Source organism: Paenibacillus sp. FSL R7-0312 (genome assembly GCF_038004445.1).
Taxonomy (GTDB): Bacteria; Bacillota; Bacilli; order Paenibacillales; family Paenibacillaceae; genus Paenibacillus_AQ.
In genome coordinates, this window is record NZ_JBBORE010000001.1 from 6339154 (window position 1) to 6396824 (window position 57671).

The following is a 57671-nucleotide window of genomic DNA, read 5'->3' on the forward strand; positions in this document are numbered from 1 at the left end:
ACTGCAGTCTGCGATGGAAAGAAAAACGGCTTAACCATTTCATAATGTATCCACCTTGTACTGTAATGTAAATTCAACGTCCCTATTATAATCCATAATCGCTGCCGCCTTTAGCTTCATTCATTATTTCTGGTTGGCCTGAACTACCTTCTCCACTTCGGCTGTCATTTCAGTCTTGACCTCATCGAAACTGCGGTTATCCAGCATAAAGCTGGCGAAGCCATTCTCCACAATCGCTTTCAGCTCACTCCCGTAAGGGACGCTGAAGGTATCCGGCATTTGAATATTCGGATCAAACAGGGTCTTGGACAGCGATGCGGTATCGATTAAATCTGTATTTTCTCCAAAGAAGCCGTTGATTAATTCCGTTCCGTCTACACCCTTGAAGGCTGGAATTTCTTTCGTGAATGTATAGGATTCCTTGGACATCCAGCGGATGAAATCATATGCAGCTTCCTTGTTCTCCGACTTCGCGCCCATCGCGAGCCCGCCGCCGGAAATATTCGTCATGCCCAGCTCTTCCGTATCCACGGAGCGCGGCAACGGAGCGTACATCGTCTGGAACTCATGCGGGAATTTCTCCAGATTCAGCGCCGCCCGGACAGCATAGCTTGGTACAGCGAGCATACTGGCATTTCCGGCAAAAAACTGCTGCAGCACATGATAGTTCGAAGCAAGCACATCGGCATACGGTTCAACGCTCTTATCTTCCTTCTCCATAGTGCGGCGGAGATTGAAGAAGTACTCGAAGGACGGATCATCGAAAATCGGCTTCAGATCTGCGCTCAGCTGCGGATGCGGCTTCTCGGTGTAAGCGATGATGTTCGGATATTCTCCCCAAGTGTGGAAGTACGTTCCGAAATGCTCGGGTGTCGTCAGCTTCTTGGCATACTCACGGAAATCATCCCAGGTCCAGCCCATCTCAGGCAGGGACAGCCCGGCTGCTTCCAGGTGATCCTTGTTAAAGACCGTCAGCCACTGAGTGGAGCTCGGCAGAATGCCGTATACCTTGTCATCCAGCTTCAGCAGCTTGGAATATTCATCCTCCGGTGTAATGCTCTCCTGCTCAAAGAAGGAGTTAAGCGGTTCCACAACACCGCGTGAAGCACGCTCCAGCAGTTCATCCTCATTCCCGGTCATGAATACATCGACCACTTCTCCGCCGGCTACGAGAATATCCAGCTTCTTCATGAAATCAGTACTGTCGCTATTCTGCACCAGTGATTCATATTCAACTTCCACTTTATCCTGGGATTCGTTATACGCCTGAACGGCCTGGTAGATCGGTTCTTCCGGTTTATCGGCCTTGAACGTGTAGAATTTGATCTTCGCCTTGCCTGCGGGCTGGTCTGTACTGCTGCTTCCGGCAGCCGGATCAGCCGAAGCCGGCGCATCGGTGGCGGCCGAATTACTGCTGTTGCCGTTCCCGCCGCATGCGGTAACGGAGAGCATAAGAATCATACTTGCTAATACTAAAGATAGTTTTTTCAAAGCAATTCCCCCTTGATTTGTTGTCTGCAGGCTCATTATACAATCTAAGGCCCGCGCACACCGTGTACAGCTTTGCGGTGTGCGCGTACACTTTTTTGACCTTCCGGTCCGGGCAGCTTTATCTACCCGGATACATTACTTTAACCCTTGACTCCGCCGATGGCAATGCCGTCAATGACTTGCTTTTGCAACGCCAGGAACAAGATAAGCAGCGGCAGAATTGCAGCTACGGAAGCCATCATCATGACGGAGATTTGTGTACCGAACTCTTCCTTGAAGAATTGCATCCCCAGCGGTATAGTATACAGCTTGGTCGAATTCAGCATAATCAGCGGTCCCTGGTAATCATTCCACGTCCAGATGAACTTGATAATCCCTACCGTAGCCAAGATCGGCCGGCTTAGCGGAAGAACAACACTCCAGAAGATCCGGAAGAATCCGGCACCGTCGAGCTCGGCAGCTTCCAGCATATCATTATGAATACCGATCATGAACTGGCGCAGCAGGAAGGTGAAGTAACTGGAGAACATCCCCATCAGGATGAGCGCTGCATGCGAATCGTAGAGTCCCAGCTCCTTGATCATAATATAGCGTGGAACGAGTGTCGCCTGCTCCGGGATCATCATGAAGGCCAGCATCAGGGTGAAGATCAGAGTTCTGCCCTTGAAATCAAGCTTGCTGAGCGCATAACCGGCCATGGCTGAAATCACAATTGTGGCAATCGTAGAGATTAGGGCAATTTTAAGCGAATTCATATAAAATAGTCCAAACGCAACGTCGCCCATCCATACTGCCTTAAAGTTAGCGATCAGATTCCAGTCCGTCGGAATCCATTGAATCGGGAAGGTCCATACCTCCTTCTCCGTCTTGGAGGCGGCGGACAGCATCCAGACCAGCGGCATCAGAAAAAATACCGAGAGCAGGGCGAACAGGGCGGTAAAGATCAGATTGCCGGGTTTTAATTTTCTGTTTGTCATTGCCTTTAGTTCCTTTCGCCGTAGACTAATAATGGACTTTGCGGTTCTGTGTCATCCAGGTAATCGACGTAACCAGCATGATGATGAGGAACAGCACCCAGGACATTGCCGAGGCGTAGCCCATTTTGAAGCGCTCGAACCCTTCCTCATAAATCTGGTACACGATGACCGTACTGGAATAGTTGGGACCGCCGTCCGTCAGGAACTTGATCATGTCGAAGATTTTGAAGGACGAAATCGTACTGGTGATCGCCAGGAAAAAAGTAGTCGGACCCAGCAGCGGCAGCGTAATCCGCCGGAACTGTCCGATCCCGCTCGCACCGTCAATCGTTGCGGCTTCATACAGTTCTTCCGGAATATTCGTCATGCCGGCCAGGAAGATGATGATTTGATAGCCCAGCAGCTGCCAGACGTAAATAATCATAATGGCGATCAGCGAGAAGCTGGTATCGACCAGCCAGCGAGGCGGCTCGGACCATCCGATCTGCATCAGAATCTGGTTGATCGGTCCTTTGGACGGGTGATAAAGCGCCTGCCAGACGGCGGCAATCGCGACGGTTGAACAAATGTAGGGCACGAAGAAGGCTACTTTGAAAAAGGTTTTGGCATACAGCTTCTTATGGATCAGCGCCGAGAGCACCACCCCCAGCAGCATCGTGACCGGCACCGTGCCGATCGTAAACAGCACGTTATTCTTCAGTGCCAGCAGGAAGCGGTTATCTCTAAACAGTTCGACGAAGTTGTCCAGCCCTACAAAGTGAATGGCGGACAAGCCTCCAACCAGATTCCACTCCGTCAAGCTGAGGAAAAGGCTGAACAGCAGCGGGAACACGGCGATGACCAGCATACCGATCACTTCGGGAGCGATAAAAAGCCATCCGGCCAGCTGCTCCCTTCTTTTGCGTGTCCAGTACGTTTTGGGCTCAGCCCCGGCTGTCTTACGGGTAACAGCAGATTCACTCATTGCATTCTCTCCCCTGCAGTTTCAGCTTGAATGTCCGGCAGATAGCCGCCTTCTTCCCGCAGGCGGCCGCGCAGACGGGCGACATCAACGGCATGTACGTCGCCGCCGGTCTGAGCGGCAGCCAGTGCTGCCGCGAGCCCGGCTGCTTCACCCATCGCCAGGCAGACCGGCATCACCCGGACACTGCCGAGCACCCTGCGGTCGCAGGAGATGGAACGGCCGGCGACCAGTACATTGCGCAGTCCGCGCGGCGTAAGGCAACGGTACGGAATGCCGTGCGATTCGCCCGGACCGTAGAGCGTGATGGATTGGCTGGACCCGGCGCCGCTCTGCTGCTCCTTCTGTGTGCCGTGCACATCGATGAAGTAGCTGTTGCGGCAGATCTCATCTTCAAAGCTTCTGCGGGAAATGTAGTCTTCCGCCGTCAGGACATAATCGCCGGTAATCCGCCGGGACTCCCGCGTTCCGATCAGCGTGCCCGTGTTCATGACCACCGCATTGCCGAAGGCCGCGGGGTGGACAGCGGCGAGCATGTCCCTGTAGGCACCTGCCATCTTGCGTCCTTCTACCAGCGCCCCGGATACAGAGAAGGGATTCGTGTTATCGACTCCCCAGAGATGTCCGGCATTGAAGCCTACGGCACGCGGAGCTACCATATTGTTGCACAGATGCGTATCCGGAATGGCCGGGTATTCCCCTGACCGGACCACCTCATGGATCGGGCTGTGCGGGTTCTCCGCATGCAGCTTCGGCCCGTTCAGATACGCATAGTCATCCACGTTGCCGAGGATGAAGCAATGGGTGGCGGGCTGAAGCTCGCCGGTCTCTTCGTCCCCTTGCTGGTACTCGGCCCCCGCCCAGGCAGCGACATCGCCATCCCCTGTGCAATCGACATAGACGGCTGCGCGGAAGGCCTGCAGGCCGCCTTTGTTCAGGAGGAGGAGGGTGGTGATGTTGCCGCTATCGTCTCTCTCCACATCCGCGAGCGAGGTCAGGAACAGGATATGCGCCCCCGACTCTGTTACGAGATCGTCATAGACCACCTTGAGCTTCTCCGGCTCAATCGGCACCCAGTCCATCGCCTCCTCCCGGACATGCGGCATTTGCGACTTTAGGGTATTGAATACCTTGGCCGCGAGACCACGGTAGACCATCTTCTCTTTATCCGAGAATGGGCACCAGGCCGGCACCAGGCCGGAGGTTCCCATTCCGCCCAGGCTCCCGGTTGCTTCGACCAGCAGCGTCCGCGCCCCTTCTCTTGCCGCCGCAGCTGCGGCAGTGCAGCCCGCAGGTCCGCCTCCGACTACAATGACATCGTAGGAGGAATTGAGCGGGATCTGTTTACTTTTCAGCGTATACGTATCGTTCTCCATGTGGCCCTCACTTTCCCGGCGGCCGGCCCTCTTTCCGTGGAGCCGTCCGCCACTCTTCTATACACTAATTTTAGCAAGAGACATTTGCGAGTACGGTATAGCTTTCATACGCCTTGATGTGCATTATTTTGACTATAAAATGCGTAGGCGGGAGACTCATGGGGTTGGGGTTGGGGTTGGGGTTGGGGTTGGGGTTGGGGTTGGGGTTGGGGTTGGGGTTGGGGTTGGGGTTGGGGTTGGGGTTCGAAGTGGAGCCGGAGTTCGAGTTGGTGTAGGCCGTGGAGTAACATTGGCACTTTGTGTGTGGGTGTGGGTATGTGGAGGAATGGACGTATGTATGCTCTGCGTGCGTGCATAGTATTTGCGTTTACTAGCGGAATCTCAGTCCGGTTCAGCTAGTGATGAGGACTGAGATTCCGCTAAATGATGGAATCAGGCGAAATCGCCTGTCAAACGGACTCAGATTCCGTTAAGTGTCAGAATATCCCCCATCTTAAGCCCGAATGACCAAATTAACGGAATCTCAGTCCGCTTCAGCCTCATTATTAGGTTTTTTCGTGAAATAAGCGCTTCTCAGTCCGCGTCTCTTCATTAGAGCAATCGCTCCTGCATCACCAGTAACCAATTTTGGCAAGCCACTAACCAACCGGCTGTCTCCGGAATAATTAGTCTAACTCATTCGTCCATCTAATCCACTTCCGGCGGAATCAGGGGAGTTTAGCTACTCATTTACTCACCCAGCCCACTCCAAAGCGGAATCAAGGGATTTTTGCTCCTCATTTTTACTCACCCAGCCCACTCTCCAGCGAATACAAAAAGAAACCGCCCCTTAAGCGTCGGGGGCCAGCCCACCCGCTCTTTAAGGAACGATATCTTTGTGCGTTTATTATTGCGCTTATTATTGCGCCAATTATACGGGTCCATGGACCAGATTTGTCTCCAACTGGCAATACAATAGAAAAAGGATACAGCCGCGGAGGATCGATAGGGAGGATTGCGGCCGTGCCCTTTGCTGCTATCTTACGCAAATTTGCAGACATTGTTTCATTATTATTTCAAATTTGAGAGTATCGCCCCGAGTATGAGTCCGGTCTCCAGGGCCATATCCTCAAAATCAGCCGCAGGCAGCGGATTCTTGCCTATGCCCAGCTCTACCGTGAATCCCGGCTTGCGGAAGCGCTGGATGAACCAGTCCTTGTATCCGGCATCGCTGCCGGTCAGCTCGACGGCCCGGTAGCCGCTCACCGCCGCAAGCCCTGCTGCCCACCGCTTACTCTCCGGCGGCTCGTAGCCCCGGTAGTTCCAGTAAATCTCTGCACCCTGGCTGTGCAGGGATACGGCCGCATCGCCGGGAATCCGCTCGGCCAGAGCAGCCAGCGCCGCTGCCTCCGGCTCACAGAGCGGCGCATGCCCGCTGTAATCCCGCGGAGCCGGACCGGGAACCTGCCTCCGGTCGCGCTCCTCTTCCCAGTGGGCGGGGAACTGATCGCCAAGATCCACACCGCGGATGTTGGCCTTCCAGTGGCGGAAGCTTCGCCTGCCGCTGTTCCATTTCGTCAGCGCGGCATAATAAGGATGATCCGGCATCGCACCTTCCTGCACCAGCTCGACGCCATCGGGATTCGCCATCGGCACCGCCCATAGCGTCCAATCCCGGTGCCAGTCCGCCGGCTGATGGCCATGCCACGCGCTGCCTGAAGCAAAGGCTGCTGCGTATTCTTCAATGAAGCGCATCAGCGAAGGCGCGGTCAGCCATTCATTGGCATGCAGCGCGCCATTCACATGCAGATGCCGTGAGCCGCTGCCGATCCGCAGCAGAATGATTGGCTTGCCGAGCACGCTGGTGCCGATGGCTTCTGTGCTGACAAAGGGATATTTGCCCGCCAGCCTGGCGGTATCCGTCTCCAGGTCAGCCGGCCCGTATTCACCGCGCAGATAGACTTCCTCACGGCGGACTGCAGCTGGTATTACAAGCACCTTGCCCGGCAGGCATATACGCCCCGAGCTTACTCCCGGATTCAGCATTTCCAGTTCGTCAATTCCCACACCGAACAGGGAAGCGATGCTGTATGCATCGTCCCCTTCCTGCACCGCATAACGCTTTCGCGGAGCAGAGGGCAGGAACAGCACCTGCCCCGGATATAAATAAGGCTGGCTTCCAGCCCATGGATTCCCTTGAATGACATGCTCCGGTGTCAGTCCGTGTCTTGCGGCTATACGGCTTACGGTATCTCCCCTGCGGGCAATATATTGCTGCATATGTCTCATCCTCCCGGCCCTCTTGAGCCGCCGTCCCCTCCAGCCTGTCCGGATATCTCCGCGAATACAGGCGGGACTCAGCCCTAGCCTAGTATATGAGCAGCAGCTCCATGTCATGAAAGATTTGAACATACAAAAAGCCGGGAATCCCGCTCCCGGCTTGTAACATCCGCCCCCGTGATGCCTGAGGGTTTGTCCCTATTCAATTCACCACTGAGAGCATCCCAGCCTACATCGAGGATACCTGCCATACTACAGGGGTACGGCTAATTTGCTCGCCAAGCCAGTCCCGGGCGATCCGCTGGAACATCTCAGCATCGCCGCTGCAAAAGAATTGGTGGATCGGGCTTTCATCTCCGCGCGCCAGCTGGCCTTTGTCATACAGAATAGTGCTGATCTCCCGCGCAGTCTCGTCTGCCGAGCTGATCAGCTTGACTCCCGGCCCCATCACTTTACCAATCGGCTCGACCAGGAACGGATAATGGGTACAGCCCAGAATCAGAGTATCAATCGGCTCGTATTTGATGCCGTTCAGTGACTCTGCTACGGCAAGGTGACTCTCCTCCGAGCGGAATAATCCCTGTTCTACAAAGGGAACAAGCGCCGGGCAGGCCTGGCTGACCACCTGGACGAACGGTGACAGTTGCTTCAGCGCCGCCGTGTACGCTCCGCTTTTGATCGTACCGATGGTGCCGATGACGCCGACCCGGCCATTCTTGGATGCGCTGATGGCTGCGCGGGCACCGGGGTGAATGACTCCGATCACAGGAATGGCTACCTTGGCGGAGATATAATCAAGAGCTGCCGCTGTTGCTGTATTGCAGGCAATAACGATCATTTTAGGATTAAATTGAATTAAGTAGTCCACGATTTGTTCAGTGAACAATTTCACTTCCTCAGTCGAACGGGGTCCGTACGGAGCTCTCGCCGTATCGCCGAAATAGATGATTTTCTCCCTCGGGAGCTGTCGCATCACTTCTTTGACAACGGTCAATCCTCCCACACCTGAGTCTAATATAGCTATTGCTTGCTGCACGAACACACCGCATCCTTTAACTTGTTTTGTGTAGCTTATGTAAGGCCGGAATAAAGTGTACCAGGATTTCAGCCCCAATTGCAGATAATACCCCATTTACCGGCTTAGTTCAAGTAAGGGATTCATCAGGCACAGCCCCGGACCGGAACAAGCCAGACCTGGAGAGGGACAGGAACGGCAAAAGCCGCCTTCCGCCTGTCTGCGGAAAACGGCTCCTCTATTGTTTGGTCAGCTTAAGAAAGTTCGCCTTCGCTTTTGCCGTCAACAGCATCTTCAGCTGCAGCAATACCGGTGTCTGATTCAGCTTCAATCTCAGCTTCGATCTCAGCTTCAGCGGCTTCCTCTTCCAGCACAGCTTCCACAGCATCCTCAGCAATTCCGCTTACGGTAGCCGTCTTAGCTTCTTCAACTGTATCCGTGGCGGCTTTGCTCCATTCTTTGACTTCACTGACGACCGACACTACAGCTTCTTTGGCCTTGCCGTAGATCTCTGTAGTCTTCTCACTGGCCTGAACAGCGATTTCCTGGACCTTATCGACCGCTTCAGTCGTTCCTTCGGCAATATCCTTACGGAGCTCCTTACCCGGTTTAGGGGCGAACAGCAATGCTGTCACCGTTCCGACCACACTGCCGGCAAGCACACCCCAGAGCAAGCTTTTGGTATCCTTTTTCATCATCAATCTCTCCTTTGGATTCAAAGTGCCTCTGCCCGGCCGCCCGGGCGATCGCCTAGTTCTGGTATATCATAAGCATAGAGAGTTTGTCCTGTGACTGATCATTTGGAGTTTTCCGAAGTTTTCTCCTTTTTGCTTGGAGTGATTGCATAACGGCAGCATTGGCCGCCTTCCGCCATACATTCACTGCGGGTAACCGTCGCATCCAGCAATTCCTCGAACAAATGCTGCTCGCACTGGCAGGCCTTGCGGTACTGGGTAGCGACCTGGCGGATTGGACAGTTATATTCCCGCATCACATACGAACCGTCCTCTTCCTTGCTCCATTCCGCCATATACCCCCCGGCATTCTGAATCGCTGACAGTTCGGCAACACGCTGCTCCAAATCGCGGTTCTGCATCATCGGGGTGTACTGGGCAAGCATACGCCGCCTGCGGCCTTCAAAAAGCACATTAACCGCATCCAGCCCGCTCCCGTGATCCAGCTCCCGCAGCAGCTCCAGCGCCAGATTGTGATAGCTTTTGGGAAAATGATCTTCCGCCCGTTCGGTAAGCGAGTATACATGCATAGGACGTCCCATGGCCTGGCGCACCACCTTGGTCTTTGCAAGCGACTCCTGCTCCAGTTGAAGCACATGACGGCGGACGCCCATTTCGGTAATGCCCAGCTCTTCCGCCAGAGCGCCGATGGTCAGCGGCCCTTTCATCTTCAGCAGCGTCATAATCATCCGCCTTGTCGAACCGCTTTCCTGACCCTTCTTCGCCATAAAGGACCTCCTTTCTGTCTCACTACATACTTTATGTTATGACTGAACCGTTACTTCAATTCCCAGCTCCCGGTCCAGATAGCCGCGCACCTCGGAGGCGAACTGTTCCAGCACACTTGGCAGCACCAGCGTCAGCGGGTGCAGCGCCTTCCGTTCCCACACATAATAGTCCTGAACCAGAGGCTTGCGCAGGGCTACCAGCGAGGTCAGCTCAGGATAAATCCCGCTGTTACCCAGCACCTTTTCCTCATGAATAATGGAAATAATATCTTCATAGCTCCCGGCATCCCGCATAATGAACCCGTCGATCAGACAGCTGCCCACATCGGTAACCACTTCTACCGCCAGATGCAGGCAGCGTTCCTGAACAAGACCGAGTATCGTACTGCCATCCCAGGAAGAAGCCGCGTGCCGGAGACCGTTATTCAGATCAGGGATTTGATCAAGTATCGTTTCAATTTGCTTCCGGTTGACATAATACACAGATGACCCTCCACCCTACGGTTATTTGTCCTGCCACTCCATAACTGCCGCTACTTCCCTCGTTTGCCCCGGCGCTTCAGCCAGAACAGCATAATGAAGCAAGCCGCAAAAAAAACAATCAGATACGTTAACGCTTCCATCGGATACTCAAGCTCACGCATAACCGTCACCGCTTTCCGTACTTAATGGGTTCCAGCCTTGCAGATCATTTGCTGCCTAAATCTCGTAATCCACAGCCACAGAAACATCCTTGACTTCGTTAATGTGGGCGATAACTTCCTTGTGGGCCGGATGAACCTGATAAGCCTGCAAATCTTCCATGGAGGCTACAACGGTAACCAGGGCGATATCATACGAACGCTCGGAGTGAATCAGATCAGCCCCTACTTCAATAGAAATAAGCTGCGGAATTCTTCCTTCCATGTTGCGTAGAACGGCTACTGTCTCTTGTACTTTGTCGGGGGACCGGTCCTTTAATTTGAAGAATACAATATGCTTGATCATCTATCTCGCTCCCAGCTCATGATTAATATATATTTGATTACTAAAAATATATCATAAACAGCAGCATTACTGAAAGAAACTTAGCGCTGCACGAAACGAAGGCATTTGATCTGGACGAAAGCATTAGTGTAATGTTAAAGTCATATACAGCTAAACTAGAAGAATTACCACTTCATTAATTCAGTATATCGGAGGAATTATGCCTAAGAATCAGCAAGAACCACATAAAATTCAGGCCTGGTCTCTGATCAACCGCAAATATCTTGGACAAGGTGTACGTGTCAAAAGATTTCGCCGGCCAAAGCGCAGCCAGATCCGCAACCGCGTTCTGCTGGCCATTCTGATGGCTAGGGACATGAAGCTCTCCAGACTTGCAGAAGAGCTCTCCGTTTCCTCGCGCAGCGTAAGCGCATGGGTGTATGAAGGCCGCATTCCCTCCAGAACCAATCTGGACAAGGTCTGCCGCCTGCTCGGTTATCCGTCCCATATCTTGTTCAATGAAGCTCTTCTGCGGCAGAGTCCGATTGTGTGCCAGCCGACCCCGTCCCGTTTCATGAAAAGAACGATTGCCCGTTCACCGCAAAGCAATGCCATCCTGACCGGACTCTGCATGGTGTATGATTTCTCAGTAACCGATGTCAGCATCTGGATCGGTGTCCATCCCGGCACGTTCCGTAAGTGGCTGCACCAATGCCATCTGCCTACCCCGGCGCTGCAGGAGAAAGCCGAGAATTTCTTCCGGATTCCGCGGCATATCCTGTTCGCCGATTGTGAGCTTCACTAGTGTAACCGCCTGAATAAAACGTCTGAATAAGGCCCTCCTCCTGTTTGGAGAAGGGCCTCTTGCTGCGCTCCTGCACCTGTTTATTTTTTGCGAGCGAGAATGTATCTTAGTATGTATTCATGGGTCCCGCCCTGTGGACTCTCCAGCGGTTCAGTAAATGCCCCCGTCTCCAGAATCTCTGTACCGGCAAAATGCCCCCTTAAATCGCTGTCGCTGAAAAAATGGGCATACTTATCTGCCTTGTATTCATAAGTGCCCGGTTCAAGCTCCGTCCCACACCCATAATTGGGATCTTCATCGGAGAAGCTGGTGAAATAGAGCAGCCCTCCGGGGCGCACCTGCTCAAGACACGCTTCAATCAGCCTGCGGCGGTCATCCGCCAGGAATAGATGCAGCACGTCATAGCAATACACGGCATCCACCGGATGTTCAAGCTGCGGCTGCAGAGCAGATCCTGCGATAAAGGTTGTCCCGGGATCCCATTCTGCGGCCAGCTCCAGCGCGGCTTCACTTAACTCTATACCGTAAACGGTAAATTCAGGGGCAAACACTTTGGTGTTCCGCCCGTAACCGGCACCCGGAACCAGGACGGAAGACGCCTCGTTTTCCATAAACCTCTGTTTGGCCCACCCGGCGGACGCACTGGGCCGGCTCCCCCAGATCATCCCCTCCCGGGCAAACCGCTGACTCCAATACTGTGACATAACACTTCCTTCTTTCTATCCAGGAAATTGTGATGCTGTACCTTTGGCTCCCGGCTCAGCGGCGCTTACTGCGCATAGCATTCAGCAGCGTCACACCGGCTTCACCGCTGGAAGTATAATAATCGTACTCCGGAGACTCTTTGGCGTACAAGGCGATTTTACCCTCTGCATCATAGTGGACTCCCCAGCCGTACTTCTTGGGCAGCATGGAGGCCCGCAGGCAAGGATGATTCTTCGTGAACAGCTCTGTCCAGATCTCTTCCCGGCGGGCGTCCCGCTCTTCTTCGGGAATTCCTTTGTGCCGTACATGGACCTGATACAGCAGCTCTTCATGGTTATAGTGGTAAGGCGCTCCGGCCAGCAGCTGGTATTGAATGACATGAGCGGGCGGAAGCGGCCGTCCCGAGACCGGGGTTATGCCAATTTCTGCCGGGCAATCTTCAGCAACAAGGATAAAAGTATCGGTATAGCTCATTTAGAAGCCTCCTTCAGCTGCGGAATATCTTTTCCTCTATCATAATTCACTCCGCTGCATCAGGCAAAGTCAATGAATATGGCAAAACGGCTGGTCCCCTGTATCCCAGAGAATCAGCCGTCTTGCGGCAGAGCATCTATGAAGTTAACGGTCTACCAGCTGGACTTGGTGATACCGGGAATTTGTCCCTGGAGTGCGAGCTCGCGGAAGACGATCCGGGATACATGGAATTTGCTTAAGTACCCCCGTGGTCTGCCGGAGACGGTGCACCGGTTTTTTTGACGGGTAGCCGAGGAATCACGGGGCAGCTTCTGCAGCGCCATATAATCTCCCGCCGCTTTCAACTCTCTGCGTTTGTCCGCGTATTTCGCCACCAGCTCCTGCCGCTTCAGTTCCTTGACAACCTTCGATTTCTTAGCCATTGTATGGATCAGCCTCTCTTCTTCTTATTCGTTCAGCGCCGCACTCAGAGCTGTAAGATTCTGGCGCATAACGCCCAAGTAATCCAGATTATCCCTGATATCTTCCTCCGTCAGTCCTTCAATCGGATTCAGTACGGCTGTCTTGGCTCCAATTTCCTGGGCAATAGTGTCAGCCACGCCGGAGGATACCAGAGTTTCGAAAAAGATCGTTTTTACGTTATTCGCCTTGGCAAATTCTACGATCTCTGCCATTTGAGCAGCGGATGGCTCCTGCTCCGGTGACAGCCCGGCGATAGGCACTTGAGTTAAGCCATATTCACGGGCCAGGTATCCGAAAGCGGCATGCTGGGTAATAAAGTCCTTACGTTTCGTATCCTTCAGCCCGTCTTTGAACTCCTGGTCCAGCTGCTGCAGCTTGGCGATATAGGCTTCGCTATTCGTTTTGAAGGCTGCTGCATTCTCAGGCGAGGCTGCGGATAAAGCCGCTTCAATCGTGCGGACCTCCTGGATCGCCATAGCCGGGGCGAGCCACACATGCGGGTCAAGGCCGCCGTGATCATGGCCTTCTCCGGCATGTGCTTCTTCCCCATGTTCATCCTCGTGATCATGTTCGTGGTTGTGATCAGCCTCTCCGGACGCTGTGCCTTCTTCATGGGCATGCTCATCCTCATGCTCATGCTCATGGTCATGTCCCTCTTCCTCTTCCGTTCCTTCCATGATTTCCAGCCCTTTACTGGCTTCTACGGTAATCAGTTTGCTGCCGGAGGCCCCGTCTACAACCTGCTGCGCCCAGCCTTCCATACCGGCTCCGTTATAGACAAGCACATCCGCCTCGGAAATCTCAGCCATATCCTTAGCGGTCGGCTCCCAGTCATGCGGCTCGGTTCCAGCCGGAATCAGGACTTCCACATCCGCAAGATCACCGGTAATATTCTTCGTGAATTCATACATCGGATAAAAGCTGACCTTAATATTCAGCTTGTCTGCCGCAGGTACGGTTGTAGCTGCAGCCGCTGAGGACGGTGCGTTAGCAGCGCTGCCGGTAGAGGCAGCATTGCCTGCAGTATTGTTTCCGCAGCCGGAGACAATAAGCATAGCGGTGAGAGACAAGGCAGCAAGGTGGCGGATTCTGAATTTGGACTTTGATTTGGAATTCATCATATTTTTCGGAGACCCCTTTTCTTAAATGGTTGTAGATTTATGAATGTTGCGGCGGTTTTTCAATGTAATCAGCCGTTGTACGGCTATGGCACTCAGCAGAAATACGAGCAGAATAAGCGCAATCGTGCCTCCAGGAGGCGTGTTGATATAATACGAAGCCGTCAAGCCGCTAAAAACACCGGTTAATCCGACACCGACAGAAATCAGAATGGCTGCGGTAAAACCGGACGCAATCCGCAGAGCAATGGATGCCGGAAGCACTATTAGCGCGGATACCAGCAGCACGCCTACAACAGGCATTGCAGCGGCAACAGTCATGCCGGTAAGAACCGCGAAGGAGAAGGACAACAACCCTGTATGAACCCCGCCGATGCTGGCGGTCTCCTCGTCAAATGTCAGGCTGTACAGCGGCCGGCGCAGAACAATGAAGTAGACAAGTCCGGCGGCGGCCACGATAGCAATCAGCTTAAGCTGGGTATCACTCACGGCAACGATGGAGCCGAACAAGTAAGAGCTGAAGCTCTTGGTCAGGTTCTGCTTCAGGCTCATCAGCATTACGGCCAGCGCCAGACCGGAGGTCATAATGATAGCTACCGGAAGCTCACTGTATGTACGGTAAGAACGGCGCAGCTGCTCGATAACCAGCCCTCCGGCTACGGCCACAGTGAATCCGCTGATGGCCGGGTTCCACTGCAGGACTGATCCCAGCGCCACACCTGCAAGTGAGACATGGGACAGGGTGTCCGCCATCAGCACCTGCCTGCGCAGCATCAGATAAACGCCAAGCAGCGGACCAATAATGCCAATCAGGCCTCCTGCCCAAAATGCACGCTGCATGAATTCGTAACCAAGCATGTCCAGCCCTCCTGTTCCTGCCGTTCCAGGCTGATCACCGTATCCAGATAGGATCTTGTCTCTTCCAGGCCATGTGTAACCATAATGACGGTGCGGCCATGCTGGCTGACATAATGCCGCATCAGCTTGTAGAAGCCGCTGCGGCTGGCTGTATCCATGCCGGTTGCCGGCTCATCGAGCACCAGCACCTGCGGCTGCTGGGCCAGCGCCCGGGCGATGCAGATCCGCTGCTTCTGCCCGCCGGACAACTCGCCGATTCTGCGGTTACGGTACTCCCACATATCGACCTGACGCAGGCTGCTCTCCACCAGCGCTTCCTGTTCCTTCGTGAAGCGGCGGAACAATCCCAGCCTGGAGTAGCAGCCGGAACGGACCAGCTCGATGACCTTGCTGGGAAATCCGGCATTGAAGGAGGCGACTTGCTGCGGCACATAGCCGATCACCAGCCCGCCCCCGCCGGCAAGCTCCTTGTTCAGGGAGACCGTTCCGCTCCAGGGCTTCAGCAGGCCCAGCATAAGCTTGAGCAGCGTGGTCTTCGCCGCCCCGTTCGGGCCGGTGATCCCGATGAACTGTCCGGCTTCAATATCCAGCGACAAGCGGTCAATGACCGGCTCGTTCCCGTAGCCGAACACAACATCCCGCATGGATGACAAAATCATAGTGTATCGTCTTCCCTTCTTCATTCAACTTCAGATGGAGCACCGCAAAGTCTATTCACAGGCAACAGCAGTAGATTTAATCGTAATAATTACGTTTTAACTCTATTGATATTATCGTAATATTTACGATCTGTAAACCCAAAACCGGAATTTAATCGTAATTAAACTCATTAGCCCCGTAATCTAGGCAGTAAAAAGCCGGAACCGACAGTCTCGATTCCGGCTCTTCCGCGAATTTAGATGCTCGTCCTGCATTCCACCATAACTCCAGATACCCGTCTTCCATTCCACCCGGATATAAATGCCCTGTATCACCCGAGTTCAATTCTTAAACCCTAACCTTCCGCCCGCTGCACGCTTCTCCTCAGCTGTCTATTCCTGCCCAGCAGCAAGCAGCTCCTCTGCCGGCCATGGCAGCGGATTGTTGAACTCGTTCCAGTCCAGCTGCATTTCTTCCGCGCTAAGCAGGCAGCGGTCCAGCCGGGCTTCAATGTCTGCACGGTTCATGCTGACACCGATGAACACGATCTCGTTCAGCCGGTCGCCCCACTGATCGTCCCACTTCGCCTTGACATCCGGCTCACTGGCCAGCACCTCCAACTGCTGGTCCTCCGGCATCGTCGCCAGCCAGTAACCGGCCGGACCGAACTGAATGGACGGTCCCGCCTGACTGATGGTTGCGGCCAGATCCCCGCGCGCGGCCAGCCATACCAGACCTTTAGCCCGGACTACCTCGGCCGGCCAGTTGCTGAAGAAGAAGCTCAGCCGCTGCGGATGGAATGGCGTTCTGCGCCGGTAGACAAAAGAGGTGATGCCGTATTCTTCCGTCTCCGGTGTATGCTCCTCCTTGCCAAGCTCCGCGATCCAGCCGGAGGACAGACTGGTCTGCTCGAAATCAAACAGACCTGTATTCAGGATCTCTGAAGGGTCAACCTCCGCATTAACCGTGCGGATGATCTTCGCGCGCGGTTGAAGCCTGCGCAGCACAGCCTCCAGCTTGTTCAGCTCCTGCTCTTCCACCAGATCGCATTTGTTCAGCAGCAGCACATCGCAGGTCTCAATCTGGTCAATGAGCAGATCGACGATATCCCGGAAGTCGCCTTCGCCCGCAGTCATATTGCGGTCCAGCAGACTGTCTCCCGAAGCGAAGTCATGCCAGAATCGGTTGGCATCGACTACCGTAACCATCGTGTCCAGTCGGGCAAGCTCAGTAAGATCAATATCCAGCTCCGGGTTCGCATAGGTGAAGGTCTGGGCTACCGGAACCGGCTCGCTGATGCCGGAAGACTCGATCAGAATATAATCGAAACGTCCTTCCGACGCAAGATTATTCACTTCCCGCAGCAGGTCGTCGCGGAGCGTGCAGCAGATACAGCCATTGGACATTTCCACCAGCTTCTCCTCTGTCCGGGAGAGAGTATTGCCGGATTTCACCAGCCCCGCATCCACGTTCACCTCACTCATATCATTCACAATGACTGCCACCTTAAGGCCATCGCGGTTATGCAGGATGTGATTCAGGAGTGTGGTTTTGCCGGAACCGAGGTATCCGCTCAGCACAGTAACAGGAATTCTCTTCATTGATTTACTCCTTACACAAATTTAGTTTAGGACAGCAGCGCACCCACCGCCCGTCTATCAGAACTTCTTCCTTCCCAAGGTACTGCTCAGCATCCTTAGCGGGTCTCACGGTGCAGCGTTACACGCTTCAGGCGCGGGCAATATTTCTTCATCTCAAGCCGTCCGGGCGTGGTTCTCTTATTCTTCGTTGTGGTGTAGTTGCGGTCGCCAGACTCCGTGCAGGCCAAGGTAACGATTACTCTCACTAAAATTCAACTCCCTCTCATTTATTCGTAATTATTACGATTTACACATTCTACATGGTCCGCCTGTCCGCTGTCAACTGGTGATCCGCAAAATTTCAACTCTCTTAGAATTGTGGTCTTTCCTGTGGAGGAATTACGTATAGATGGAATTACAAGTGAAAACGGCTTGGACTCCTTCAAGAGCGGGGCGTTCCAACAGGAAACAGACGGTTGCTCTGGTGAGATGCATCGAAGGTTTTATTACAAAGAAAATATGATTCTTGCAATTCCAAGAACGAAGCGGGAGAGTGAGCCATGAAGATACCTGTGATCATACTGAGCGGATTTCTGGGGAGCGGAAAAACTACTCTGCTGTTAAGTCTGCTGAAGGAGAGCAAGCGGCGGGGGCTGAATCCCGGCGTTGTCATGAATGAGCTGGGGAAAAAGGATGTGGACGGCTATATTCTGCAGGAGAATACCGGCACTAGTGTGGAAAAGCTGCTGGACGGCTGTGTATGCTGCAGCCGTAAGGAAGAGCTGCCGCGCAGTCTGGCCGCCCTGCTGGCGCGCCGTCCGGATATCATCTACATCGAGCTTACCGGCGTAGCGGACCCCGATGAAATTGCCAAATCGCTGCTGGAGATGCCTTTAGCTGACAGGTTGAAGCTGCACTTTACCATCACGCTGCTCGACGCCGAGAATGCGCTGGACTATAACAGCCGCTTCTCCGCCGATAAACAGCTGGTCCGCACCCTGCGCAAGCAGCTCACGGTGGCCGATCTGATTATCGTGAACAAAAGCGATCTGGTCGAACCGGAAACTCTATGGAAAATCGAGAAAATGGTCTATAAGCAAAACTCTGAATCGGAGATTGTTTTTACCCATTACAGTCAGATTAATCTGGCCCCGCTGCTGGCAGGCATCGACGCCCGTGAACTGCGGAGGCCTGCGCCGCAGCGCGGACCGGGTACTATGAACGGCACATTGCTTAAACGAACCAGTCCTGGCTACGGGGGCAGCGCGACTGCTGTGCAGGAGCCTGAGTCCGGCCCAAGCACCTCCTACTCGCAGGTAGCGGCAGTCACGCTGACCGTTCCGCAGGGGGGAAACGGAAGCATCCGCCGGGAGCAGCTGGAGCTTTTTTTCCGGGAATGGGGAGACAGTCTGCTTAGAGCCAAAGGTCATGTCCAGCTTGCGGAGCATGATTCCGTACAGCTTGTGCAATATGCGGGACACCGTACAACCTGGGAAGCCTCGCGTTATCCGGGCCAGCCTTACATTGTGTGCATCGGCCTGAATTTGGACGAGAGGGCAGTCAGCCGCCGCTGGGCAGCCTTATTCAGCTAATATCAGGCGCGGGAAGGAGCCGATGAAGCCCTTGACAACCTTTTCTCCGTTCAAAATACTGCCGCTGCTCATTCCCGCTGCCTTCCTGCTCACGATTGGCATTCTCTGGCTCCCCGGTCATCCGGAGCTGCTTAACAACGGGTATGTGGACACGTTCAAAACAGCGTTTCTCGGCATTCTGCTCGAAGCCCTGCCGTTCGTGCTCCTGGGTGCGCTGCTCTCCTCACTGCTCCGCGTCTTCGTGCCGGACGAGATGATCTCACGCTGGATTCCGCGCCATCCGGTTCCGGCTATTCTATTCGGCTGCCTGCTCGGGATCATCTTCCCCGTCTGCGAATGCGGGATGATTCCGCTTGTCCGCCGGTTAATGCACAAAGGCATGCCGCTCTACGTCGCCATCGTCTTCATCCTGTCCGGTCCGATCCTGAATCCTGTCGTCTACGGGGCCACCCTGACGGCTTTTCTTTCCCATCCGGAACTGGCCTATGCGCGGATGGGACTGGCTTTTGCCGTAGCCGCCCTAATCGGACTTGTCATCTATGCCACCGTCCGCAAATCACCGCTGCGTCTGTCCATCCCGCGCGAGGGAGGCGAGGAGCATCACCGCACTACCCGCGGCGGGCGGCTAGTCGCAGTCTTTGTGCATACGTCGGATGAGTTTTTTGAAATGGGCAAATACCTGATCATCGGCTGCCTGTTAACCGCCGGTATCCAAACCTTCATGAATCACGGCAGCCTGACCGCTATCGGAGAGCGCCCGCTGGGCTCCTACCTGTTCATGATGGGGCTGGCCTTTGTACTCTCGCTCTGCTCCACCTCAGATGCCTTTGTCGCCTCTACCTTCCTGCATTCATTTCCGGCCGGATCATTGCTGGCGTTCATGGTGCTGGGCCCGATGCTCGACTTCAAAAACTCACTGATGCTGCTGTCGCTGTTCAAAACCAGATTCGCACTTTATCTGTTCTTCCTGATTTTCTCGGCCGTCTTCACCGGCTCGGTGCTGGCTTCACTCTGGCTGTAGCAACCTTCACAAACTCAGCATAGGCTTCCGATGCAGCTTGTCCGCAGAAACTCAGGGAGCAACTCTCACAAACTTTTAGGAGGTTCCGTATGAATAACGCCCGGAGCATCCGGTTTCACTATTTACTGAGGGCGGTTATTCTGCTCGCCTTCGCCCTCTATATCGGACATCTGGTCCAGCAGGACGCGCTTCATTATTACGTTGCCCCCAAGCTGGCCCGCTGGATCAGGTTGTGCCCGGTTCCGCTCTCCCTGATGGCGCTGAGCCTCGGACTTCAAGCCGTCCTTGGCAAAAGCAGTGTCCTGTGCGACTGTGAGCACCGCCTCCCCCGTTCCGGGCTGGGCAGCTCCGCACTGTACAGCCTGTTCCTGCTTCCGCTCCTGCTGGGGTTTCTCCTGCCTGACCGCGCGCTGGGCAGTGCGGCAGCGGCCAGAAAAGGCCTCACCCTGTCTTATACAGCCGCAGAGTCCGGCAGCGGCGCGAAGTTCACTCCCTCTAACCCCTATGAGGCGGAATTTGCCGAGCTGGCCGGCAAGCTGTACGGAGAGTCCGTTATTCCTGTATACCCGGAGATTTTCTCCGAGACCCTAGGCGCAATCAACCTGTATAAATCACAGTTTGAAGGCAGGGAAATCTCGGTATCCGGCTTCCTCTACCGCGAGCCGCAGGGTGCGGACCAGTCCAGCTATGCGGTCAGCCGATTCCTCGTCCAGTGCTGCACGGCGGATGCCACTCCGTTCGGTATTCTGCTGGAGCCGGGAACACAAATAAGCCTGCCCGCCGATACCTGGATTGAGGTTCGGGGCAAGCTTCATGTGGTGCTCTATCAGGGAGTGGAGACACTGCAGATTACTCCGGAAGTCCTGACCGCAGTTCCTGAGCCGTCCACACCTTATGTATACACTAGTGCCGACGCCGCAGCGGCCTGGGAGGAGCTGCAGCCTTGAGTGCTAGATCACTGCGTCCAGCGCGTCATCGTCATCAATGGATGAATCTGGATTTACGACCTCAACGAGAAGCCGGGCCGGAATACAGATAATCTGCTGTTTGGGCCTGGAGATGAACCCCATATCCAGCGCAATGGTCAGGGGAGCATCCGAGTAAGTCATCTGTATCCCATAGTCGAACACCTTCAGGGTATTGTGGCCGAACTTGGTACGGATGTCTATAATCTGTTCTTCCTTGGTCAGGATTACCGTCTTGTACGCCTTGCCGTTCACTGTAATAACAGCCTTCAGATCTCCCTGTGCATAATGCTCATTGTGATTCGAGAACCACTTATAGCCGTAAATGGAACCGGCGGCAAGCAATACGACCAGGATCATAATGAAATCGCCACGTTTCATGGTTTTCAATGTCGTAACCCTCTCGCTGACTAGTTTATAATCGTAATAATTACGATCCCTATAAATAATAGTTTAGCCAGGGGAAGATTGTCAACGTCTGCCCAGCCGCTTCAGCATACTGCGCAGCCACCAGGTAATTCCGGCATAGACCAGCAGTACAATGGCCAGTGTCAGCATCCTCTCCCGGAACGATGCGTCAGCCAGCAGCACCGGCCCCAGCCCATATAGCGTTGTCAGGACATAGAGTATGGTAAATAAAATATAGATGATCCATCTCATTCCTGTTTGCTCCTCCTCAAGGCTCTGCCTGCTAATTCCGGAGCTTAATCGACCATTCCCGCAGAACCCTGTCCAGCTCTTCCACACGGATCGGCTTGGAGATGAAGTCCTGCATCCCTGCTCGAAGGCACATTTCCTTATCTTCCTTCCGGGCAAAGGCGGTAACCGCAATAATAACCGGGGATAATCCCATCGCCTCGCGGATCCGCCCTGTAGCCTCAATACCATCCAGCACCGGCATCTGAATATCCATAAACACTAGATCATAATGACGTGTGAGCACAGCATGAACCGCCTGCTCCCCGTTCAGGGCCACATCCGAAGTATAGCCGCGCTTATTCAAATACTTCTGCAGCAGGTGCAGATTCACCGGATGATCCTCGGCAATAAGGATCGACAACGGACCATATCGCCCCTCCGGATAATCCATATCAAAAATTCCGTTCTTATATTCTTCAGCTGCAAGGATCTCCAGGGGCAGCGGAGGCCCCGCAACCTCACCAGACGGCATAACCTCAATCGTGAAATAGAACTCCGAGCCCTCACCTTCCGTACTGTCCACACCGATCGCACCATCCAGCAGCTCGACCAGCTTCTTGCTTATGGCCAGCCCCAGTCCGGTTCCGCCGTATTTGCGGTTAATGGAAGGATGCAGCTGGGAGAACGACTGGAACAAGAGGCTCTGGCTGTCCTGCGGAATTCCAATGCCGGTATCTGTCACCGTGAATCTGAGAATGATTGACCCGGGTTCCCGTACAGATTCCAGCTTCACCGAAATGCCGATTTCCCCTTCTTCCGTGAATTTCACCGCATTGCCGATCAGATTCACCAGGATTTGCCGCAGCCGGATTTCGTCCGTTATTACAAGCCCGGGAATCTCCGGATCTGCTTCGCTGCGAAGAGTCAACCCTTTTTCTTTGACCCGCGGGTAAAAGAGTTCACACACATTCTGAATCACTTGCCGGACATCGACCGGCTGCAGATCCAGCGTCATCATACCGGATTCAATTTTGCTGAAATCCAGCACCTCATTCAGGATATGCAGCAGTGCTCCGCTGCTTTTGTTGATAATCTGCGTGTAGTATTCCTGCTCTTCCGTAAGCTCTGTACCCGAGAGCAGATCAGCCATGCCAATGATCCCATTCATCGGAGTACGCAGCTCGTGGCTCATAATGGCCAGGAATTCTGATTTGGCCCGGTCGGCCTGCTCTGCTGATTCCTTGGCACGCACAACCGCTTTCTCCTCGGTAATGTCACGGAATACCACTACCGCACCTTTACGTTCCCCGTTGTCGTATAATGCCGTCATGCGGTATTTAACGAGGAAGCTGGAACCATCCTGTCTCCAGAAAACCCCTTCCTGCTCCCGCTCATAGGAGAGATTGGTCGTAAGCAGCTCTGCGAGCGTTCTACGCCCCCCGCGGTAGAGTTCCCCGTCCATCCAGGTCTGGGCGATTGTCTGCAGCTTGATATTGCTGGCCAGCTCACCGGGAGCGTAACCCAGCATAACGGAAGCCGCCGGATTAATAAAGACCGTCTCCCCCTGCAGGTTGATACCAAAGATTCCCTCCGAAACCGAATTCAATATCAGCGCATGCTCATAACTGAGCTTCTCAATCTGTTCCAAATGTCGTTTGCGCTCGGTGATATCGCTCGTGATTGCAAACACGCCTACCACCTGGCTGTCCAGCAGAATTGGCACATAAATCATGCCAACCTCAACCGTCTGCCCGTCATGGCGGATGATCCGGGTCTCGAAGGTCTGGGAAGTCCCCCCGCAAGCGGCAAGAAATTGGTTATTCACAAATGCCAGCTCATCCACATCAATAATCTCACTGTAGCTTGAATGCAGAAGTGTCTCACGGGAATAACCGGTAAGCTGCTGCAGACTGGCATTCAGCGACTGAATGCAGCCCTGCAGATCCATTGCACTGATTGCGGACGGATTATATTCGAACAGCGACTTGTACCGGTTCTCGCTTTCCAGCAGCTTCAGTTCATATTGCTTGCGCTCAGAGATATTCCGTGTAACTCCGATCATCTCTGTAATTCCTGCGGTTCCCGTCTCCGTATGCCGCAGCGTAGTCTCCACCCACAGATACGAGCCGTCCTTGCACAGATAACGGAAGACGATAGGTTCCAGCTTCAAGCCCTGCTTACTGTCGTCCAGAAAAGCCTTCACACAGGCAAAATCGTCGGGATGGATATAATCCATCCCATTCGTGCCGACCATTTCTTCCGGAGTATATCCGAACATCTGCTGGCAAACCGGAGAAGCATACAGAAATGTCGCCTGTTCATCTGTCGCATTACGTGAGATAAAGTCCTGTGAATTCTCCGAGATCAGGCGGTAATTCCGTTCGCTGTCGCGAAGCTGTTCTTCCATCCGGTGGCGTTCCGTAACATCCTGCACAATGCCGCGGATCTGCTGAACTTTGCCTGCCGCATCTAGGATAACCTCCCAGTGCGCATAGATCACCTTACACCCGCCGCTGCCGTTCCTGATTCTGAAGGTGGCTTCACCTTGGGTGCCAGACTTCAGTGTATGGTGCAGCTGCTCACGCAGCGCCCCCAGATCATCCTTCACCACACAATCCAGGAGCAGCTGATGATCAGTCCGGGTATGACTGCCCTGACTACCGCCCATTTCAAAAATAGCCCGCATCTGGCTGGACACCGTCAACACCGTATAGACCGAATCCCATTCCCACGAACCCATCTGCCCAAGCTCCTGCGCAGACGCCAGCATCTCCTCGTATTTCTTCCGCTCCGTAACATCACGGGCAATGGTCAGTACCTGCTGCAATTCACCTTCGCTGTCCCGCATAACCTGAAACGAGCTTTCAATCCAAATATAATGGCCGTCTTTATGCCTTGCCCGGCGGGTAAAGACATCGTTGTCCGAGTAAAGCTTACCCTGCTCGGTCATCTCTAGCGCATCAACTTCATGATAATACTCCTGTCTTTTCCTGCCGATCATCTCACTTGCGGAATAACCCATCAGTTTTTCAACAGAGGGAGAAACATATCGCAAGGTACCATCCGGATCGGCAAATGAGATCATGTCCGGAGTATTTTGCGTAATCAGCTTATAGAGCTGATGATCATCCACAATCTTCTTCTCCGCCACTTTGCGTGCGGTAATATCCGTCATCTCCGCAATCAGCTGCAGGGGCCTGCCTGTCGATTCATCAAAAATCAAAAATATATGCAGCGCCACCCAGATGATCTTCCCATCCTTGCGCACAAACCGTTTCTCTTTATCTACAGCCGCGCCGGGACTGCGCAGCAAATATTTCATAATCAGGCCGTGATCCACGGTATGCTCATCCTCCGGACAGGCAATATCCAAATAACGCAGACCCTTAAGTTCATCCTCTGTATATCCAAACATCCCGCAAAAGGCAGGGTTGGCCATGAGCACTGTACCATTATCAATGGATACTACCGCATAGCCTATGGAAGACCGTAAATACAAATGCTTAAAAAGTGTGTCAGACAAAGCTCCGAGCCTCCTCTATGAAAGTGGGGGACATAAATTATTATCAGTATACCTTTATTTCGGAAAATATGCTCCAGCCCTGAAGTCACACCAATAATCAGGCAGTATATTCAATGCGTCAAAAAACCGCCCCGGTCAAATAAACGACATCAAGGCGGTTGTTATATGATTTTTAAAATATTGGAGTGTACCTGATATATGACAGGGCTGGCCTCTATTAGTCCAGCCTCTTGCGCGGCAGCCAGAAGGCGCAGAACAGCGCCAGGGCGAGAGAACCACCTGCCAGCAGCCATTTATCATTATCCCATTCGCTATTGATCAAGCCGAATAAATAATAGCGGCCGGTCAGCTTGCCTTTGGTCGTGAAATCAAGCAGATACCAGGAGAACCCGGCAATGTATCCGGCAGAGATGTTGCCAATCAAGAGTGCAGCCGTCATTCCCGCTGATCCTATCGCAACTGCGGTAATCACTGTCCCGCCGATCATCGGCCACAGTGCAAAATCAGCACCGCTCCCATGCATCCATGTGAATAAAGCAGTCACCACAAGGAAGATATAAAGAACGGTGAGCAGCCAGCGGAAAAGAAATACCGGATGATGCCTTACCCGCTTGGCATAGAGTACTTCACCAATCCCTCCATCCTCCAGCAGGCCCAGGTGGGGGAAGACAATCAGTCCCAGCAAGCTGATTAGCAGTTCCCCCAGCTTCGCAACCTGAACCCTGTCCATCAGCGCCGGCTCCATGAAGAACGGAGTGACAGCCAGAAGCGCTGCGGACAGGAGCCAGGAATAATGTGCAGTCAGCCTGAGGTTGTACCCGGCCAGCGGGCGGATGATCTGCCGGCTCATCTAAGCGCCTCCGCTGCAGATGCCGCCACACTTCCTTTAGCCGTCTTCCTGCTCAGTGTCTTGGCTGAATCCAGCCGGCTGCGGTTTCTTTCCCATAACCAGGCGGCTCCTGCAGCCAATAATACAGAGAGTATTAAATAGAAGCTACGGTTAAGTGCAATCTCATCCGTCCACTTCCAATATAACTCGTAGTCATTAGGCGAGTTGAAGCGGATGAACAGCCGGTTCAGCCCATAAGAGCCCAACAGCGGCAGTACCGACACGAACCACCAGATAATCTGCAGGGCGATGGGTACGATCCCCCGGCGGAACAGCATCGAGCCGAACATCCCGAAGGCAACGGAAATCCATAACGTCGGCAGTAGCCACCATGCTGTGTATCCAAGGAAGATTACAATAGCCTGTCCCGTCTGGCCGGTAAGCCCCAGTGAATGTACGGTCTGCCAGCCGCCGATGACAGCCAGGATGAGGTAGATCACAGATAACATGACACCTTGTGCAATAAACTTCGAACCGACATATACCCAAGGCGAAATCCTGCGGCTGTAAATCAATTCATTCATCCGGCTTGAGCGGTCCCGGAGCAGCAGAAAGGCAGACAGAAAGACCGGAAAGATCCCTGCTGGCAGCGAGAGATAATCACTGAAGTAGCGTGCGGCTCCGGGCAGCAATTCACCTGCATCCACCTTAGCGTTATAGCGGGCAAGATCCGCTTCCTGCGCCTTTATGGCTTCATCAACAGACTCAATGGCAGAACCGAATTCCCCCAGCCCTTGCTGGTATATACTTTTCCCGCCCAATTGATTGTTCACTGACTCGGCGATAGTGTATACCTCATCCATAGTATATTTATCCGGATTCTTCAGAACCTCATCCAGCTGGGAGATCGCTGCAGACAGGGCATTCTTCTCCTTCTCGCTCAGCTTAACCTTGAATGGAAAACCCAGCCTGATCTTCTGGCTGGTTCCGGCATCCAGATTCCAGCCCATTTCCTTCCTCATTTGTTCGGCCAAATCGCGGGTATCCGCCGGCTGCTTCCAGCCGTAATATGGGTGTTCAATAGTACCTACATTCTGCGGCGTACTTATAACCGGGGATCCCAGCTCGCCCCAGGTTTCCTCCGTAGCATAAGAGGTGAAATAGAAGAACACGCTCGCGATAATAAACAGATAAAAAACCAGGCTGCGCAGCGTCATACGCATCTCTTTGCCGATCAGTGCCATCATACAAACGATTCCTCCCTGCGCATGAGATGCAGATAAGCATCTTCAATCGACGGCGCGGTCTGCTGTGCCCCTGCATAGGGCTGTTCATCTGCCAGCACCCGCACCCGCATATTCCTTCCTTCCGGCACAGCGGACAGTACCGGGAACCGGTCGCGGTCCCGCTCCCACTCCACCCGGTCAAGCTCGGCTATCCAGACACGGCCGGCAGCGGCGGCAGTTAAATCGCCTATTCTGCCGTGATAACGCAGACGCCCCTTATGCAGCACGGTCATCTGCTCACAGGTGGACTCTACGTCTTCAACGACATGCGTGGATAAAAGAACAATTCTGCCTTCGGCAAACCGGCTGAGCAGCCGCCGGAAGCGGATCCGCTCTTCAGGGTCCAGCCCTGCGGTCGGTTCATCCACGATCAGCAGCTTCGGCTCATGCACCATTGCCTGGGCGACCCCGAGCCGGCGCTTCATCCCCCCGGATAACGCCTTTACCTTGGTACGGCGCTGCTCGGTAAGGTTAACCAGCTCAAGCAGATTGTCTATTCTCCGCTTCCGCTCCGCACGGCCGGCTATGCCCGATAGCAGCGCCAGATAATCCATCGCTTCGACTACCGTCATCCCCGGATAAAAGGCGAATTCCTGCGGCAAATAGCCAACCAGTTCGCGGATCTGGGCCTTATCTTTCAAGGCAACTCCACCAATATCCACCGTTCCCGAGGTAGGCTCCAGCAAGGTGGCAAGCAGACGCATCAACGTGGTTTTACCTGCTCCGTTAGGTCCGAGCAGGCCGTGAATGCCTTCGCCCACCCGGAAGCTGATATCCTGCAGTGCCTGCTTGTTTCCGTAGGTCTTGGTCAAATGATTAATAATTAGCTCCATTCCAGTCTTCTCCCCCCGTTCTTACAACACCCTGTTCACCCGTCATTCTCCGGACTCCACGACAATTCAAGCTTCTCAATCAGCAGACCTGCTGCGATCAGAAGGAGCGACAGCGCCACGCATAATCCCTGATCGATCTTACCCATCGAGATCATCAGGGCAAAAACAGCCGTTAGGATGGTGACACATGATATTGTCATTGCCTTGCGCCTGGCCAGCATCCTGCGGTTATGCAGCACTTTCTCTGCATCACGCTTGTCATATTCCAGCAAACGGGCTTTGCGGTAGACCTCATCCAGAAATAACTGTTCCGGTTCGTTTGACCTCACAATCCCACTCCTCCTTTTCGTAAATCTGCCTAAGCTTCTTGCGCGCCCGGTGCAGCAGTACCTTGAAGCTAACCATATTGCGGCGCATTACTGCTGCCGCCTGCTCATAAGACATCTGTCCCACATCCACCAGATAGACCGCCTGGCCGTAATCCGGCTTCATCTGGTGCAGCCTTCTGCGCCATTCCAGGTCTTCTTCACGGATAATAGCCAGCCGCTCGGGATCGTCTGTTCCCTGTGTATGTACGCTGCCGTAGCTCTCGAATCCGCCGCGGTCTGCCGGACTACCACTTTGTGTCCTGCGGTTTTCCGGATTATAGCTCTCTTCCGCGGTCAAGGTACGCTGTCTGCTGCGCTTGCGGATGGAGTCAATGCTTTTATTGCGCAGGATCGTGAACAGATAGGTCTGGAAGGATGCACGGTGATCATACTTTTCCGGATACACCAGCAGATATGCGAAACAATCCTGCGCCAGATCCTCGGCCGTATGATAATCTCCGGTCAAGTGGTACGCAAAACGTACCGCCGGCTTCCGGTACTTACACACCAGCCACTCAAAGGCCTCCAGGCTTCCGTCCCGGAACCTGACCAGTACAGCCTCTTCTTCAGCGGAATTATCCTTCGCTTCCTCTGACTCAGGGTCTTCCGCATGTTCTCTTCCGTTTCCGCTCGTCTTACGCCGCCTCCTCTCCCGCTGAGCCATCTACTGGTTATTCGTTTACCTCGTGCAAAAGGTTACAGTCTGTCCGCAAAAAATAACCCCACAAAGTGGGGACCCCAAGACATATAAATATCCTTAAAAAAAAACGGAAATGCCGTTCTTCTGAAGGAGTCCAGTATCTTCAAGAAGCTGGATGAAGCTTCAGACTATGGCTTATGCCTTCTGCTGGGCCAGCTGTGCGATTCCTGCAATGATTATTTTCAGGCCTGTACGGAACATGGTATCCGAACCCAGCTCGCGGAATAAGCCATTATGGTGCATACGCTGCACCACGTTCGGCCCTCCTCCGGACAGACGTGCAAGCGAATCCATAAACATTCCCTGCGCTCCGCCCTCCGCTTCCTTCTTCATGGCTGTATCGACTCTGCGCTGTTCATATTTATCGAGTTCAAAAGCAATCACATAATTCAGCAGGCAGGCAATCGAGGAAAACTTGTCGCTGTCGCTGACGGGAAGATGATCCACGATCTGCAGAAGCGAGTTGATTAAGGCCAGATAGTCCGGCTCGGTAGGTACCGTTCTCATTAACAGCTGGGCGGAACACGGATACTTAATCATCACGCTGCGGATCATCGATACACATTGAAACAGTTGCTCTTCCCACTCTCCTTCGAGCTTAGCAGACTGCAGGGCCTCCTTCGCCACCTCATTGGCCAGCGTCTGAAACAGGCTCTGCTTGCTTTTGAAATGCCAGTACAGCGACGGGGCCTGGATATGCAGCAGATCCGCCAGCTTCCTCATACTGAAATCCTCAATGCCTATTTGGTCAAGCAGCTCCCAGGCTGCTGTAATTATATTGGGTTCAGTAATTTGCATATTTTTGATTCTCATACGAGCCCTCCTGAGTACAAGCTGCTTCTATTCTAAGCGATCCAGCAGACAGGGTCTACCATCGTTAGATAATTCATGCGGCATAACAAACTTACACTGTTAGATATTTTCCTTTACAGTGAAAAAAGGCAGTGCTATATTAATCTCACACCGTTAGATTAAGGGTGCAGAGAGCCTTACCGGCCGGAGGGGTCAGCTGCTTCCCGATCATTATTCAAGCTTCGCAGGATGACCCATATTAATTTCAAGAGGACGTGTACTGCAATGAATCCATCCGCAACAGAAGCCGCCCTGCAAGGCGGCAAACCTTTTTCGATCAAACCGCTTATCCCTTTACTCTTCGCGCTCATTGCCGGAATGCTGCTGGTTATGCTGGACAATACCATCATGAATGTGGCCATACCTGAGCTGGAGAATGTATTTCACACCAGCCTAAAGACCATCCAATGGGCGATTACCGGCTACACGCTGGCCACCTCCATGGTCATTTCGCTCACAGGGTGGTTCTCGGACAGATTCACCGCTAAGCGTGTTTTTCTTGTATCCATTCTATTGTTCACTATCGGCTCCCTGCTGTGTGCAGCAGCCCAGTCCCCGGCTCAGCTGATTGTCTTCCGGATAATGCAGGGTCTTGGCGGCGGCATGGTAGCTCCTATCGGCATGGCCTTATCCTTCAAAATCGCCCCGCCTGAGCGGAGAGGCGAGCTGATGGGCTTCCTCGCCATGCCCATGCTGATCGCTCCGCTGCTCGGCCCCGTGTTATCCGGATGGCTGCTCGAATACGTAAACTGGCATTGGATTTTCCTGATTAACCTGCCGATCGGTCTAATCGCAATCTATTTAGGGATGAAGTATCTTCCGGTCTCCGAAAAAGGAACCTCTGCCAAATTGGATATTTGGGGAATGATCCTCTCCCCGCTGGCCTTCTCCAGTCTCGTCTTTGGAGTGCACAGAGGTGGCGCAGAGGGTTGGGCAGACTCCTATTCATTGCTGCCGCTCGCCTTCGGCTTAGTTGCTCTGTCATTATTTATTGTTGTAGAGCTGCGACAGAAGGAGCCGCTGCTTGAGCTGCGCTCCTTCCGTTCCTTCGAGTTCACCAAAGGCATTATTCTGGTCTGGATTAACCAGATCGCGTTATTCGGTTCGATCTTGTTGATTCCTTTATATCTGCAGCAGGTTAGAGGATTCTCCTCCTTGGAATCCGGGATGATGATCATCCCGCAGGCGCTGGTCAGCTTCGCCGGGGTTATTGCTGGGGGCAGACTTCTCGACAAATACGGAGCACGGATTCCTGTATTCTCCGGTCTTATGCTGCTCTCGGCTGCACTCGTTCTTCTGTCACGGCTGGACAGCGATACGACGATCTATGCGATGATTGGATCCTTCGCCCTTCTGGGACTGGGCCAGGGTCTCACCACCATGCAGCTCGGCACCCATGTACTCAAGTCGGCACCCAAAGACCTGATCAGCCGGGTAACCCCGCTGACCACCTCCGCCCAGCAGATTGTCGGCTCCTTCGCCATTGCCATCATCTCCGGTCTGTTGTCTTCCAACATTGCTGAGCACATGAGCCAGGCCGGCTCCGCTGCAGCTTCTGCCCATACCGCAGCGATGGTTGCAGGGTTCCACGACACCTTCCTGCTTCCGCTGAGTCTGGCACTTTGCGGGGTTGTATTGAGCCTGTTCCTGCGGAAGCAGGAGCACGGGAGCGGGCGGTGAATAAGGTATTCAAAGAGGTCATCGCGTTACGCAAGTTGATCGGCATGAAGTTGTAAGTACATCAGGCTTCGCCTCACATAGCGCACATCACGTATATCACGTATATCACGCAAAAAAAGATGCTCCCCTTTCCGGGTAGCATCTTTTGCGGCTTCTCGTTTCTCATCCCGCCCACATCAGTCCTATCATTGGTGCATTGTACTCGGTTTTTCTGTGAAAATACGTCTGGCACTGCGATAAACGCACGGCCTACGCGGCGCACCCAGTCCAATTGTGTTCGGTTTTTCGATTACATTTGGCCTACGCGGCGCACCCAGTCCAATTGTGTTCGGTTTTTCGATTACATTTGGCCTACGCGGCGCACCCAGTCCAATTGTGTTCGGTTTTTCGATTACATTTGGCCTACGCGGCGCACCCAGTCCAATTGTGTTCGGTTTTTCGATTACATTTGGCCTACGTGGCTTACCCAGTCCAATTGTGTTCGGTTTTTCGATTACATTCGGCTTAAGCGGCGTACCCAGTCCAATTGTGTTCGGTTTTTCGATTACATTTGGCCTACGCGGCGTACCCAGTCCAATTGTGTTCGGTTTTTCGATTACATTTGGCCTACGCGGTGCACCCAGTCCAATTGTGTTCGGTTTTTCGATTACATTTGGCCTACGCGGTGCACCCAGTCCAATTGTGTTCGGTTTTTCGATTACATTTGGCCTACGCGGTGCACCCAGTCCAATTGTGTTCGGTTTTTCGATTACATTTGGCTTACGTGGCTTACCCAGTCCAATTGTGTTCGGTTTTCCGTTAAAATATGTTAAATAAATGAAAAGACGATGTTCTGTTTTTTAGCCACGCTGCTCATTTTCATGCTGGAGTTGTGCCTTGAAAGACATGTTTGTTTTCGCATACATCCGGCCCATCTGCCCTATCGTTGGTGCATTGTATTCGGTTTTTCGCTTACATCCGGCCCATCTGCCCTAACATTGGTGCATTGTATTCGGTTTTTCGCATACATCCAGCCCATCTGCCCTAACATTGGTGCATTGTATTCGGTTTTCTGCATACATCCGGCTCGTCTGGCAACTTTTGGTGGACTCAGAGGGAATTTCACCCCCTGATTTCCCCACAACGCCTACTTCCGACGAATTCAGGGGTACTTCTGCCCCTCATTTCCGCTTGCCGCCCAATTCCGGCAGATTCAGGGGCACTTTTACCCCTCATTTCCGCTTGCCGCCCAATTCCGGCAGATTCAGGGGTACTTCTGCCCCTCATTTCCGCTTGCCGCCTACTTCCGGCGGATTCTGGGACACTTCTGCCCCTCATTCACCCAGCCTCTTTCCCGCCTACATTCCACCCATTAGCTCAAAAATCAAAATGGCCCGTAATTGCCTGAGCAATTACGAGCCATATTTGTAAAAAGATGCGGTCAAGAGGACTCGAACCTCCACGATATTGCTATCACTGGCACCTGAAGCCAGCGCGTCTGCCAATTCCGCCATGACCGCATATTATGTAGTTCAGTGATTCAATCACCGTAATTAAGACTATACTCTCTTTGAATATAAATTGCAAGCATTATTTATTGTTGATTATTACAGCACTATGAAAGTCCTGCTATCCACTTAATGAACCGCAAATAATAAGTATGGAATATTATTGAAATACTTATTATTATAATGTATATTCCTCATATGGATTAATAATATAAGGAGGAATAACATGGATTCTTTAGATTACAAGATCATCTCGGCAATAATGAATAACGGCAGGATCACCTGGTCCGAGCTTGCCGGACTGCTTGGTCTTTCTTCTCCTGCCACTGCAGACAGGGTTCGGCGGCTGGAGGAACAAGGTGTGATCACTGGGTATACAGCACTGATCGACGCCGAATCGGCCGGTTACGGATTAGCTGCACTGATTGCCGTATCGCTGGAGCGGCCGGAACACCGGCAAGGCTTCATAGAACTCGTGATGAAGCTGCCGGAGGTTCAGGAATGCCATCATACCGCCGGGGATGATGATTACATTCTGAAGCTGCGCTGCCGGGGAACGCGGGATCTGGACCGGATTATCAGCGAGGAGATCAAGGGCCTGCCGGGTATCGTGCGGACCCGCACTACGATTATCCTCGGAACGGTCAAAGAAACTCCGCATGTACCGCTGCCCCCGGCAGAACGCACACCATGAATACATGGCTGGCCCTGTTAAGCGGTCTCAGCTTCGGCTTCATTATTGCCGCTCCTGTCGGCCCGATGTCTCTGCTGTGCATGAACCGTACACTGAAGTCCGGCTTCACCGCCGGTCTCGCTACCGGTGCCGGTATTGCGCTCGCTGATGCGTTCTATGCGCTCGTGACCGTTGCCAGCTTCCAGATTGTAAATGATTTCACTTCAGCTTTTGCACTGCCGCTCCGTCTGCTCGGCAGCCTGTTTCTCGGCTATCTTGGGCTGAAGGCGCTGCGGCCGGTCCCGGCCATGGGAGAGCCGGTAACAGCTGCCCGCAGCGGAATTGCCTACAGCATGTTCTCAGCCTTCCTACTGACTCTGGCCAATCCCGCAACGCTACTGTCCTTCATAGCACTAGCCGCTTCCCTGGGCCATACAATCAGTGTCTCCCTGTTTCTTCCGGCAGGCATTGCTCTCGGCTCCTTCGCCTGGTGGCTGCTGTTATCCGGTCTTATCTTCTTGATCAGCGGCAGGCTTCCCGCCAGCTTCAGCCGGTTCCTGAGCCTAAGCTCCGCAATCCTTCTGATTCTATTCAGCTTGTACGGCAGCTTCACCGTATTATCCACTTATTGGAGGCAACTGTTATGAAGACCGCCCGCGGGTCCTCATCTTATCCAGCCTCTCCTTTGTCGCATGAACCACAGCTCCATACCCAGCCCAAAACAACGCTCCAGCTGGCGCATTTCCTGATCGGATATTTCATATCCAGAATCGGGGATGCGCTATACACTTTTTGTCTGCCGCTGCTCTCCTATAGACTGACCGGTTCTGTGCTTGTGATGAGCTCGCTGTTTGCCGTCAGTGTGCTGCCGGTTATTCTGTTCGCTCCTTTTGCAGGAGTGATACTTGACCGGTTCAGCCGCAAGCGGCTGATGCTCTGTGCAGATCTGAGCCGAATGGGGCTCATTGCCTTAATTCCCATACTGGCACATTACGGATTGCTCGCCACTTGGCATTTGTACGTCCTTTCTCTGCTCTTATCCATTGTATCAACAGGTTATGATATAGCAGTTGTAACCCTCATTCCGGCACTGTCCGGGAAGAATCTTACCCGGGGGAATGCCGGAGTTCAGACCGCAGGTCAACTGGCCGATATGCTCGGACCGGCGGTCGCGGGAGGATTAGCCTCCCTTATGAGCATAGCCTCCATCCTGTGGCTGGATGCGGCCTCCTTCGCGGTCATTCTCTACGTCCTGTACCGGCTTCCGCAGGAAGCGGCACGGACACGCAGCGCCACACCTGCTATTTTCGCCGAAATGTCCCAGGGCTTCCTCTGGCTGATCCGCAGCCCTGTTCAATTGGCCCTCTCTTTACAGGCAGCCATCGGCAACTTCGGCTACAGTGCAGCGTATGCCACCCTGACCTACTACCTGATTACCAATCTCCATTTAACTACAGGTCAAATGGGCATGACTTATACCTTGCTGGCTGCCGGAGGAGTCGCCGGGAGCCTTGCGGTTATATATCTCGACCGTCATTTCAGGCGCGGCCGCCTGATTCCGTTACTGCTTCTAGCCGGATCCTGCGGATTTGTGCTGGCCGGCTTCAACGCCTCCTGGCTGGCGCCGGGAATCGGCTTCGGCCTGGTCGCTGCCTGCAACACCTCCTGGTCCGTCTTGTCCGCTTCCATCCGCCAGGAGAAGGTTCCGCCCGAGCTGCTCGGCAGAGTGCTTAGCTTCTCGCGGGTAGTCACTCGCACGGCGATGCCAGCCGGCGCATTGCTCGGCGGCTGGATGAGCGGCGCACTAGCGCCCGGTGCTGTATTCCTGCTGGCCGCCGGGGCCAAGCTGATCGAGGTGATTATTGCTGTTGCCTCGCCAATCCGCAGGCTGTGAGAGTGGCTTATGCCAATACCTTAAGCACATCCTCAATCTTCCGCTGATGCGACAGCACACCATAATTCATCCAGGCCATGAAATCAACCTCGTACACACAGCGGTTACGCACAGCGGGCAGGCTTCTCCATAGCTGTGTATCGAGCAGCTCCCGGCTTTCACCTTCCTGCTTGTCAAACGTTATAAACAGATGATCTGCGGTCAGCTCAGACAATTCTTCACGGCTCAGGTTTACACGCTTTTGTCCCCTGGTAAGCCTGCTGACGAATCCATGCCGCTGGAGCCCCAGATCCTCATGCAGAACGCTTGCTGAATATCCCAGCTCATCACAGCCATACAGAGCAACTCCATAAGCGGAAATCCGCAGTAATGCTACCGTCTGTCCCCGGATGCTGCGGCTGAGCATCCGCTTGGCCTGCCGGGCCTGCTGCTCATAATGGCCGATGACCTCCTGCACCCGTTCCGTTCTGCCGAAAACAGCGGCTGCGGAGCGGAGTGTTGCCCGCCAGTCCTCCTGATGGAACGGAAGCCGGAGCAGCGGGGCCACCTGGCGGCATTCCCCCAGCTGCCAGCGCTGAAAGCCGTCATCCAGCATAATCAGCTCGGGCATATACCGGGAGAGTCCTTGCCAGTCTCCGCTCGAAATATCGAAGGAAGGAACCTGATCAAGACCCAGATACTCCTGCTTCCCCCACTGGGCATGACAATATTGCACCACCGGAGTAATCCCCAATGCCAGCAGATAATCCTCCAGAAAAGGGGCAAATACGCGGACTCCCTCCTGATGAAGGCTCCTGTATTGGCCGGGAGTTACACCAACTGTTCCTTTGAAGCGGCGGTTGAAATAATACTCATTGCTGTAGCCGACAGCCAGTGCAACATCATGCAGGCGGTCCCTGGTCAGCAGCAGTTGCTGCTGTGCCCGTTCAATACGCAGTCCATTCAAGTGCTCCAAGGGAATCTGACCGGTAATCTCTCTAAAAAGCTGGGTATAACGCGCACGGCCAATCCCTGCAAACTCAGCCAGCTGGTCGACAGATAAGGATTCATTGAAATGGTCCTCCATATAGCGGATCGAACGCTCCACCGCCTCATGATCATCCCTGGTCTTCATCGCCGGAGAATTCGCCCGCATAATCAGCAGCAGCAGTTCCTGAAAACGGGTCTGAGCCGCAAACCATTCAATATCCTCCCCACTCCTGCGGCTATGATAAATGGAATCCAGCAGCAGTACACACTGCGAATAAGGTCTGCAGTTAATAAATCCCGGCCGGAGCATGCCATCTCCAGACTCCCTTTCCACTCCGTTAGGTTTGCTGTCTCCGGTATGAATAACCTCAAAGCCAATCCGGTAAAAGCTCAGTCCCCGCTCTCCGGCCCGGATTCTTTTTAGAGATCCGGCCTCTATCAGAAATCCGGCACCTTTCTCCAAGGGATATTGCCTATCATCCGCTTTGAGCCAGCCCTGCCCTTCCGAAACTATAATTAATGTATGTTCCTTGTACACATCTATCGGCTCATTTTCAGACGGGGACTGGGCAACGGTTTCTATGTTAATCAGGCCATAGAATAGCCTTCTTCCGGTATTTTCCTGAACTAGGTCCGCCATTCCACCCCTCCTTATTGAGAATCATTATCACCAATTCAGTGTAAAACAAAAAAGAAGATCTATCAACTGTGCTGATAGACCTTCTTTTCACTTGCTTCATCAAAATCAGGTTATTTCACCATTACCTTAAGCAGATCCTCAAGCTTCATCGTATTTGCCGTGATTGCACCGGACTGCCAGTGGGAACGTTCCATTCTGTAGATGTTCCCGTTCTTCACCGCAGGCAGGTTCTTCCATAGAGGGCCATCGAGAATCTGAATCGCCTCCTGATTAGCCGCAGTATCCCAGTCTCCGTTGTCAGGGAATACAATGATGTGATCCGCTTCAAGCGCTGGTATCACTTCTTCGGAAATAATGGACTGATATTCCGTCATCTCAGCAGCCATCGGGACAGGAGTCAGACCGAATTGATCATAGAGCACACCGGTAAAGCGGTTTTTGACTCCAAAAAGAGCAAAGGTTTTGTCCGCGACATTAAGCCGGATTACAGCTACCTTTTCCTGTCCCAGAGCCTGCTGCAGCTTGGCTTTACCATCGGCTACCTTCTGGTCATACTCCGCAAGCACAGCCTCGCCCTTCTCCGGAATACCCAGCGCGTCGGCAATCGCTGTGAGCATTAGCCTTGAATCCTGGAGCACGCTCTCCGGCAGACGGTAGGTTGGTGCCACCATGGAATATTGTTCATACTTAGCAGCATCTGCACCGCCATCGGTAATGATCAGATCGGGATTTTTGTCGAGCAACGCTTCCATACTGCCGCTGATATCGAATTCAGGCACATCCAGATTCAGATAATCCTGCTTGCCCCAGCTTGGATGATACCACTGCACCACTGGAGTAACGCCTAGTGCCTTCAGATAATCTTCTACATAGATCCCCGCCACCCGCTTAGGATTTACGGGAATTTCTACATCTCCGAATTCTCCGGTAATCGTACGGGTTGCGCCTTCTTCTGAGACATTATTGCTGCTCTCTGTAGGAGTAGCACTAGCTTCTGCTGCCTCTTCCGCTGCATTCGCTGCTTGGACAGCGTTGCCGTCCGCAGCCTTGTTAGCAGTCCCGCAAGCCGCCAAAGCGGACATTGCCAGCATAAGTACGATTGTCCAGATAAACTTCCGGCCCCGGTTTGTCATTTCTCTCTTCACTCCTATGTCTGTTTTCATTGATTATCATTCTCATGTAATCTTAATGACAATCGTAGCATGTCCTGATCAGCTTTCAATGCACTTTCTCTGCCAAAATCTTATACAAACTAAGCGTATTGAATTTAGCTGTAAGCGGGAACGACATTGCCGCCCTTTTGTATGGACGGTATCGTTTCAGTGAGAAATAGAAGGATAAGTGATCCTGTGGAACATATAAATTCTTGTAGTTATAAAAAAATTGACCCCGCCATCTAGTGGCGGAGTCCATAGTTCATAAACATATATTGCACATACAAGCTGAGGATATCCTTAATATACCATCTGATTGTAAATGGAATGTGTGAGGTAATCCATGAAAATAATAAATATATCCGTGTTCACTATAATCCGCTATCCCCTGTCGCCAACGTATCTGTCACGTCCGGCCCCCATCCCTGCCGCGAACAAGAGCACGCTTGCCGCCGCCAGCAGTGCCAGCGGTGTGTTCCAGCTGTTCGTAGCATCATGCAGCAGACCGAACAGTGCGGGCCCCATCGCGGCCAGCAGATAACCGGCAGACTGGGCCATGCCCGACAGCTCACTGGCTTCCTGCGTAGTCCGGGTGCGCAGGCTGAAGAACATCATCGCCAGTCCAAAGGCAAATCCCCCGCCGATTCCAATGCATACCGCCCATACCGCCATCAGCTCCGTGCTGCCCAGCCAGATTCCAAGGATGCCAATGATAAACAGGATAGAAGTAATAACTACCAGCAGACGCTGGTTCTTCATCCGCCCGGCCCAGAGCGGTACAAAGAATGTAAACGGCAGCTGTGCCAGCTGCATTAGTGAGAGAATCCATCCCGCATGGCTGGAGGACATTCCCCGCTCCCCGAGAATAACCGCAAACCAGGCGATCAGGACATAGTAGAGCAACGACTGCAGCCCCATGAACAATGTAACCTGCCAGGCGAGCGGGGAGCGCCATACTCGCATAGCCGAAGACCGCACGTCGCCTGTGCCGCTTGGGCTAAGGCTCTTCATCTGCGGAATCCAGAGCAGGGTAGCCAGCGCAGAGATGATAAACCACAAAGCCAGGGTTCCCCTCCATCCAAGCCCCGCATGTGAGGCCAAAGGAACACTGATTCCTGAAGCAGCAGCTGCACATATATTCATCGAGACCGTGTAGATTCCGGTCATCAGGCCGATGCGGTGCGGGAATTTCCCCTTGATCAATCCAGGCAGCAGCACATTGCAGACGGCTATGGACAGGCCAATCATTGCCGTACCCGCAAACAAGGTGACAGTTCCGGAAGCTGAACGGACGAGTATTCCCATAGACAGCGTAAGCATAGCCAGCATCAGGATATTGGCAAGTCCAACTTTACGGGCAAGCCGTGGAGCGAACGGAGATAATAGCGCAAAGGCCAGTAACGGCAAGGTCGTGATCGCTCCAGCCAGGGTATTAGACAATCCCAGGTCATCTCGGATCGTCTCCAGCAGAGGTCCGACTGAAGTGAACGGGGCACGCAGCGCAGCTGCGACACAAATTATGCCGGTGATGAGCATCCACCGGCTGGCGGTATTTGAATCATGCACGGGCAAACCTGGCCCCGCTATGTTGCTTTTTTGACGGCTGAATTTCATGTTGTTCCTCCAAGGCCGCAGCAAAACACCCGTCAAGCCGGGGGCTTGTCAGGGAATAAAGCTGCTCTATGTAGTAGACTTTCAGATCCATGGCACTTGTCGCCATTATATCTCTTTACGCTGGAGGCTGCACAAATTTAAGTTAGTTCCGAGGGTTGACAATACGTCTAAACATCGTCCGCAGCAGGAATAACCGCCGGTCTCACGACCGGCGGCAGTACACTTAGGTGAAGCTAAATTATATCCAGAATGATTTAGTAATGATTACGAGCAGGATGAACAGAACCAGAATCGCGCCAGTGGAAGTGAAAACTCCGCCGTATCCCCCAACATTTTCGCTCATGTTAACTCCTCCTTTATACTTGAATACAGTTAAAATATGTGGAAAAAGCCTTTCGCGACTGGGTGAACCGGCAATAAATCAGATGAATTACATGTAATTTTAAACATCTTACCGTTGACAAATGATGTAACCCTCTTTAGTATCCTAAGAATAAGGTTCACTTGAGAATCAATCTCAATAACCAGATACATAACACACTACAGAAAAGAGTGAACAAGAGATGCTGCGTCGTTTTTTCTCCTATTACCGTCCTTATAAGAAGCTGTTTATCCTCGACTTCACCTGTGCGGTAGGTGCCGGTCTGCTGGAGCTTGCTTTTCCCGTAGCGGTCAATACATTCATTGATGATCTGCTGCCGGGTCAGGACTGGCCGCTCATTCTGATTGCCTGTGTCGTCTTGCTAGGAATTTACGCGCTGAATACGGCAATGAACTATGTTGTCACTTATTGGGGGCATATGCTGGGCATTAACATTGAGACCAATATGCGCAAAAAAATGTTCGATCATATCCAGAAGCTGTCCTTCCGCTTCTTCGATAATAACAAAACAGGTCATCTGCTCGGCAGAATTACCAATGACCTGAACGATATCGGCGAAGTGGCCCATCACGGGCCGGAGGATGTGTTCATCGCTGTCATGACACTGATCGGTGCATTTATTCTGATGGCGGATATCAATCTGCAGCTGGCTGTGATCACCTTCATCATCGTACCGGTTATGGCCTGGGTTATTATCCATTTCGGCCGCAATATGACGGAAACTTACCATCGTCTGTTCGGCAATGTAGGTAACTTTAATGCCCGGATTGAGGACAATGTGGGCGGAATTCGCGTGGTTCAGTCTTTTGCCAATGAAGAATATGAGAAAGAACTGTTCGCTGCAGACAACCAGAAGTTCCGCGAGACCAAGCTGATGGCTTATAAGCTGATGGCCAAAAGCTCGTCGGTCAGCTATATGATGACCCGTCTGATTACCATTGTCGTGATGGTCTGCGGTGCCTGGTTCTTCATCCAGGGAGAGCTTGAGATCGGGGAATTTGTTGCTTTCATCCTGCTGGCTAACGTCTTCTTCCGCCCGATCGAGAAAATCAACTCCGTCATCGAGAGCTATCCGAAGGGGATTGCCGGGTTCAAGCGTTATCTTGAAGTGATTGATACCGAGCCCGATATCGCGGACAAGCCGGATGCTGTAGAAGTAGGCTCACTCCGCGGGGATATCAGCTTCAGCAATGTTAGCTTCGGCTATGAAGCGGACCGTACAGTGCTGACAAATGTCAGCCTGAAGGTTAATGCAGGTGAGACCATCGCCTTCGTCGGACCTTCCGGTGCCGGCAAAACAACAATCTGCAGCCTGCTTCCCCGCTTCTATGATGTGACCGGCGGAGCCATCTCCATCGACGGGATCGATATCCGCGACATGAAGCTCAGCTCGCTGCGGAAGCAGATCGGGATCGTGCAGCAGGATGTATTCCTCTTCTCCGGCACGATCCGTGAGAATATCGCTTACGGTAAGCTGGATGCAGAGCTGCCGGAGATCTGGCAGGCCGCACGTCAGGCTCACCTGGAAGAGCTGATCAACAGCCTGCCGAACGGAATGGATACCGTTATCGGGGAACGCGGCGTCAAGCTGTCCGGCGGACAGAAGCAGCGCCTGGCGATCGCCCGCATGTTCCTCAAGAATCCGCCGATTCTGATTCTGGATGAAGCCACCTCGGCCCTCGATACCGAGACCGAAGCGGCGATTCAGCAGTCGCTGGCTGACCTGTCCGTGGGGCGCACAACGCTTGTCATCGCCCACCGCCTGACAACGATCAAGAATGCCGACCGGATTATCGTGGTCAGCGAGGACGGCATCTCCGAGGAAGGCCGCCATGAGGATCTGGTGGGCGCCGGAGGCACTTACAGCCGCCTGTATCAGGCGCAGTATAATGCTTAGGAGTACACATTAATAACCTTGCGAGATGCGCCTGCGGGCTGCACTTCGCAAGGTTTTTTTGCGTTCACGGGCCTCATTCCCGCAACCTCCCGTGAACAGTTTCGTCCATTAGTATAAGAAGCGCAACTGAAGAAAGGCGGGAGTCTTAGGATGAAACTAAAAATACTCATCGTGCTAACGGCTGTTATAGTTCTGTGCGGCTGCTCGGGCAATACTCGGATTAAGGGAGGCTCTGCCATTGATTGGGTGGATTTCCTAAAGTTAAATGGACATTCCTACACCGGATCTTGGGAAAATGTGATTAAGAACCCGGCTCAAGTCACCACGGAGACCATTGGTGAAGTGGACTTTAAAGTCGCAGATGTCGTTACTAATCCTCATTACCAGACGAAGGATGGCGATGCAGCCTTTTTGGAAAAAGGAACAAAACTATACCGCATTGAAGGCTTTAAGACAGACGAAGTTATTGCCGCTAAAGATGAAACACGCATCGGCGGATACCGCTTATATGTGGAGGATGATTACTCGAATAACCTCCAGCAGCGATATAACGACGTCATTAAACACAATATAGAGCGGGTTGAACTATATCATCAGGATGATGTGAAGCCTTACAAAACTCTAACCGAGGATGAAACCAAACGCTTCATTCACCTGCTGGAAAGCGGAAAAAACACCCAAAATCACAGCCCTCAGAATAAGAACGGTGATCCGGAATATTATCAGGTAGTCTTATATACCGGGCGACCGTTTGCCTTCTCCTTTTCTCTTGTTGATGATGGTGTGAATGTGTTCTTTTCGCCTTGGGATACCAGAATTGTCGGCGACGAAATCCGAAGTTTATTACAACCTTAGAAACGGCCTATAAAGTACAATCAACCAAACTGCAAGGTTACCTATGCCCCAGTTTGTTCGTTTAAAAGTGGCATCTGCCTCATCAGCGTTAAGTGTTCTAATCATCAGTCCTGCCCAGAAAACGGATCGCCAACTCTCTATAAAAGTCTATTGAATCCAGGTAGGCGTCTATATTCACCCATTCATCTGGCTGATGGGCGAGGCGGTGGTCGCCCGGTCCGTAGATCAGAACCGGGAGCCTGCCGTTATTATGCAGCACGGAGCCGTCCGTGTAATAGGGTACGCCTTGAATTGGAGTTACGTCTCTTGCCGCATAACCTTCTGCTTCTTCACCAGGGTCTCCCGCTTGGCCCTGCCTCCTCTGCTGCGCAGCAATTTCCAAAGCCGTAGTAATCAAACGCTGGCCGGGATCAGTATAGACCACACTCCGGTCCAGCAGCTGCTCCACCTGATAACGGTAGTCCGGATGAAGCCGCTGAATCTCCTGCAGCTTGTCCTCGATCTCCCGCAGCAGCGGACCATGCTCCAACGGCGGAACGGTGCGGATATCCACATCGATGGTGCAGGAATCCGGGACCACATTGGTCTGTACACCACCGGTAATCTTGTTTACAGACAAGCTGCTTGAACCAAGAACCGGATCAGTGGCCTGCCACTCCAGCGCATGGCGGTGCAGCAGCGGGATGATCTCCATCATGCCCTCCACCGCATTCAGGCCGAGCTGAGGCATGGAGCCGTGGGCGCTGCGCCCGAAGAGGGAAATGCGCAGCCAGAGAGCGCCTTTGTGGCCGACCGCCACCCGGCTGCCGGTTGGCTCGCCGATGACGAGGCCGTCCAGCTCCGGCAGGTCGTGCCTGTGCTGCTCGGCATACAGCCGTGCGCCGCAGCTGTCCACCTCTTCCCCGGCTGTCGCCAGGAAGAGCAGATCACCGGCCAGCCGGATGCCGTCCTGCTGCAGGGAAGCTGCGGCGAGCAGCATGGCGGCTAGGCCGCTTTTCATATCGGAGGTGCCCCGGCCGTACATCCGGCCCCCCTCAATCACAGCGCCATGCGGGGGATAGCTGCCTGCTGCTGCGCTCCAGGGACTGACCGTGTCGAGATGGCCGCAGAACATCAGCTTCCGGCTGCCGGAGCCGGCAATCACCGCCTCCAGGTTGCTCCGCCCCTGCTCCACAATCGTAATGCTGCTGGATATGCCCAGCTCCCGCAACACCTCCTGCAGCAGCACAGACAGCTTGTGCTCATTGCCGGGTGGATTACAGGTATCCACCTCAATCAGGCGCTGCAGAAATGGCACGGCATACTCGCGGCTTCTCACACTTTTCATAGTCCACCATCCTCCTTGGTTAGGTAGTTTCAGTTCAGTTTAGTTCAATTCAGTCCAGTTCATCCTAGTTCACCCTAGTTTCGGCCAAGTTTACAGCGCGCCTATCCAGGATCGTGCATATAACTTACGTTGAAATCTACGTGATTCTGAACCTTTTCGCAGCCGCAAAAGTCACTTTGTCCCGGAGCATACGTATCCCTCAGGACAAAACCTTGACGCCGTTAAACGTATCAGCTCCTTCCCATCTAACATTTTCCGGACTATCGGCTTCCCCCGCTAGCGGTGACACATTGTATTCGGTTTTTCGCATACATTTGGCCCGTTTACTCCATTCGTGGTGTATTCGGTTTTCCGCATACATCCGGCCCGTTTACTCCATTCGTGGCACATTGTGTTCGGTTTTTCACATACATTGTTCGCAGGCTCTCATACATCGCAAAAAAGCCGCCACCCCGCATAGTAACGGGTGTGACAGCTCTTGGAAACGGCTTATTTATTGGCGATATGGCACTTCAGCAGCTTGCCCTTCACGGTTGTCTCCTTCATCGCCTGCAGCACAAGCGATCCCTTGCCGTTCAGAATATCGACGTAGGTCACGTTGTCCTGGATCGTGATGATCCCGATGTCCGCCGCTGTGATGCCCTCAAGCTTGGCGATGGTGCCAACGAAATCGACCGCGCGGAGCTTCTTTTTCTTGCCGCCGTTGAAGTAGAGCTTCATGATGTCCTGGTTCATGACCTCGGTTTTGCCGGCTTTGCGGACCTGCTGCTTGCCCAGCTTCAGATCGAAGGCCGGTTTGGCGTAGGCCACGGCATCATCCGAAGGAGCTTTCATCTCCGGCAGGGTGAAGCCGATGTAACCTTCGATTTCCTTGACCCATTTGTGCTCGTTCGGCGTAACAAAGGTGATTGCTTTACCGCTTTTGCCTGCGCGGGCGGTCCGGCCGGTGCGGTGGACGTAGCTCTCTTTTTCCAGCGGGATATCGTAGTTAATGACATGGGTGATGTTCTCGATATCAATCCCTCTGGCTGCAACGTCGGTGGCGATCAGATAACGGAACTGGCCCCGCTTAAAAGCATTCATGACCTCAAAACGCTCGTCCTGCTCCATGCCGCCGTGGATTTTGTCCACCGGATATTCCAGATCCGCCATTCCGCGGAAGAGGGCATTCACCTGCTCCTGGGTGCGGCAAAAAATAATACAGCTATCCGGACTCTCCACCGTCAGCAGGTCGCTCAGCAGTCCAAACTTGGCAGCTTGTCTCACTTCAATCAGCGCATGCTCGATCGACGCCGTCGTAATTCCGCTGGCTTCGATCTCGATATCCACCGGCTCCGTCATGTACTTACGGCACAGATTCTTAATTACTTCCGGCAACGTCGCCGAGAACAGCATCGTTACACGTTCCTTAGGCAGCTGCTTGATAATCTTCTCAATCTGCTCAATGAAGCCCATGCTGAGCATTTCGTCCGCTTCATCAATCACCAGATATTTAATCCGGCTGAGATTCAGCGTTCCACGGTCAATATGATCGAACACACGGCCCGGCGTGCCAACGACCACATGCGTCTTCTGGGTAAGCTCAATCTTCTGCGGGGCAAACGGCTGCTTGCCGAACAGTGCTACCGCCTTGATCCGCTTGAAGCGCCCGATGTTCGTAATGTCTTCTCTCACCTGCTGGGCCAGTTCCCGGGTTGGTGTCAGCACCAGTGCCTGGGGTTTGTTCTCATTCCAATCCACCAGCTCACAGAGCGGAATGGCGAAGGCTGCGGTTTTGCCGCTGCCCGTCTGCGACTTTACGATCAGATCCTGCGCCTTCAGCGCTACCGGAATAACCTTCCGCTGCACCTCAGTAGGGTCTACGTATTTCAGAACCTCCAGCGCGCGGATAATCTCTTCATTTAGACCATAATCACTAAACTGTACTTGTACTTCACTCATATTGTATCCAACCTCTTCTATGCCGATTGTTCCGGTTCAAGCGGGGTCTCCCGCGTTCCATCCATCTTGCGCATTATTTCATTATAACACCTACTCCGCCCCTTGATTCCATTCCTTATGAAATTGCTCCAAAAAAATCAGCATAAACTGATGCCGCTCCTCCGCCAGCTGTTTGCCGTAAGAGGTGTTCATGAGGTCCTTCAGCTTCAGCAGCTTCTCATAAAAATGATTGACCGCCGTTCCCTTGGAATAGTTGCGGTATTCCTCTTTTAGCGATTCGTCCCTTGGCGGAATTTCCGGATCATAGACCGGACGGCCTTTGGCTCCTGAAAAGACCATTGTACGCGTAATCCCGATCGCCCCCAGCGCATCCAGACGGTCCGCATCCTGCACCACTTGTCCTTCAAGCGTGGACATGGGTGCGCCACCGCCGCCGCTGAACGACATCGTCCCGATGATCTCCATAATATGCTTACATGCCGCTTCATCTGGCAGATGTCCGGTTAACCAGTTATGCACTTTGAGCAGACCCGCTTCTTTGGAGGGATTCAGCTTCTCGTCGGCTACATCATGCAGCAGCGCGGCGATTGTGCAGATCACTACGTTGGCCCCTTCCATCCCTGCGATCAGCGCCGCTGTATTGCGCACGCGGTTCGTGTGAAACCAGTCATGGCCGGTGGTATCCTGGCCCAGTTGCTCTTTGGCGAAGTTCTCTGCTTCCGTGATAAGCTCTGTATGATTCATTATGATTGCTCCTTTGTGAAAATAGGGATATAAGTGTTGCACAGCTGTCCCTGATCCGCTATAATGTGCAGTAATTAAAAGCTGAAGGGATTGGATTCATATGAACTGCCTGTCCATCATACCGAATCAACTTCATCATCACAAGCAGCGTTAGCACACACCTGAATTCATTCAGGGAGGGCTAACGCATTTCGCGTTTGACCTCCCTGCGGCATATCGAAGCGCGCGGGACCACGGGGTCCGGCGCGTTTTTTATTTTACCGTAACTATAGAACAAGGGAGCTTCTAATGATGCAAAATATTAAAGGGACTTATGATTATTTCGGCCGCGAACAAGCCATACGCCAGAATGTCCGGATGACGCTCCAGGAGCTGTTCGAGCTGTACGGCTTCGAGTCGATGGATACCACGCTGCTGAACGAGCTGGAGCTGCTCACCTCCAAATACGCCGGGGGCGATGAGATTCTCCGCGAAATGTATCAGCTGGCTGATCAGGGCGGACGCAGGCTGGGGCTGCGGTACGATCTGACGATCCCTTTTGCCAAGGTGATTGCCATGAATCCGGGGATAGAATTCCCATATCGGCGTTATGAGATCGGTAAGGTGTTCCGGGATGGGCCGGTCAAAAAAGGGCGGCTGCGCGAATTCCTGCAATGTGACGCCGATGTGGTCGGCATTGCCGGCCCGCAGGCCGAAGCGGAGCTGATGCAGCTGGCAGCGGAGGTCTTCCGCAGACTGGAGATTCCAGTGGTGCTGAAGTGGAACAACCGCCGGTTCCTGGGCGAGATTCTGGGTGCGGTCGGCGTTCCGCCGGAGGAGCAGCTGTCCGTGATGCTGACGCTCGACAAGCTGGCCAAAATCGGCAGCGGCGGGGTGCTGGCAGAGCTGACGGACAAGCAGCTGACTGCTGACACGGTTCAGTGGATTGCCGAGCTGCTTACGCTTAACAATCCGGGGTTCGGGCAGCTGGTGGAAAGATATACGCTGGACGGGCAGCCCGGTGCGCTTGAAGTGCTCGCGCTGCAGCAGTTGATTGATGCGATTGGCCTAAGCACAGTGTGCGTCTTCGATCCTTTTCTCTCGCGCGGCCTCTCGTTCTATACCGGGACCGTCTATGAAATCTTCGACGCATCCGGCAGCTATACCTCAAGCCTGGGCGGCGGGGGCAGATATGATGCAATTATCGGGAAGCTTGTCGGACGCGACGATATAGAGTACCCTACGGTGGGTATCTCGTTTGGGATGGAGTCGATCATGGCATTGCTGGGCGAACGCCCGGCAGATACGGTGGACCGTTCAGGGGTCCTCATCATACCGATCGGCGGATATCTGCCGGAGGCTCTGGTTGCCGCCGCTGCGCTACGGGCTGCCGGCATCCGCACCAATGTAGACACCGGATCGCGCAAGCTCAAAAAAACGTTGGCCACAGCGAGTTCTAAAGGTATACGGTATGTGATTATGGTTGGTGAGAGCGAGGCGGCTGAGGGCAAGCTGCGGCTCAAGGATATGACGCTGGGGAGCGAGAGATTGGTTACGGTGGGGGAGGCGGTTGCGCGGATTGCCAGTTAGTTTCCCAGCATAACACCAATAGAGATTGTACACTAAGCATACGAGATGCTCTTGTACAATCTCTATATCTGTACGTTTACTTTTTTTGAACAGCTACCGGAATTCTAGTTCAACGCCCGTACAACCATTGAGACTGGTTCATAAAACACTGCTGCCGTAATAAAGCTATTGCTGCCAAAAATGTTTTTATAATAAATATCAAATGTATGAACACGATATATTTTGCATAGACCATATCGTTTGGTTTGATTTGTATTATTCTTGTCTGATATCGTTTTTGTTAATGTATAGGTTTGAGTGTATCCGTTTGAAACCCCGATCTGTAAGACCTCAGATGCTTTTAATGTAGCAGTTGCGGTGGCAGTTGCTGCAAATGAGTTACCTGCCGAAAAAGAAAATGATTGACCAGGTGTCGCATCCAGTGTGTCAACTGGATTACTGATATCTGTGTATTCATAAGAAATATCATTAGAAATATAATAACCTGCACTTGGGCTCCTGTCATCTTCGGGGACCTCTGATTCAGCATTGGCATGTCTTACAATATCGGAATACACATATACAGCTTCGTCATATGTGATTAACTGTTTATCAGCCGACAGTGTTCCATTATTTAGTATATTCTGAAAAAAGTTAACTGTAGCCGTGCTCTGAATGCTGGTTTGGGCACTTTTCGCTTCCGTTGCTGAAGCACTAACTATATTGGCACTGCTGAGTAGAAGACAAAAACTGGCGACAAGGGTGATACTTTTCACAAACTTTTTCACTATAATCCTCCTCGTTTTCTTAATATAATATTGTCGAAATTGCACCGGTCTGCGGGTTTAAGTAAAACTCCACATACATAGGATAATCCTTGCTGGTGCCGTCCTTAGTATTAACCAAAGTCCCACTCAGCCTAATTCCATAAGTCCGATTACCATCTAAAAAAGAGGCTGAGTAAATAGGGTTGTTATAACTATATCCAGATTTAGCATTTACCAATACCTTATCAATAGTGCTCCAGGTAAAGCGGTTTGTATAGGCATCAAAGTAATAATTTGCTTTCAACGTCACTTTGACATAGGCATCATCAGAATTCGTAACATCACTTAAAGATTGCGGAGTACGTTCATCGGGAAGCTCAATCGAAATTTCACTGTTCACAGCGTCAAACTGTGCTTCCACTGTAATGCCGTACGAATTATTATCCACAACATTTACTGGTGCTACTTCAGATGCAAACGCGCTGGTTGTCAAAGACAAGGATACAAACAAAGAAAGAACTGCGATCAACTTTTTCATAATTAACTCCTTCTTATTATAGAATTATTCACGAGCCTTACATTTAGTACGTCAAAATAAGAAAAAGGCGGCTCCCGCATGTTGCATCATCTCCTTTCCGGGTTGTATATGAACACTAAATTCCTTCAATAAAGAAAGTAATTCAGTGAATAACCTTCCAATTAATTTGATTCTCTTAAATAATTTGGTTCTGCATACAGAATATTGTTGGAATTATTTAGAGCAGTAATGGCTTTATCTGCTTCTTCCATGTTTGAAAGTTGAAGTACATAAGCATCAACAGAACTTAGGTAATCAATGAAATGAACTCCCGTGAGTAATTCTTCCTTTTCAAGCGTGTTTATGTACTCTTCCGCGTTAACTCCTGCAGCAAATTTGACAATAATTTGGTTTGTTTTCAGAGCTTCATCTGCCTTTTGCAGGTATGAGTCGATAGATGATTTAAGATTTTCCCCAAAAATATCACGCTTTTTATTCTCAAATCTGCGAGACTCCGTTCTGGGTTCTGCAGACATCATAGCCTTGAAAGCATTGACCATACCGCCACTGTGTACCTTATTTGAAAGTGAATCTACTAAAGTTACATTGTTCACATCTGTCACAATTTCCTTAACTTCAAGTGCTGTCAAGTAAGGTGCATTCCCCCAAACTAAACCGGATACCGCAGATACAACAGGAGCTGCCATTGAAGTTCCGCTATTATAAAGATATAACGAATTAGGAAAAGTGCTGATAATAGATTCACCCGGTGCAGCTATGTCGGTTGGTCCGCCATAATTAGAGAAAGCGGCTAAGTTCCCTTCCATATTTTGTGCAGCAACAACCAGTGAATTGTCATGATAATATGAGGCTGGATACTCCGGATAATCTGCCAGGTTACTCCCTGAATTCCCTGCTGCGATAACAAATAAAATATCATTAGCCTGGTACATTGCCTCCTGCTCAGTTACAGCCGGATTTGCTCCGCCAAAGCTGCAATTGATGATTCGGATGTCATTTGCTTTTGCATATTCTACCGCTTTGACAAAAGCAGCAATGGATCCGTTATACACACTGGTATCTGTCAGTCTGCTCCCAAGCACTTTAAGCGGTACTACTGAACCTTGCGAAGTAATACCTGCTATTCCCTGATTGTTGTTACTCTGAGCAGATATAATACCTGATACATGAGTACCATGACCCGCTCTGGCCGAAGAAGCAGAGGATTTCTCATTTTCTGGAAAGACATCCTTCATATCATGGGTAAAGTTATAAGCAAGGGACATATCCAACCGGTTAATTAAGTCCGGATGCTGATAATCAACCCCTGTGTCTGCCACACCAATAGTAATATTTGAACCTTTATAATTTTTCCATACTGGAATGATGTTAATATCTATTCCGTTCAGCGGGTTAAATAATGACCACTGCTCATTAAAGAACTCATCGTTAGGAGCAGGTAATTCTTCAATAGCTATTTCCAACTGATTGATAAATGCGCCTGGATGTATTGATGATACTTTTATAAAATAGTTTTTTTCTGCTAAACATGTATTAGCTAGCTTCAAAATATCTGAGCCTTCAACGGTTTCATTTTGCATAATGATTTTAGAACTGTGTGCGTCAAACAATGTTCCAGACAATCCACCTTCCCCTCGCACTGATATTTCATAACTGCCAGTCTGTTTGGGAATAAAAGAAAACCAGAGGTCCTCGCCAGAGTTCAAGGGGCCTCCTGTGTACAACATAGAAGATTCCAGTGTAATCGGATTCGAGATATCCACCTTTTGATACAAAGATTGACTCCCTGCAGAGTAAGAACTTACAGGTTGCGATACAAAAAGTAAGCATAGAGTCCATAAAGCAACAAAAGTTAAATACAATGCTTTCCTCATTTATTTCACCTCTGCCTATTTTCAATATCTTTCATTGCTTTTAGTTAATAATCGGCGTAATAGTACTGTACTGTACTCTCAGAAGTACCGTTTAGATAGGCTGTTGCATGAACTTCAATTCTATAGTTGTTGCCTTTAGCCACAGCCCATGTTTGAAACAAATTAAGATCGTTGCTATTGATGGAATTACTAAATGTCTTTAGTGTGGTCCATCCCCCATCTTTGTACTGCTGCAAGTTACAGACTATAGAGGTCTTGTCAGCTTGAAACGCAGTTAAATCTACATCCATCTCGGCGATACCACTACTGCTGATAAACAGCCTCAATGATACGTTGGTAATGATCTTAAATCTTTGAATCTGGTAATCCTGATCCAAATTACTCACAGTCGCATTGACTTCACCTGCATACATGTGCTGAGGAACCAGAAATAACATAAGCAGTGCAAAGAGTGCCATAAATCTATTTTTCATACAAATTCTACCTCTCCTCTCTTTTCTTCTCATATATAAAACTACAAACAAACACTATATCTTACACATTTTCCTAAAAAACATAAAAAACAGAAGAAGCTGTTGCTTCTTCTGTTTTTTATTATAGAAATAAATGTTTAGTTATGAATTTTAAGGCTTTCAGCCATTTTTCTTAATTCTTTTATATCTATTGAACCAACTAACTCAAACGAATAATTATGATTTTGCCATGACATAAAAATCTCGCCATTTTTTTCAACTGCGTAACCTTTCGTATGGCCAATAGTTATACTTGTAAAATTCGAGGTTTCATTATCTGCCACTGTTTTATCCCTTACATAGTTTTTCTGCTTAAAAACCAGCTTTTTATCTGTTTTATCTTGAAATATTATTTTAAAGGTACTTGAATTATTGGAACTACTTTCAAACCTGTAATTCAAGGGAATATAGTCCGGAAGATAGATATGATCCCACCCGTCTGGCAGTTTTTCAATTATTAGATCAGAATCCTCCTTAATAGCTTTCACTTCAACAAAATTAGGTTTCTCTGAGTAAAAAATATTATAAAAATCTATTTTAAATGCTTCTACATTATTTATAGACAATATGGTAATCAAGGAAAAAATCACTACCGCAACAGCAATAACTTTCAGATGCTTTGCCCATCTTTTTCTCACATGCCGAATCTTTTCTAATTGAATGTAAACATCTATTTTCCGTTCAAAACCATCAGAGAATTTGACATCACAACTTTTTTCAGTTTTTATTTTTAGCGCATCTGCTTCGTCGTATAAATATTCTGTTGCCGCATGTTCTATTATAAGATCAAAAAGTTCCTTTTTTAACTTTACGTTATCCATTTTTTAAACCCCGTTTCCCTAAAATATCAGCAAGGGCTTTTTTCGCACGATAAATTCTTACATCAACATTATTTATAGAGATACACAGAATCTCAGCGATCTCTTTACTGGAGTAACCATAAACGTACCGGAGCAGAAACGGTGCTTCTAATTCAACTTTTAATTTACTTATTGCTTCGACTATTTCCTTATATTGATGGTTAGATATAACTGCATCTTCCAAATTGAAATGTTCTTCTATATCCTCATCAATCTCTTGAAAAAATAACGTTTTATTTCTCTTTTCATTAGATAACATTGTAAGGGATATATTCTTAACAATGATCACCATGAAACCAATAGTTTCCTTCTCATTATTCTCATTTATTTTATCCAGATTCTTAAATATTCTAATAAAAGCTTCACTTGTAGCATCTTCGGCTAAGTTTTGCCTTTTTAGGATATCAAAAGCACACTTATATAATAGATATCTATATTTCGTATATAAATTTTCAAACTTCAATTTTTCTTTACTCTTAAAAGAGGGTAATACTTGAAACATAATATTAGCTCCTTATTAAGATTATCAAAAATAGATTATTATTAATAATTCTACATAATTTTAACAGCACTTAATATGATCTATGTACTAATATTTGGTATATCGTAATCAATCAAGACTTAGTTGCTATACAAAATTTCTAATAAACAAAAAGATGCCTCCCGTATGAGATTCCATATCCGAAAGCATCTTTCTCGTGTCTGTCATAATTTTCACCAGTACGCATTACGACTAAAGCCTATTTCCCCTCATTAATAGCCCGGATCAGCTCCAGCGGCAACTTCGGTACGCGGTCATACGTCAGCAGGCCGTTGATCTCCTGCTCCACATCCGTAAGCTGGGTGTAGCAGTAGCCCTGCACCACCCCGGAGAGCAGCAGCGGCTGTATCACCGCCCGCAGACGCGCGGCGAAGTCTTCGTCGTTCTCTGCGCCGGAGTAGCCCCAGCCGTCCCAGTCGCTTTTTTTGTAGGCGACGCCGCCGAATTCTGTGATGAGAATCGGCTGGTCCGCATACGGGAAGCCTTCTACTGCCAGCTTGCGGTTGCCCGGCAGGCCGCTGACGGCCTGCTCCACGGAGGAATAGCGCTGCTCAAGCACCTCGCGCCGCCACTCGTAATCGTGGATGTTGAACAGGTCTGTGGTGACCAGCTCCCAGCCGTCATTGGAGACAACCGGCCGCGTCCCGTCCAGCGACTTGGTTAGGTGGTACATCGCTTGGGCATGCTGCTGCTGCTGTTTGTCGGCAGCGATGTTCGGCACGCCCCAGCTCTCGTTGAGCGGAACCCAAACCACAATCGAAGGATGGTTGTAATCCCGTTCGATGCTCTCCTGCCATTCCTGGGTGAAGCGGCGGACATACTCTTCCGAGTATTCATAGGCATTAGCCGCTTCGCCCCAGACAAGTAAGCCCAGCTGGTCACACCAGTACAGGTAACGCGGGTCCTCCAGCTTCTGGTGCTTGCGCGCACCGTTGAAGCCCAGCTCCTTGGTCAGCTCGACATCGCGGCGGATCGCCTCATCACTGGGCGGTGTCAGGTTGCCGTCCGGGAAATACCCCTGATCCAGCACCAGCTTCATGAAATAAGGGCGGTTGTTGAGGCAGAGTCTGCCGCTTTCGACCGAGATTTTGCGCATACCGAAATAACTGGTTACCTTATCCAGCACCTTCCCGCCATCCAGCAGGGTAAAAGTGACATCATAGAGATTCGGCTGCTCCGGCGACCACCAGTGCCCGTGCCCATGGTCATTGAAATCACTGAGGGTAATGCTCCGGGACTCTTCCGGGCTGCGTACAGAGTATACGTCACTTGAAATCGGCTGGCCTTCAAACGTGATCTCCACCTGAAGTTTCAGGGAATCACTGTTCAGCTCTCCATTACTGGTCAGCGCACCTTTAATGAAGGAGCGGATTTCGATACTTTTGTGGTCAATATCCGGCGTCAGCTTAACTTTGCCGAGATAGACGGAGGATACCGCCTCCATCCACACGGTCTGCCAGATGCCCGTTGTGCGGGTATAGAAAATGCTGGCTGAATCGCTCTTCCAATATTGCTTGCCCCGGGGCAGAGTTACGTCCTTGCTGTAATCCACAGCTTTGACCACCAGAATATTAGGCTGGCCTGCTGGCGCCAGTGCGGCGCTAATCCCGGCATGGAACGGCGTATGCCCGCCCTCATGCTTCGCCACCAGGATCCCGTTGAGCCAGACGGAGGCTTCGTAATCCACAGCGCCGAAATGCAGCAGAATCTCTTGGTCTACAAAACTCTCCGGAATCTCCAGCTCCCGCCGGTACCAGACGATGTCATGAAATCCGGGATCACCGATTCCGCTCAGGCTACTCTGAAAAGCAAACGGAACCTGTATCCGCTGAGCCAGCGGTTTATTTCCCAGATGCCACTGCTCCCGGCTGCCTACATTGTCATCGTCAAAAGTAAACTCCCACTCCCCGTTCAAATTCACCCAATTATCGCGTACAAATTGCGGACGCGGATATTCCGCACGTTGCTGATTCGTCATTATTTCATCCGCCAGTTTCCCGTGTGATTAGATTTCATGCGATCCGGTCTTGCTGTAGTCCTTATCAGTCCTTACTGTCACTCCCGGCCATCCATAGAAGCCGCCTGCGCCTTGCGTATACTATCCCTGTATTCTTTAGGCGAAAAACCGCTGCAGTTTTTGAACACGCGGTTGAAGTGGCGCACATTGCCAAAGCCCGTCTCCTCAGCGATCCTGCTGATTTTCTCATCTGTGAAGGCCAGCTTCTTGCGCGCTTCTTCCATCCGGATATGGGTCAGGAATTCGATAAAGGTGACGCCTGTTCTTTGTTTGAATAGATTGCTGAAATACGCCGGGTTCAAATACACCTCATCCGCCACTTCCTTAAGGCTTAGCGGATGATCATAATGCTGCGAAATGTAGCGCTGGGCGGCAGCAACTGGATCGAGATCCTTCACCTCTCTGGACTTCGCAATGCAGCCGGTCAGGGTGAGCAGCAGCCCCCGGCATTTCTCGGCCAGCTCCTGCCGCGAAGAGAGGCTGCATACATCGAACAGCACCTTGCGGATATCCTTCGATCCCAGCCACGATTCCGTAACCTCAAGCTCTTCGGACAGCTCGTAATAGTACAGCAGCAGCTTACAGATTTGCTGATGAATACTCTCCGGTGAATCCGCCATACTGCACAGCTCTTCAATCATATGTTCAACAATCGGGCCGATGCTGGCCACTCTGCCTCCGGTAATCGACTTCTCCAGCATCTCCCATGACCATTTCAAAGGTCCGCTTCCGGAATGGGGGCGCTCTGTCATTTTGGCATAATCGAGCAGCTTATCACCGCCTTCGATCAGCCGGTACAAGAGGGCGATTCCGGCTTCACTATAAGCTTTCGGAATGCCCGGCAGTCCTTCCGCCGGATTACTGACCCCGATGGTTACCGTCAGGTTGGACAAAGAGCGGATCTGCCTGCGGATCAGGTCGCCCAGAGCTCCCGGTGCCGATAAGGAATGCTCCGGCTCAGCTATATTCAGCAAAGCCACCACCTCGGTATCCGACAGCACGAAGCTTATGCCTGTCGCATGGCGGTCAATCATTTCCTGGACAACCTGCTGGATATACAGGAGGAACAGGGAGGCATCGCCCCGCTGATAACGCTCCTTCTCCACCGAATGCTTATCCAGCTTAATCACCATGCAGAGAAAGTAAGGATGGCCGAAGGCGAAGCCCATCTCCCGCAGCAGCTGCAGGTCGCTATCTTCTGTTTTGCCTTTCAGCAGACTCTCGATCAGATGACCGGCCACATGCCGCTTCAGTACAGGCTGGACCTGCCATGGTTCATCCTTGCGCACCGGAAGCGCCTTGCGCTCGGCCAGTTCCCGCCCCAGTCTCTCCAGCACACGGCTCAGCTCCTGGCGTTCGACCGGCTTCATCAGATAATCCTTCGCCCCCTGGCGCATCGACTGCTGCACATAGGCGAACTCGTCATAGCCGCTGACCACGACGGTCATCAGATCCTTGAACCTTCCCCCGGCCATCTGCTGCAGCTGAATCCCGTCCATCCGCGGCATGCGGATATCCGTGAGCAGCACTTCCGGCGACAGCTCGGCCAGCTTGTCAAGCGCATCATAGCCGTCAATGGCTTCACCAACCACCTCCCAGTTACCCTCCAGGCTGGTGATCATTTTGCGCAGACCTTTGCGGAAGACAGACTCATCGTCAACAATCAGTATTTTAGGCAACTCCGTCATCCTCCCTTGCTCTGCCCTGATGGGTAATAACCGGCAGCCTCAGCACTGCCTTGAAGCCCTGATACGGCATACTCTCCAGTGAAAGACCATATTCATCGCCATAATGCAGCACAATCCGGCGGTGAACATTCAGCAGACCGTTGCCTGAGCGTCCGCCCAGCTCCTTCGTATTCAGCAGATGCAGCCGAAGCGCCTCAAGCGCCTCCGCATTCATGCCGATGCCATCATCCTCGATAGTGATTCTAAGCACCTGACTGCTGCTGTCCGCGGTCAGCGAAATACGGCCCCGGCCCACCCCTTTGTCCAGTGCATG

General features: G+C 51.9%; 55 protein-coding genes and 1 tRNA gene (2 of these 56 only partly in view). 11 read left to right on the forward strand and 45 right to left on the reverse strand.

Features of this window, described 5'->3' with window-relative positions; genetic code table 11:
- From MKX70_RS27690 to MKX70_RS27740, 11 genes are all read right to left on the reverse strand, one after another.
- Window positions 1-43: the start of a sensor histidine kinase gene (locus MKX70_RS27690; protein ID WP_340841288.1), read on the reverse strand. It extends 1706 nt beyond the left edge of the window; only the first 43 of its 1749 coding nucleotides appear in the window; it begins with the start codon at window positions 41-43; its stop codon lies off the left edge, out of view.
- Between the two features lie 80 nt (window positions 44-123).
- The gene (locus tag MKX70_RS27695) at window positions 124-1491 is read right to left on the reverse strand and encodes an ABC transporter substrate-binding protein (RefSeq protein ID WP_042234984.1); all 1368 of its coding nucleotides are present in this window, start codon (window positions 1489-1491) and stop codon (window positions 124-126) included.
- Between the two features lie 140 nt (window positions 1492-1631).
- Complete coding sequence (locus MKX70_RS27700) at window positions 1632-2468, reverse strand: carbohydrate ABC transporter permease (RefSeq protein ID WP_340788327.1); 837 nt, start codon at window positions 2466-2468, stop codon at window positions 1632-1634.
- 25 nt (window positions 2469-2493) lie between these two features.
- Window positions 2494-3432 (reverse strand): carbohydrate ABC transporter permease, encoded by a 939-nt coding sequence (locus MKX70_RS27705; RefSeq protein WP_042234980.1) that lies wholly within the window; start codon window positions 3430-3432, stop codon window positions 2494-2496.
- Window positions 3429-4805, reverse strand: a complete 1377-nt coding sequence (locus tag MKX70_RS27710) for an FAD-dependent oxidoreductase (RefSeq protein WP_340841289.1) — start codon at window positions 4803-4805, stop codon at window positions 3429-3431. The genes MKX70_RS27705 and MKX70_RS27710 overlap by 4 nt, the downstream gene beginning before the upstream one ends.
- A gap of 1050 nt (window positions 4806-5855) precedes the next feature.
- Window positions 5856-7064, reverse strand: coding sequence for a M14 family zinc carboxypeptidase (locus tag MKX70_RS27715; protein WP_340841291.1), 1209 nt, complete (start codon window positions 7062-7064; stop codon window positions 5856-5858).
- Between the two features lie 229 nt (window positions 7065-7293).
- On the reverse strand, window positions 7294-8100 hold the full coding sequence (racE, locus tag MKX70_RS27720; protein ID WP_042234972.1) for a glutamate racemase: 807 nt from the start codon (window positions 8098-8100) through the stop codon (window positions 7294-7296).
- Window positions 8101-8333: 233 nt separating this feature from the next.
- On the reverse strand, window positions 8334-8777 hold the full coding sequence (locus tag MKX70_RS27725; protein ID WP_340841293.1) for a YtxH domain-containing protein: 444 nt from the start codon (window positions 8775-8777) through the stop codon (window positions 8334-8336).
- A gap of 98 nt (window positions 8778-8875) precedes the next feature.
- Entirely contained in the window at window positions 8876-9541 is a 666-nt protein-coding gene (locus MKX70_RS27730) for a helix-turn-helix transcriptional regulator (protein WP_340841294.1), read from the reverse strand.
- Between the two features lie 36 nt (window positions 9542-9577).
- On the reverse strand, window positions 9578-10024 hold the full coding sequence (locus tag MKX70_RS27735) for a DUF86 domain-containing protein (RefSeq protein ID WP_042234967.1): 447 nt from the start codon (window positions 10022-10024) through the stop codon (window positions 9578-9580).
- Between the two features lie 216 nt (window positions 10025-10240).
- Window positions 10241-10528 carry a Dabb family protein gene (locus MKX70_RS27740; protein WP_039308729.1) on the reverse strand — a complete coding sequence of 96 codons (288 nt, stop codon included), beginning with the start codon at window positions 10526-10528 and terminating at the stop codon, window positions 10241-10243.
- Between the two features lie 199 nt (window positions 10529-10727).
- On the opposite strand from MKX70_RS27740, the gene MKX70_RS27745 reads away from it, so the two are divergent.
- Window positions 10728-11312, forward strand: a complete 585-nt coding sequence (locus MKX70_RS27745; protein ID WP_042234965.1) for a helix-turn-helix domain-containing protein — start codon at window positions 10728-10730, stop codon at window positions 11310-11312.
- 80 nt (window positions 11313-11392) lie between these two features.
- On the opposite strand, the gene MKX70_RS27750 is transcribed toward MKX70_RS27745, so the two are convergent.
- The 8 genes from MKX70_RS27750 to rpmG form a co-directional block, all read right to left on the reverse strand.
- Window positions 11393-12016, reverse strand: coding sequence for a class I SAM-dependent methyltransferase (locus tag MKX70_RS27750; RefSeq protein ID WP_042234963.1), 624 nt, complete (start codon window positions 12014-12016; stop codon window positions 11393-11395).
- 55 nt (window positions 12017-12071) lie between these two features.
- Window positions 12072-12491, reverse strand: a complete 420-nt coding sequence (locus tag MKX70_RS27755) for a DUF6157 family protein (protein ID WP_042234962.1) — start codon at window positions 12489-12491, stop codon at window positions 12072-12074.
- A gap of 152 nt (window positions 12492-12643) precedes the next feature.
- Window positions 12644-12913, reverse strand: a complete 270-nt coding sequence (gene rpsN / locus MKX70_RS27760) for a 30S ribosomal protein S14 (protein ID WP_039308720.1) — start codon at window positions 12911-12913, stop codon at window positions 12644-12646.
- Window positions 12914-12937: 24 nt separating this feature from the next.
- Window positions 12938-14071 (reverse strand): metal ABC transporter substrate-binding protein, encoded by a 1134-nt coding sequence (locus tag MKX70_RS27765; protein ID WP_042242156.1) that lies wholly within the window; start codon window positions 14069-14071, stop codon window positions 12938-12940.
- A 24-nt stretch (window positions 14072-14095) separates the two neighbouring features.
- Window positions 14096-14935: a metal ABC transporter permease gene (locus MKX70_RS27770; RefSeq protein WP_340841703.1), complete on the reverse strand. Its 840-nt coding sequence runs from the start codon at window positions 14933-14935 to the stop codon at window positions 14096-14098.
- Window positions 14881-15588: a metal ABC transporter ATP-binding protein gene (locus MKX70_RS27775; protein ID WP_042234958.1), complete on the reverse strand. Its 708-nt coding sequence runs from the start codon at window positions 15586-15588 to the stop codon at window positions 14881-14883. The genes MKX70_RS27770 and MKX70_RS27775 overlap by 55 nt, the downstream gene beginning before the upstream one ends.
- A 372-nt stretch (window positions 15589-15960) precedes the next feature.
- The gene (locus MKX70_RS27780; RefSeq protein WP_042234956.1) at window positions 15961-17169 is read right to left on the reverse strand and encodes a GTP-binding protein; all 1209 of its coding nucleotides are present in this window, start codon (window positions 17167-17169) and stop codon (window positions 15961-15963) included.
- A gap of 95 nt (window positions 17170-17264) precedes the next feature.
- Window positions 17265-17414: a 50S ribosomal protein L33 gene (gene rpmG / locus MKX70_RS27785; protein WP_081956465.1), complete on the reverse strand. Its 150-nt coding sequence runs from the start codon at window positions 17412-17414 to the stop codon at window positions 17265-17267.
- 294 nt (window positions 17415-17708) lie between these two features.
- Between rpmG and MKX70_RS27790 the strand changes: the two genes are divergently transcribed.
- The 3 genes from MKX70_RS27790 (at window position 17709) to MKX70_RS27800 (ending at window position 20708) form a co-directional block, all read left to right on the forward strand.
- Window positions 17709-18740 (forward strand): CobW family GTP-binding protein, encoded by a 1032-nt coding sequence (locus MKX70_RS27790; RefSeq protein ID WP_340788352.1) that lies wholly within the window; start codon window positions 17709-17711, stop codon window positions 18738-18740.
- A 22-nt stretch (window positions 18741-18762) separates the two neighbouring features.
- Window positions 18763-19761 (forward strand): permease, encoded by a 999-nt coding sequence (locus MKX70_RS27795; RefSeq protein WP_042234952.1) that lies wholly within the window; start codon window positions 18763-18765, stop codon window positions 19759-19761.
- Between the two features lie 89 nt (window positions 19762-19850).
- Window positions 19851-20708: a TIGR03943 family putative permease subunit gene (locus tag MKX70_RS27800; RefSeq protein WP_042234950.1), complete on the forward strand. Its 858-nt coding sequence runs from the start codon at window positions 19851-19853 to the stop codon at window positions 20706-20708.
- 3 nt (window positions 20709-20711) lie between these two features.
- Here MKX70_RS27800 and MKX70_RS27805 read toward each other — a convergent pair whose 3' ends face one another.
- From MKX70_RS27805 to MKX70_RS27845, 9 genes are all read right to left on the reverse strand, one after another.
- Complete coding sequence (locus MKX70_RS27805) at window positions 20712-21107, reverse strand: NusG domain II-containing protein (protein ID WP_042242154.1); 396 nt, start codon at window positions 21105-21107, stop codon at window positions 20712-20714.
- Window positions 21108-21197: 90 nt separating this feature from the next.
- Window positions 21198-21386 carry a DUF6954 family protein gene (locus MKX70_RS27810; protein ID WP_042234948.1) on the reverse strand — a complete coding sequence of 63 codons (189 nt, stop codon included), beginning with the start codon at window positions 21384-21386 and terminating at the stop codon, window positions 21198-21200.
- Between the two features lie 31 nt (window positions 21387-21417).
- Entirely contained in the window at window positions 21418-24888 is a 3471-nt protein-coding gene (locus MKX70_RS27815) for a PAS domain S-box protein (protein ID WP_340841297.1), read from the reverse strand.
- A 217-nt stretch (window positions 24889-25105) separates the two neighbouring features.
- Window positions 25106-25738: a hypothetical protein gene (locus tag MKX70_RS27820; protein WP_340788367.1), complete on the reverse strand. Its 633-nt coding sequence runs from the start codon at window positions 25736-25738 to the stop codon at window positions 25106-25108.
- On the reverse strand, window positions 25735-26964 hold the full coding sequence (locus tag MKX70_RS27825) for an ABC transporter permease (RefSeq protein WP_042234942.1): 1230 nt from the start codon (window positions 26962-26964) through the stop codon (window positions 25735-25737). The genes MKX70_RS27820 and MKX70_RS27825 overlap by 4 nt, the downstream gene beginning before the upstream one ends.
- Window positions 26961-27836: an ABC transporter ATP-binding protein gene (locus MKX70_RS27830; RefSeq protein ID WP_340841298.1), complete on the reverse strand. Its 876-nt coding sequence runs from the start codon at window positions 27834-27836 to the stop codon at window positions 26961-26963. The genes MKX70_RS27825 and MKX70_RS27830 overlap by 4 nt, the downstream gene beginning before the upstream one ends.
- A 35-nt stretch (window positions 27837-27871) precedes the next feature.
- Window positions 27872-28165, reverse strand: coding sequence for a hypothetical protein (locus tag MKX70_RS27835; protein ID WP_340841299.1), 294 nt, complete (start codon window positions 28163-28165; stop codon window positions 27872-27874).
- On the reverse strand, window positions 28128-28868 hold the full coding sequence (locus MKX70_RS27840) for an RNA polymerase sigma factor (protein WP_042234936.1): 741 nt from the start codon (window positions 28866-28868) through the stop codon (window positions 28128-28130). Before MKX70_RS27840 ends, MKX70_RS27835 begins: the two co-directional genes overlap by 38 nt.
- Before the next feature lie 171 nt (window positions 28869-29039).
- On the reverse strand, window positions 29040-29717 hold the full coding sequence (locus tag MKX70_RS27845) for a TetR/AcrR family transcriptional regulator (RefSeq protein WP_340841301.1): 678 nt from the start codon (window positions 29715-29717) through the stop codon (window positions 29040-29042).
- A gap of 264 nt (window positions 29718-29981) precedes the next feature.
- Here MKX70_RS27845 and MKX70_RS27850 point away from each other — a divergent pair, with 264 nt between their 5' ends.
- Complete coding sequence (locus MKX70_RS27850; protein WP_340841303.1) at window positions 29982-31436, forward strand: MDR family MFS transporter; 1455 nt, start codon at window positions 29982-29984, stop codon at window positions 31434-31436.
- A gap of 1415 nt (window positions 31437-32851) precedes the next feature.
- Here the strand turns inward: MKX70_RS27850 and MKX70_RS27855 are convergent.
- Window positions 32852-32935: transfer RNA gene (locus MKX70_RS27855), tRNA-Leu, on the reverse strand.
- 214 nt (window positions 32936-33149) lie between these two features.
- On the opposite strand from MKX70_RS27855, the gene MKX70_RS27860 reads away from it, so the two are divergent.
- Genes MKX70_RS27860 through MKX70_RS27870 form a run of 3 tightly spaced genes read left to right on the forward strand, consistent with a single transcriptional unit; the run spans window position 33150 to window position 35490 of the window.
- On the forward strand, window positions 33150-33617 hold the full coding sequence (locus MKX70_RS27860; protein WP_042234929.1) for an Lrp/AsnC family transcriptional regulator: 468 nt from the start codon (window positions 33150-33152) through the stop codon (window positions 33615-33617).
- Window positions 33614-34243, forward strand: coding sequence for a LysE family translocator (locus tag MKX70_RS27865; protein ID WP_340788383.1), 630 nt, complete (start codon window positions 33614-33616; stop codon window positions 34241-34243). Before MKX70_RS27860 ends, MKX70_RS27865 begins: the two co-directional genes overlap by 4 nt.
- Window positions 34240-35490, forward strand: a complete 1251-nt coding sequence (locus MKX70_RS27870; RefSeq protein WP_340788387.1) for an MFS transporter — start codon at window positions 34240-34242, stop codon at window positions 35488-35490. Before MKX70_RS27865 ends, MKX70_RS27870 begins: the two co-directional genes overlap by 4 nt.
- A gap of 7 nt (window positions 35491-35497) precedes the next feature.
- Here the strand turns inward: MKX70_RS27870 and MKX70_RS27875 are convergent, their stop codons facing one another.
- The 4 genes from MKX70_RS27875 to MKX70_RS27890 all read right to left on the reverse strand — a co-directional run bounded on the left by MKX70_RS27875 (window position 35498) and on the right by MKX70_RS27890 (window position 40210).
- Window positions 35498-37099 carry a helix-turn-helix domain-containing protein gene (locus tag MKX70_RS27875; protein ID WP_340841305.1) on the reverse strand — a complete coding sequence of 534 codons (1602 nt, stop codon included), beginning with the start codon at window positions 37097-37099 and terminating at the stop codon, window positions 35498-35500.
- A 110-nt stretch (window positions 37100-37209) separates the two neighbouring features.
- Window positions 37210-38232, reverse strand: a complete 1023-nt coding sequence (locus tag MKX70_RS27880; RefSeq protein ID WP_340788394.1) for an ABC transporter substrate-binding protein — start codon at window positions 38230-38232, stop codon at window positions 37210-37212.
- 402 nt (window positions 38233-38634) lie between these two features.
- On the reverse strand, window positions 38635-39867 hold the full coding sequence (locus MKX70_RS27885; protein ID WP_042234922.1) for a CynX/NimT family MFS transporter: 1233 nt from the start codon (window positions 39865-39867) through the stop codon (window positions 38635-38637).
- Window positions 39868-40105: 238 nt separating this feature from the next.
- Window positions 40106-40210, reverse strand: coding sequence for a YjcZ family sporulation protein (locus tag MKX70_RS27890; protein ID WP_216626667.1), 105 nt, complete (start codon window positions 40208-40210; stop codon window positions 40106-40108).
- Window positions 40211-40430: 220 nt separating this feature from the next.
- On the opposite strand from MKX70_RS27890, the gene MKX70_RS27895 reads away from it, so the two are divergent.
- Entirely contained in the window at window positions 40431-42146 is a 1716-nt protein-coding gene (locus MKX70_RS27895; RefSeq protein ID WP_340841307.1) for an ABC transporter ATP-binding protein, read from the forward strand.
- A gap of 150 nt (window positions 42147-42296) precedes the next feature.
- Window positions 42297-43001 (forward strand): hypothetical protein, encoded by a 705-nt coding sequence (locus tag MKX70_RS27900; RefSeq protein ID WP_042234917.1) that lies wholly within the window; start codon window positions 42297-42299, stop codon window positions 42999-43001.
- A 97-nt stretch (window positions 43002-43098) separates the two neighbouring features.
- Here the strand turns inward: MKX70_RS27900 and MKX70_RS27905 are convergent, their stop codons facing one another.
- The 3 genes from MKX70_RS27905 to MKX70_RS27915 form a co-directional block, all read right to left on the reverse strand.
- Entirely contained in the window at window positions 43099-44328 is a 1230-nt protein-coding gene (locus MKX70_RS27905) for a M20 family metallopeptidase (RefSeq protein WP_042234916.1), read from the reverse strand.
- 489 nt (window positions 44329-44817) lie between these two features.
- A complete protein-coding gene (locus MKX70_RS27910) occupies window positions 44818-46269 on the reverse strand; it encodes a DEAD/DEAH box helicase (protein ID WP_042234915.1) in 1452 nt (483 codons plus the stop codon).
- Between the two features lie 90 nt (window positions 46270-46359).
- Entirely contained in the window at window positions 46360-47013 is a 654-nt protein-coding gene (locus MKX70_RS27915) for an HD domain-containing protein (RefSeq protein ID WP_042234913.1), read from the reverse strand.
- Between the two features lie 291 nt (window positions 47014-47304).
- On the opposite strand from MKX70_RS27915, the gene MKX70_RS27920 reads away from it, so the two are divergent.
- Window positions 47305-48582, forward strand: a complete 1278-nt coding sequence (locus tag MKX70_RS27920; protein WP_445323721.1) for a histidine--tRNA ligase — start codon at window positions 47305-47307, stop codon at window positions 48580-48582.
- A 104-nt stretch (window positions 48583-48686) separates the two neighbouring features.
- Here the strand turns inward: MKX70_RS27920 and MKX70_RS27925 are convergent, their stop codons facing one another.
- The 9 genes from MKX70_RS27925 to MKX70_RS27965 all read right to left on the reverse strand — a co-directional run.
- Window positions 48687-49349: a hypothetical protein gene (locus MKX70_RS27925; RefSeq protein ID WP_042234909.1), complete on the reverse strand. Its 663-nt coding sequence runs from the start codon at window positions 49347-49349 to the stop codon at window positions 48687-48689.
- A gap of 19 nt (window positions 49350-49368) precedes the next feature.
- Entirely contained in the window at window positions 49369-49866 is a 498-nt protein-coding gene (locus MKX70_RS27930) for a hypothetical protein (RefSeq protein WP_042234907.1), read from the reverse strand.
- Between the two features lie 161 nt (window positions 49867-50027).
- A complete protein-coding gene (locus tag MKX70_RS27935; RefSeq protein ID WP_081956463.1) occupies window positions 50028-51740 on the reverse strand; it encodes a S8 family serine peptidase in 1713 nt (570 codons plus the stop codon).
- A 44-nt stretch (window positions 51741-51784) separates the two neighbouring features.
- A complete protein-coding gene (locus MKX70_RS27940) occupies window positions 51785-52213 on the reverse strand; it encodes a hypothetical protein (RefSeq protein ID WP_042234903.1) in 429 nt (142 codons plus the stop codon).
- 137 nt (window positions 52214-52350) lie between these two features.
- A complete protein-coding gene (locus MKX70_RS27945) occupies window positions 52351-53073 on the reverse strand; it encodes a DUF4367 domain-containing protein (protein ID WP_042234901.1) in 723 nt (240 codons plus the stop codon).
- Window positions 53066-53614 carry an RNA polymerase sigma factor gene (locus MKX70_RS27950; RefSeq protein WP_042234899.1) on the reverse strand — a complete coding sequence of 183 codons (549 nt, stop codon included), beginning with the start codon at window positions 53612-53614 and terminating at the stop codon, window positions 53066-53068. The genes MKX70_RS27945 and MKX70_RS27950 overlap by 8 nt, the downstream gene beginning before the upstream one ends.
- A gap of 238 nt (window positions 53615-53852) precedes the next feature.
- Window positions 53853-55631 (reverse strand): glycoside hydrolase family 2 protein, encoded by a 1779-nt coding sequence (locus MKX70_RS27955; RefSeq protein WP_197073072.1) that lies wholly within the window; start codon window positions 55629-55631, stop codon window positions 53853-53855.
- 77 nt (window positions 55632-55708) lie between these two features.
- Window positions 55709-57349, reverse strand: a complete 1641-nt coding sequence (locus MKX70_RS27960) for a response regulator (protein ID WP_340788420.1) — start codon at window positions 57347-57349, stop codon at window positions 55709-55711.
- A protein-coding gene (locus MKX70_RS27965; protein WP_231637828.1) for a cache domain-containing sensor histidine kinase crosses the window boundary here: on the reverse strand, window positions 57342-57671 show its final stretch. It continues 1482 nt past the right edge of the window; only the last 330 of its 1812 coding nucleotides appear in the window; its start codon lies beyond the right edge, outside the window; its stop codon occupies window positions 57342-57344. Before MKX70_RS27965 ends, MKX70_RS27960 begins: the two co-directional genes overlap by 8 nt.

Bases quoted from the DNA above. Each gene is read 5' to 3' on its own strand.
- MKX70_RS27755 (WP_042234962.1), bottom strand. From the start codon at position 12,491: ATGAGCTATACCGATACTTTTATCCTTGTTGCTGAAGATTGCCCGGCA.
- MKX70_RS27940 (WP_042234903.1), bottom strand. From the start codon at position 52,213: ATGAAAAATAGATTTATGGCACTCTTTGCACTGCTTATGTTATTTCTG.
- MKX70_RS27865 (WP_340788383.1), top strand. From the start codon at position 33,614: ATGAATACATGGCTGGCCCTGTTAAGCGGTCTCAGCTTCGGCTTCATT.
- MKX70_RS27880 (WP_340788394.1), bottom strand. From the start codon at position 38,232: ATGACAAACCGGGGCCGGAAGTTTATCTGGACAATCGTACTTATGCTG.
- MKX70_RS27750 (WP_042234963.1), bottom strand. From the start codon at position 12,016: ATGTCACAGTATTGGAGTCAGCGGTTTGCCCGGGAGGGGATGATCTGG.
- MKX70_RS27705 (WP_042234980.1), bottom strand. From the start codon at position 3,432: ATGAGTGAATCTGCTGTTACCCGTAAGACAGCCGGGGCTGAGCCCAAA.
- MKX70_RS27955 (WP_197073072.1), bottom strand. From the start codon at position 55,631: ATGACGAATCAGCAACGTGCGGAATATCCGCGTCCGCAATTTGTACGC.
- MKX70_RS27765 (WP_042242156.1), bottom strand. From the start codon at position 14,071: ATGAATTCCAAATCAAAGTCCAAATTCAGAATCCGCCACCTTGCTGCC.
- MKX70_RS27950 (WP_042234899.1), bottom strand. From the start codon at position 53,614: ATGTTTCAAGTATTACCCTCTTTTAAGAGTAAAGAAAAATTGAAGTTT.
- MKX70_RS27840 (WP_042234936.1), bottom strand. From the start codon at position 28,868: ATGGCTCAGCGGGAGAGGAGGCGGCGTAAGACGAGCGGAAACGGAAGA.
- MKX70_RS27885 (WP_042234922.1), bottom strand. From the start codon at position 39,867: ATGAAATTCAGCCGTCAAAAAAGCAACATAGCGGGGCCAGGTTTGCCC.
- MKX70_RS27710 (WP_340841289.1), bottom strand. From the start codon at position 4,805: ATGGAGAACGATACGTATACGCTGAAAAGTAAACAGATCCCGCTCAAT.
- MKX70_RS27850 (WP_340841303.1), top strand. From the start codon at position 29,982: ATGAATCCATCCGCAACAGAAGCCGCCCTGCAAGGCGGCAAACCTTTT.
- MKX70_RS27875 (WP_340841305.1), bottom strand. From the start codon at position 37,099: ATGGCGGACCTAGTTCAGGAAAATACCGGAAGAAGGCTATTCTATGGC.
- MKX70_RS27810 (WP_042234948.1), bottom strand. From the start codon at position 21,386: ATGAGATGGATCATCTATATTTTATTTACCATACTCTATGTCCTGACA.
- MKX70_RS27725 (WP_340841293.1), bottom strand. From the start codon at position 8,777: ATGATGAAAAAGGATACCAAAAGCTTGCTCTGGGGTGTGCTTGCCGGC.
- MKX70_RS27905 (WP_042234916.1), bottom strand. From the start codon at position 44,328: ATGAAAAGTGTGAGAAGCCGCGAGTATGCCGTGCCATTTCTGCAGCGC.
- MKX70_RS27805 (WP_042242154.1), bottom strand. From the start codon at position 21,107: ATGAAACGTGGCGATTTCATTATGATCCTGGTCGTATTGCTTGCCGCC.
- MKX70_RS27870 (WP_340788387.1), top strand. From the start codon at position 34,240: ATGAAGACCGCCCGCGGGTCCTCATCTTATCCAGCCTCTCCTTTGTCG.
- MKX70_RS27825 (WP_042234942.1), bottom strand. From the start codon at position 26,964: ATGATGGCACTGATCGGCAAAGAGATGCGTATGACGCTGCGCAGCCTG.
- MKX70_RS27780 (WP_042234956.1), bottom strand. From the start codon at position 17,169: ATGAAGAGAATTCCTGTTACTGTGCTGAGCGGATACCTCGGTTCCGGC.
- MKX70_RS27715 (WP_340841291.1), bottom strand. From the start codon at position 7,064: ATGCAGCAATATATTGCCCGCAGGGGAGATACCGTAAGCCGTATAGCC.
- MKX70_RS27935 (WP_081956463.1), bottom strand. From the start codon at position 51,740: ATGAGGAAAGCATTGTATTTAACTTTTGTTGCTTTATGGACTCTATGC.
- MKX70_RS27860 (WP_042234929.1), top strand. From the start codon at position 33,150: ATGGATTCTTTAGATTACAAGATCATCTCGGCAATAATGAATAACGGC.
- MKX70_RS27900 (WP_042234917.1), top strand. From the start codon at position 42,297: ATGAAACTAAAAATACTCATCGTGCTAACGGCTGTTATAGTTCTGTGC.
- MKX70_RS27795 (WP_042234952.1), top strand. From the start codon at position 18,763: ATGAAGCCCTTGACAACCTTTTCTCCGTTCAAAATACTGCCGCTGCTC.
- MKX70_RS27930 (WP_042234907.1), bottom strand. From the start codon at position 49,866: ATGAAAAAGTTGATCGCAGTTCTTTCTTTGTTTGTATCCTTGTCTTTG.
- MKX70_RS27800 (WP_042234950.1), top strand. From the start codon at position 19,851: ATGAATAACGCCCGGAGCATCCGGTTTCACTATTTACTGAGGGCGGTT.
- MKX70_RS27830 (WP_340841298.1), bottom strand. From the start codon at position 27,836: ATGGAGCTAATTATTAATCATTTGACCAAGACCTACGGAAACAAGCAG.
- rpsN (WP_039308720.1), bottom strand. From the start codon at position 12,913: ATGGCTAAGAAATCGAAGGTTGTCAAGGAACTGAAGCGGCAGGAGCTG.
- MKX70_RS27845 (WP_340841301.1), bottom strand. From the start codon at position 29,717: ATGAGAATCAAAAATATGCAAATTACTGAACCCAATATAATTACAGCA.
- MKX70_RS27915 (WP_042234913.1), bottom strand. From the start codon at position 47,013: ATGAATCATACAGAGCTTATCACGGAAGCAGAGAACTTCGCCAAAGAG.
- MKX70_RS27920 (WP_445323721.1), top strand. From the start codon at position 47,305: ATGCAAAATATTAAAGGGACTTATGATTATTTCGGCCGCGAACAAGCC.
- MKX70_RS27700 (WP_340788327.1), bottom strand. From the start codon at position 2,468: ATGACAAACAGAAAATTAAAACCCGGCAATCTGATCTTTACCGCCCTG.
- MKX70_RS27790 (WP_340788352.1), top strand. From the start codon at position 17,709: ATGAAGATACCTGTGATCATACTGAGCGGATTTCTGGGGAGCGGAAAA.
- MKX70_RS27945 (WP_042234901.1), bottom strand. From the start codon at position 53,073: ATGGATAACGTAAAGTTAAAAAAGGAACTTTTTGATCTTATAATAGAA.
- MKX70_RS27895 (WP_340841307.1), top strand. From the start codon at position 40,431: ATGCTGCGTCGTTTTTTCTCCTATTACCGTCCTTATAAGAAGCTGTTT.
- MKX70_RS27730 (WP_340841294.1), bottom strand. From the start codon at position 9,541: ATGGCGAAGAAGGGTCAGGAAAGCGGTTCGACAAGGCGGATGATTATG.
- MKX70_RS27890 (WP_216626667.1), bottom strand. From the start codon at position 40,210: ATGAGCGAAAATGTTGGGGGATACGGCGGAGTTTTCACTTCCACTGGC.
- MKX70_RS27740 (WP_039308729.1), bottom strand. From the start codon at position 10,528: ATGATCAAGCATATTGTATTCTTCAAATTAAAGGACCGGTCCCCCGAC.
- MKX70_RS27910 (WP_042234915.1), bottom strand. From the start codon at position 46,269: ATGAGTGAAGTACAAGTACAGTTTAGTGATTATGGTCTAAATGAAGAG.
- MKX70_RS27820 (WP_340788367.1), bottom strand. From the start codon at position 25,738: ATGAGCCGGCAGATCATCCGCCCGCTGGCCGGGTACAACCTCAGGCTG.
- MKX70_RS27745 (WP_042234965.1), top strand. From the start codon at position 10,728: ATGCCTAAGAATCAGCAAGAACCACATAAAATTCAGGCCTGGTCTCTG.
- MKX70_RS27775 (WP_042234958.1), bottom strand. From the start codon at position 15,588: ATGATTTTGTCATCCATGCGGGATGTTGTGTTCGGCTACGGGAACGAG.